Annotated in this window: 57 protein-coding genes (1 of these 57 running past the window's edge); 23 read left to right on the top strand and 34 right to left on the bottom strand. The window is 67.0% G+C overall.

The window, feature by feature from the left end; all coding sequences use genetic code 11:
- Positions 1-79: 79 nt before the first annotated feature.
- Positions 80-253 carry a hypothetical protein gene (locus ACFU5V_RS02290; protein ID WP_005244525.1) on the top strand — a complete coding sequence of 58 codons (174 nt, stop codon included), beginning with the start codon at positions 80-82 and terminating at the stop codon, positions 251-253.
- 33 nt (positions 254-286) lie between these two features.
- Positions 287-1834, top strand: coding sequence for a trehalose-6-phosphate synthase (locus ACFU5V_RS02285; protein WP_378696505.1), 1548 nt, complete (start codon positions 287-289; stop codon positions 1832-1834).
- Here the strand turns inward: ACFU5V_RS02285 and ACFU5V_RS02280 are convergent.
- From ACFU5V_RS02280 to ACFU5V_RS02220, 13 genes are all read right to left on the bottom strand, one after another.
- A complete protein-coding gene (locus ACFU5V_RS02280) occupies positions 1804-2814 on the bottom strand; it encodes an NAD-dependent epimerase/dehydratase family protein (RefSeq protein WP_378696503.1) in 1011 nt (336 codons plus the stop codon). The two genes, ACFU5V_RS02285 and ACFU5V_RS02280, sit on opposite strands and share 31 nt — an antisense overlap.
- Positions 2815-2987: 173 nt before the next feature.
- Positions 2988-3506 carry a h domain protein gene (locus ACFU5V_RS02275; protein WP_378696501.1) on the bottom strand — a complete coding sequence of 173 codons (519 nt, stop codon included), beginning with the start codon at positions 3504-3506 and terminating at the stop codon, positions 2988-2990.
- The gene (locus tag ACFU5V_RS02270) at positions 3503-4249 is read right to left on the bottom strand and encodes a hypothetical protein (protein WP_378696499.1); all 747 of its coding nucleotides are present in this window, start codon (positions 4247-4249) and stop codon (positions 3503-3505) included. Before ACFU5V_RS02270 ends, ACFU5V_RS02275 begins: the two co-directional genes overlap by 4 nt.
- Positions 4246-5655, bottom strand: a complete 1410-nt coding sequence (locus ACFU5V_RS02265; RefSeq protein ID WP_378696497.1) for an MCE family protein — start codon at positions 5653-5655, stop codon at positions 4246-4248. Before ACFU5V_RS02265 ends, ACFU5V_RS02270 begins: the two co-directional genes overlap by 4 nt.
- On the bottom strand, positions 5652-6881 hold the full coding sequence (locus ACFU5V_RS02260; RefSeq protein WP_378430081.1) for an MCE family protein: 1230 nt from the start codon (positions 6879-6881) through the stop codon (positions 5652-5654). Before ACFU5V_RS02260 ends, ACFU5V_RS02265 begins: the two co-directional genes overlap by 4 nt.
- Positions 6878-8170 (bottom strand): MCE family protein, encoded by a 1293-nt coding sequence (locus ACFU5V_RS02255; protein WP_378696494.1) that lies wholly within the window; start codon positions 8168-8170, stop codon positions 6878-6880. The genes ACFU5V_RS02260 and ACFU5V_RS02255 overlap by 4 nt, the downstream gene beginning before the upstream one ends.
- Entirely contained in the window at positions 8167-9222 is a 1056-nt protein-coding gene (locus ACFU5V_RS02250) for an MCE family protein (RefSeq protein ID WP_378696492.1), read from the bottom strand. Before ACFU5V_RS02250 ends, ACFU5V_RS02255 begins: the two co-directional genes overlap by 4 nt.
- Positions 9223-9224: 2 nt before the next feature.
- Complete coding sequence (locus ACFU5V_RS02245; protein ID WP_378696490.1) at positions 9225-10247, bottom strand: MCE family protein; 1023 nt, start codon at positions 10245-10247, stop codon at positions 9225-9227.
- The gene (locus ACFU5V_RS02240) at positions 10244-11419 is read right to left on the bottom strand and encodes an MCE family protein (protein WP_378696488.1); all 1176 of its coding nucleotides are present in this window, start codon (positions 11417-11419) and stop codon (positions 10244-10246) included. The genes ACFU5V_RS02245 and ACFU5V_RS02240 overlap by 4 nt, the downstream gene beginning before the upstream one ends.
- Before the next feature lie 12 nt (positions 11420-11431).
- A complete protein-coding gene (locus ACFU5V_RS02235; RefSeq protein ID WP_087561127.1) occupies positions 11432-12283 on the bottom strand; it encodes an ABC transporter permease in 852 nt (283 codons plus the stop codon).
- Between the two features lie 20 nt (positions 12284-12303).
- Entirely contained in the window at positions 12304-13068 is a 765-nt protein-coding gene (locus ACFU5V_RS02230) for an ABC transporter permease (protein ID WP_015888557.1), read from the bottom strand.
- A gap of 575 nt (positions 13069-13643) precedes the next feature.
- Complete coding sequence (locus ACFU5V_RS02225; RefSeq protein WP_378696486.1) at positions 13644-14561, bottom strand: 3-oxoacyl-ACP reductase; 918 nt, start codon at positions 14559-14561, stop codon at positions 13644-13646.
- 104 nt (positions 14562-14665) lie between these two features.
- Positions 14666-14857 carry a ferredoxin gene (locus tag ACFU5V_RS02220; protein WP_072947890.1) on the bottom strand — a complete coding sequence of 64 codons (192 nt, stop codon included), beginning with the start codon at positions 14855-14857 and terminating at the stop codon, positions 14666-14668.
- Positions 14858-15104: 247 nt separating this feature from the next.
- Between ACFU5V_RS02220 and ACFU5V_RS02215 the strand changes: the two genes are divergently transcribed.
- Genes ACFU5V_RS02215 through ACFU5V_RS02205 form a run of 3 tightly spaced genes read left to right on the top strand, consistent with a single transcriptional unit; the run spans position 15105 to position 18986 of the window.
- Positions 15105-16286: an acyl-CoA dehydrogenase family protein gene (locus ACFU5V_RS02215; protein WP_378696484.1), complete on the top strand. Its 1182-nt coding sequence runs from the start codon at positions 15105-15107 to the stop codon at positions 16284-16286.
- Positions 16287-16296: 10 nt separating this feature from the next.
- Positions 16297-17418 (top strand): acyl-CoA dehydrogenase family protein, encoded by a 1122-nt coding sequence (locus tag ACFU5V_RS02210; protein ID WP_378696482.1) that lies wholly within the window; start codon positions 16297-16299, stop codon positions 17416-17418.
- Entirely contained in the window at positions 17415-18986 is a 1572-nt protein-coding gene (locus ACFU5V_RS02205; RefSeq protein WP_378696480.1) for a long-chain-fatty-acid--CoA ligase, read from the top strand. The genes ACFU5V_RS02210 and ACFU5V_RS02205 overlap by 4 nt, the downstream gene beginning before the upstream one ends.
- Positions 18987-19027: 41 nt before the next feature.
- Here the strand turns inward: ACFU5V_RS02205 and ACFU5V_RS02200 are convergent, their stop codons facing one another.
- Together ACFU5V_RS02200 and ACFU5V_RS02195 are read right to left on the bottom strand one after the other, a co-directional pair.
- The gene (locus ACFU5V_RS02200) at positions 19028-20143 is read right to left on the bottom strand and encodes an NAD(P)H-dependent flavin oxidoreductase (RefSeq protein ID WP_378432470.1); all 1116 of its coding nucleotides are present in this window, start codon (positions 20141-20143) and stop codon (positions 19028-19030) included.
- Positions 20144-21796 carry an acyl-CoA synthetase gene (locus ACFU5V_RS02195; RefSeq protein ID WP_378696747.1) on the bottom strand — a complete coding sequence of 551 codons (1653 nt, stop codon included), beginning with the start codon at positions 21794-21796 and terminating at the stop codon, positions 20144-20146.
- 79 nt (positions 21797-21875) lie between these two features.
- Between ACFU5V_RS02195 and ACFU5V_RS02190 the strand changes: the two genes are divergently transcribed.
- The gene (locus ACFU5V_RS02190) at positions 21876-22700 is read left to right on the top strand and encodes a crotonase/enoyl-CoA hydratase family protein (RefSeq protein WP_378432471.1); all 825 of its coding nucleotides are present in this window, start codon (positions 21876-21878) and stop codon (positions 22698-22700) included.
- 102 nt (positions 22701-22802) lie between these two features.
- Here the strand turns inward: ACFU5V_RS02190 and ACFU5V_RS02185 are convergent, their stop codons facing one another.
- Together ACFU5V_RS02185 and ACFU5V_RS02180 are read right to left on the bottom strand one after the other, a co-directional pair.
- A complete protein-coding gene (locus tag ACFU5V_RS02185) occupies positions 22803-23750 on the bottom strand; it encodes a hypothetical protein (protein ID WP_378696478.1) in 948 nt (315 codons plus the stop codon).
- A gap of 169 nt (positions 23751-23919) precedes the next feature.
- A complete protein-coding gene (locus ACFU5V_RS02180; protein ID WP_378696476.1) occupies positions 23920-24957 on the bottom strand; it encodes an LLM class F420-dependent oxidoreductase in 1038 nt (345 codons plus the stop codon).
- 79 nt (positions 24958-25036) lie between these two features.
- On the opposite strand from ACFU5V_RS02180, the gene ACFU5V_RS02175 reads away from it, so the two are divergent.
- From ACFU5V_RS02175 to ACFU5V_RS02155, 5 genes are read left to right on the top strand one after another with little or no spacing between them, the layout of a single operon-like run.
- Positions 25037-26017 carry a Zn-ribbon domain-containing OB-fold protein gene (locus ACFU5V_RS02175; RefSeq protein ID WP_378696745.1) on the top strand — a complete coding sequence of 327 codons (981 nt, stop codon included), beginning with the start codon at positions 25037-25039 and terminating at the stop codon, positions 26015-26017.
- Between the two features lie 12 nt (positions 26018-26029).
- Positions 26030-27094, top strand: coding sequence for a thiolase domain-containing protein (locus ACFU5V_RS02170; RefSeq protein WP_378432476.1), 1065 nt, complete (start codon positions 26030-26032; stop codon positions 27092-27094).
- A complete protein-coding gene (locus tag ACFU5V_RS02165) occupies positions 27094-28269 on the top strand; it encodes a thiolase domain-containing protein (protein ID WP_378432477.1) in 1176 nt (391 codons plus the stop codon). The genes ACFU5V_RS02170 and ACFU5V_RS02165 overlap by 1 nt, the downstream gene beginning before the upstream one ends.
- 17 nt (positions 28270-28286) lie before the next feature.
- Positions 28287-29150: a TIGR03619 family F420-dependent LLM class oxidoreductase gene (locus ACFU5V_RS02160; protein ID WP_378432479.1), complete on the top strand. Its 864-nt coding sequence runs from the start codon at positions 28287-28289 to the stop codon at positions 29148-29150.
- Positions 29151-29160: 10 nt separating this feature from the next.
- On the top strand, positions 29161-29574 hold the full coding sequence (locus ACFU5V_RS02155) for a nuclear transport factor 2 family protein (RefSeq protein ID WP_378432480.1): 414 nt from the start codon (positions 29161-29163) through the stop codon (positions 29572-29574).
- 9 nt (positions 29575-29583) lie between these two features.
- Here ACFU5V_RS02155 and ACFU5V_RS02150 read toward each other — a convergent pair whose 3' ends face one another.
- Positions 29584-30840 (bottom strand): erythromycin esterase family protein, encoded by a 1257-nt coding sequence (locus tag ACFU5V_RS02150; protein ID WP_378696474.1) that lies wholly within the window; start codon positions 30838-30840, stop codon positions 29584-29586.
- A gap of 86 nt (positions 30841-30926) precedes the next feature.
- Positions 30927-32183, bottom strand: a complete 1257-nt coding sequence (locus tag ACFU5V_RS02145) for a cytochrome P450 (RefSeq protein ID WP_378432483.1) — start codon at positions 32181-32183, stop codon at positions 30927-30929.
- 160 nt (positions 32184-32343) lie between these two features.
- Here ACFU5V_RS02145 and ACFU5V_RS02140 point away from each other — a divergent pair, with 160 nt between their 5' ends.
- The 3 genes from ACFU5V_RS02140 to ACFU5V_RS02130 all read left to right on the top strand — a co-directional run bounded on the left by ACFU5V_RS02140 (position 32344) and on the right by ACFU5V_RS02130 (position 34789).
- Positions 32344-33507 (top strand): steroid 3-ketoacyl-CoA thiolase, encoded by a 1164-nt coding sequence (locus tag ACFU5V_RS02140; RefSeq protein ID WP_378696471.1) that lies wholly within the window; start codon positions 32344-32346, stop codon positions 33505-33507.
- A gap of 8 nt (positions 33508-33515) precedes the next feature.
- Positions 33516-34025, top strand: a complete 510-nt coding sequence (locus tag ACFU5V_RS02135) for a nitroreductase family deazaflavin-dependent oxidoreductase (RefSeq protein ID WP_378696469.1) — start codon at positions 33516-33518, stop codon at positions 34023-34025.
- A 98-nt stretch (positions 34026-34123) separates the two neighbouring features.
- Positions 34124-34789 carry a GNAT family N-acetyltransferase gene (locus ACFU5V_RS02130; protein WP_378432486.1) on the top strand — a complete coding sequence of 222 codons (666 nt, stop codon included), beginning with the start codon at positions 34124-34126 and terminating at the stop codon, positions 34787-34789.
- 43 nt (positions 34790-34832) lie between these two features.
- Here ACFU5V_RS02130 and ACFU5V_RS02125 read toward each other — a convergent pair whose 3' ends face one another.
- From ACFU5V_RS02125 to ACFU5V_RS02085, 9 genes are all read right to left on the bottom strand, one after another.
- Complete coding sequence (locus ACFU5V_RS02125; protein WP_378696468.1) at positions 34833-36443, bottom strand: acyl-CoA synthetase; 1611 nt, start codon at positions 36441-36443, stop codon at positions 34833-34835.
- Between the two features lie 13 nt (positions 36444-36456).
- Entirely contained in the window at positions 36457-37713 is a 1257-nt protein-coding gene (locus ACFU5V_RS02120) for a hypothetical protein (RefSeq protein WP_378696467.1), read from the bottom strand.
- Positions 37707-38255 carry a nuclear transport factor 2 family protein gene (locus ACFU5V_RS02115; protein ID WP_378696466.1) on the bottom strand — a complete coding sequence of 183 codons (549 nt, stop codon included), beginning with the start codon at positions 38253-38255 and terminating at the stop codon, positions 37707-37709. The genes ACFU5V_RS02120 and ACFU5V_RS02115 overlap by 7 nt, the downstream gene beginning before the upstream one ends.
- Positions 38255-38470, bottom strand: a complete 216-nt coding sequence (locus ACFU5V_RS02110) for a ferredoxin (RefSeq protein WP_378696464.1) — start codon at positions 38468-38470, stop codon at positions 38255-38257. Before ACFU5V_RS02110 ends, ACFU5V_RS02115 begins: the two co-directional genes overlap by 1 nt.
- Entirely contained in the window at positions 38470-39822 is a 1353-nt protein-coding gene (locus ACFU5V_RS02105; protein ID WP_378696462.1) for a cytochrome P450, read from the bottom strand. Before ACFU5V_RS02105 ends, ACFU5V_RS02110 begins: the two co-directional genes overlap by 1 nt.
- Positions 39819-40604, bottom strand: coding sequence for an SDR family oxidoreductase (locus tag ACFU5V_RS02100; protein WP_378696460.1), 786 nt, complete (start codon positions 40602-40604; stop codon positions 39819-39821). The genes ACFU5V_RS02105 and ACFU5V_RS02100 overlap by 4 nt, the downstream gene beginning before the upstream one ends.
- Entirely contained in the window at positions 40597-41823 is a 1227-nt protein-coding gene (locus tag ACFU5V_RS02095; RefSeq protein ID WP_378696458.1) for a cytochrome P450, read from the bottom strand. Before ACFU5V_RS02095 ends, ACFU5V_RS02100 begins: the two co-directional genes overlap by 8 nt.
- Before the next feature lie 5 nt (positions 41824-41828).
- Positions 41829-42389, bottom strand: a complete 561-nt coding sequence (locus tag ACFU5V_RS02090; RefSeq protein ID WP_378696743.1) for a TetR/AcrR family transcriptional regulator — start codon at positions 42387-42389, stop codon at positions 41829-41831.
- A 63-nt stretch (positions 42390-42452) separates the two neighbouring features.
- Positions 42453-43670 (bottom strand): cytochrome P450, encoded by a 1218-nt coding sequence (locus ACFU5V_RS02085; protein ID WP_378696456.1) that lies wholly within the window; start codon positions 43668-43670, stop codon positions 42453-42455.
- Positions 43671-43755: 85 nt separating this feature from the next.
- On the opposite strand from ACFU5V_RS02085, the gene ACFU5V_RS02080 reads away from it, so the two are divergent.
- Positions 43756-44361, top strand: coding sequence for a TetR/AcrR family transcriptional regulator (locus tag ACFU5V_RS02080; protein ID WP_378696454.1), 606 nt, complete (start codon positions 43756-43758; stop codon positions 44359-44361).
- A gap of 36 nt (positions 44362-44397) precedes the next feature.
- On the opposite strand, the gene ACFU5V_RS02075 is transcribed toward ACFU5V_RS02080, so the two are convergent.
- Both ACFU5V_RS02075 and ACFU5V_RS02070 read right to left on the bottom strand, forming a co-directional pair.
- Positions 44398-44970 carry a PIN domain-containing protein gene (locus ACFU5V_RS02075; RefSeq protein WP_378696452.1) on the bottom strand — a complete coding sequence of 191 codons (573 nt, stop codon included), beginning with the start codon at positions 44968-44970 and terminating at the stop codon, positions 44398-44400.
- Positions 44971-44978: 8 nt separating this feature from the next.
- On the bottom strand, positions 44979-45533 hold the full coding sequence (locus ACFU5V_RS02070) for a helix-turn-helix domain-containing protein (protein WP_378696450.1): 555 nt from the start codon (positions 45531-45533) through the stop codon (positions 44979-44981).
- A gap of 163 nt (positions 45534-45696) precedes the next feature.
- On the opposite strand from ACFU5V_RS02070, the gene ACFU5V_RS02065 reads away from it, so the two are divergent.
- The gene (locus ACFU5V_RS02065) at positions 45697-46224 is read left to right on the top strand and encodes a hypothetical protein (RefSeq protein WP_378696448.1); all 528 of its coding nucleotides are present in this window, start codon (positions 45697-45699) and stop codon (positions 46222-46224) included.
- 90 nt (positions 46225-46314) lie between these two features.
- On the opposite strand, the gene ACFU5V_RS02060 is transcribed toward ACFU5V_RS02065, so the two are convergent.
- The 3 genes from ACFU5V_RS02060 to ACFU5V_RS02050 form a co-directional block, all read right to left on the bottom strand.
- Complete coding sequence (locus ACFU5V_RS02060) at positions 46315-46509, bottom strand: hypothetical protein (RefSeq protein ID WP_378696446.1); 195 nt, start codon at positions 46507-46509, stop codon at positions 46315-46317.
- Between the two features lie 76 nt (positions 46510-46585).
- Positions 46586-48826, bottom strand: coding sequence for an NADP-dependent isocitrate dehydrogenase (locus ACFU5V_RS02055; protein WP_378696444.1), 2241 nt, complete (start codon positions 48824-48826; stop codon positions 46586-46588).
- Between the two features lie 270 nt (positions 48827-49096).
- Complete coding sequence (locus tag ACFU5V_RS02050) at positions 49097-50272, bottom strand: NADP-dependent malic enzyme (RefSeq protein ID WP_378696442.1); 1176 nt, start codon at positions 50270-50272, stop codon at positions 49097-49099.
- Between the two features lie 95 nt (positions 50273-50367).
- On the opposite strand from ACFU5V_RS02050, the gene ACFU5V_RS02045 reads away from it, so the two are divergent.
- Both ACFU5V_RS02045 and ACFU5V_RS02040 read left to right on the top strand, forming a co-directional pair.
- Positions 50368-50556 (top strand): hypothetical protein, encoded by a 189-nt coding sequence (locus ACFU5V_RS02045; protein ID WP_378696440.1) that lies wholly within the window; start codon positions 50368-50370, stop codon positions 50554-50556.
- Entirely contained in the window at positions 50553-50882 is a 330-nt protein-coding gene (locus tag ACFU5V_RS02040; protein ID WP_378696438.1) for an OsmC family protein, read from the top strand. The genes ACFU5V_RS02045 and ACFU5V_RS02040 overlap by 4 nt, the downstream gene beginning before the upstream one ends.
- A gap of 79 nt (positions 50883-50961) precedes the next feature.
- Here ACFU5V_RS02040 and ACFU5V_RS02035 read toward each other — a convergent pair whose 3' ends face one another.
- A complete protein-coding gene (locus ACFU5V_RS02035; protein WP_378696436.1) occupies positions 50962-51858 on the bottom strand; it encodes an SDR family NAD(P)-dependent oxidoreductase in 897 nt (298 codons plus the stop codon).
- Positions 51859-51972: 114 nt separating this feature from the next.
- Here ACFU5V_RS02035 and ACFU5V_RS02030 point away from each other — a divergent pair, with 114 nt between their 5' ends.
- The 5 genes in view from ACFU5V_RS02030 to ACFU5V_RS02010 are tightly spaced (at most 42 nt apart) and all read left to right on the top strand, a layout consistent with a single transcriptional unit that may run on beyond the window.
- On the top strand, positions 51973-53442 hold the full coding sequence (locus ACFU5V_RS02030) for an aldehyde dehydrogenase (protein ID WP_378696434.1): 1470 nt from the start codon (positions 51973-51975) through the stop codon (positions 53440-53442).
- 42 nt (positions 53443-53484) lie between these two features.
- On the top strand, positions 53485-54234 hold the full coding sequence (locus ACFU5V_RS02025) for an SDR family oxidoreductase (RefSeq protein WP_378696432.1): 750 nt from the start codon (positions 53485-53487) through the stop codon (positions 54232-54234).
- On the top strand, positions 54231-55112 hold the full coding sequence (locus tag ACFU5V_RS02020; RefSeq protein WP_378696430.1) for an NAD(P)-dependent oxidoreductase: 882 nt from the start codon (positions 54231-54233) through the stop codon (positions 55110-55112). The genes ACFU5V_RS02025 and ACFU5V_RS02020 overlap by 4 nt, the downstream gene beginning before the upstream one ends.
- Entirely contained in the window at positions 55109-55501 is a 393-nt protein-coding gene (locus tag ACFU5V_RS02015) for a carboxymuconolactone decarboxylase family protein (RefSeq protein ID WP_087558137.1), read from the top strand. Before ACFU5V_RS02020 ends, ACFU5V_RS02015 begins: the two co-directional genes overlap by 4 nt.
- Positions 55498-55734, top strand: the beginning of a protein-coding gene (locus tag ACFU5V_RS02010; RefSeq protein ID WP_378696428.1) for a class I SAM-dependent methyltransferase. It continues 426 nt past the right edge of the window; the window shows 237 of its 663 coding nt (coding positions 1-237); it begins with the start codon at positions 55498-55500; the stop codon falls past the right edge of the window. Before ACFU5V_RS02015 ends, ACFU5V_RS02010 begins: the two co-directional genes overlap by 4 nt.

Here is a 55734-nt window from a genome sequence, read left to right as displayed (position 1 = left end):
CGTTGACATGCCCGGTTCTCATAGAGTCGCCGATACGAACTACTGCGCGTGACGCAGCAGCAAGCCCGAGAGGACAAAGATGGCCGCGAAGACGACCGCCGAAAACGACATCGCGGACGAGGATCTCGAACCCCTAGCCGACGAGACCGCCCGCCAGGCGCAGCGCGTAGTCGCTGCATACGCCGAAGATGCCGACGAGTGCAGGATGCTGCTCTCCATGCTCGGAATCGGACCCACCACCAAGCTCGACTGAGAATTTCATCCACTTCGACTGCGAAGGAAGCCCGTGGCTGCCAGTTCGGAATCGTCAGCATCGTCATCACGCTCGACTTCTGATCCGGTTTCCGGGCAAGCCGACTTCGTCGTCGTCGCGAACCGGCTCCCCGTCGATCTCGAACGCCTCCCGGACGGCACCACCCGCTGGAAGCGCAGCCCCGGTGGCCTCGTCACCGCGCTCGAGCCGATCCTGCGCCGCAACAAGGGCGCATGGGTCGGCTGGGCGGGGGTCCCGGACGCCGAACTCGATCCCGTCGTCGAGGACGATCTGGAGCTGTACCCCGTTCCCCTGAGCGCCGCGGAGATCGCCGACTACTACGAGGGCTTCTCCAACGCCACCCTCTGGCCGCTCTACCACGACGTCATCGTCAAGCCCGAGTACAACCGCGACTGGTGGAACGCGTACGTCGAGGTCAACCGGCGTTTCGCGGAGGCCACGTCGAAGGCTGCCGCGCAGGGCGCCACCGTGTGGATCCAGGACTACCAGCTGCAACTCGTTCCGAAGATGCTGCGGATGCTCCGCCCCGACCTCACCATCGGGTTCTTCCTGCACATCCCGTTCCCGCCGGTGGAACTGTTCATGCAGATGCCGTGGCGCACCGAGATCATCGAGGGCCTGCTCGGCGCCGATCTGATCGGGTTCCACCTCCCCGGCGGCGCCCAGAACTTCCTCTACCTGGCCCGCAAACTCGCCGGCCAGCAGACGTCCCGCGGCAACGTGGGCGTCCGCTCCAAGCTGGGCGTGGTGCAGGTGGGTTTCCGCACGGTGCGCGTCGGCGCGTTCCCGATTTCCATCGACTCGGGGCAGCTGGACGAGCAGTCCCGGTCCAAGTCCATCCGCGATCGGGCCAAGAAGATCCGCAAGGAACTGGGCAACCCCAAACACATCATGCTCGGCGTCGACCGCCTCGATTACACGAAGGGCATCGACGTCCGCCTGGCCGCGTTGCACGAACTGCTCGACGAGAACCGCGTCGACCCCGCCGACACCGTGCTCGTGCAACTCGCGACACCCAGCCGTGAACGCGTCGAGAGCTACGTCCACATGCGCGGCGAGATCGAGCAGTCGGTGTCGCGGATCAACGGCGAATACGGCGAGGTCGGCAGGCCCGTCGTGCACTACATCCACCGGCCCATTCCCCGCGACGAACTGATCGCGTTCTTCGTCGCCGCCGACGTGATGCTGGTGACCCCGCTGCGGGACGGCATGAACCTGGTCGCCAAGGAGTACGTGGCGTGCCGGAGTGATCTCGGTGGCGCGCTGCTGCTGAGCGAGTTCACCGGCGCGGCCGCCGAACTGCGCCAGGCGTTCCTGTGCAATCCGCACGATCTCGACAGCGTCAAGGACGCGATGGAACAGGCCCTGAATCAGGAGAAGGAAGACGGCCGACGCCACATGCGGGCCCTGCGCAGGCAGGTCCTCGCACACGACGTCGACCGGTGGGCCCGGTCCTTCCTCGACGCCCTCGCGCACGGCGGCGCCGCGGGCCCCGCGCTGATCGCCCCCGCCGAGGTCTCCGAGTCCGACTACACCGAGGACGCCACCGGGGACAACTGACCTCCCCGGCTCAGCTGACCGGACGTCACGAGGAAGGCGACGAAGTCGCGGATCGTCTCGTCGGCGGGACGCGGAGCGTAGCCGAGTTCGGACCGCGCCTTGCCGCCGTCGACGACCGGTGCCGCGAGCAGCGCCGACATCGCCGACCGCGACAGCACGTCCGACCCGAACCGGGTCCCGATCGGTTCGGCGATCGGCAGCACGCGTTCGATGACGCTGAGCGGGAACGAGTACAGCGGCCCCCGACGGCCCGCCGCACGCGCTGCCCTCCTCACGACATCATGCATGCCGAGCATGTGCCCCGAGATCAGGTAGTTCTCACCGGTCCGGCCCTTCTCGCCTGCGGCGATCAGTCCGGCGGCGACGTCGCGGACGTCGACGAAGTCGAATCCGCCCTGCACGGCCGCGGGTACCCGACCGCGGGCGGCGTTGCGCAGCAAACTGTTCACCCGCGACAGCCCGTAGTCGGCGGGCCCGTACACCCCGGTGGGGTTGCAGATCACCGCGTCGAGGCCGGCGTCGACCACCTCGCGGAGTTCGATCTCGCCGGCCCATTTCGACCTGTCGTACACGGGGATCGACGCGCCCACGGACCGCGGGGAGTGCTCGTCGAGCGTTGCGCCGCAACTGCTCTGGTCGAAGGAGTGCACCGAACTGCAGTGCACCATCCGCCGAACCCCCACCGCGAGAGCGGCTTCGGCGACGGTGCGAACACCCTTGGTGTTGACGGTCCACGCCAGGTCGTCCTTCTGGGCGAGGGTGATCATCGCGACCAGGTGGTAGACCACCTCGGCGCCGTCCAGCGCCTGCTTCATGGATTCGACGTCGAGCACGTCCGCGTTGACCCACGTGACCCCGTATTCGGGTGCGTACCGGGAACGCACGCGGTCGATGGCGGTCACGTCGTGCCCCGCCTCGACCAACAGATTCAGCAGATTGTTGCCCACGAATCCCGCGGCGCCGGTTACTGCAACCTTCATCGACGACTCCCCGTTCGGTTGTGGCCGTGCGACACAGCGTCGTGCGTCGACACTCGGCCAGGAGACCCCGACACTACTAGAACTTGTTTCATTTTGTGAAGGGGTGGCTCCGCCCCGTGAGTACTTATCAACGTCGGGCGGTTAATAAGTACTCACGGGCGGCGCAGCCGCAACTACACCGGGGTCAGTTGATCGACCAGCCAGCGGTCGTCGACCTTCTGCAGCGACACCCGCACCCGGCTGCCCGACGTTCGGGCGTCGGGGGCGTCGGCGCTCGTCGTCGTCTGGTTCAGGTACAGCAGAACCACTGCCTCGTCGGGTGTCGTCGACACCGGCGCGGCGGCCTGCACCGACACCTGCACGGTGAGTTGCTTCTGCTTGGCGCCCGGTGCGATGGTCTCCTGCACGAGCGTGGTGTAGTCGTCACGGAACGAACCGGTGAGTCCGTCTGCGGCACCAGCCAACTGGTTGTCGACGTCGGCGAAGTCGTACGCCAGCATCGCGACGGCCTGCTTGCCCGCGGCGTCGACGGCGTCGATGCGCGCCTGCTCGGACAGTTGATCCTGCCGGTGTCCGTACCAGAGGAAGCCCACCCCGACGGCGAGCGCGACCACTACGACCGCGGCCGCGATCTTCAGCGCTACACCCTTGGTGAGTGCGAACTTTCGCTTGCCTTCGTTGTTGTCGCTCATGGCACGAACTCCACTTTCGATGCGGTCAACTTGCCGTCGACGTCGCTGATCGTCACCCGCATCCGGAAGTCGCGCGGGGAGGGTTCCGGCTGTTCCTTGCTGCTCACCATCGTCCGCGCGGCCACCAGGACGTTCGCCGAGATCGACGTCTCGGTCCCGTTCTCGACGCCGGCCTCGATGACCTCGCCCTCGGTGGTGACGTTCGCGTCCTGCACGACACCGACGAACGGATCCTCCCGGCCTTGGAACTCTTCGAGGAACTGGCCGGACGCGCCGGCGATGATCCGGTCGACGTCTTGCTTCGCGGTCTCGGGGTGGATGGTCGTCAGGTTGAGCACCGTCTGCCGGGCCGTGTCGACGAAGGCCTGACGGCGGTCGTCCCGTTCGCGCGCGGACCGTTGGTCGAGCAGCAGGACCACCGCCGCGACGGCCAGTGCGACGATCACCACCGCGGTAACGCCCCACGCGAGCAACGACTTCAGGGACCGGCCCTGCTTCGCTGTCTCGATCGGCGGCGCCTCGGACGCCGGTGGTGCAGTCGTCGTCGTGGAGACCTTCTCCGCCTCGGGCGCGGCCTGCGCGGCCGCCGGCTTGGCAAGGATCACCGGCTTCGGGGCCTCGGTCTCCCCCACCGGCGGGCCGGCATGTCGGACGGCCCGGCGTCTGGTCCGGTCCGTTGCCGCGGGTGCCTGCTGCGCTTGCTGCGCGGAGTCGCTCACACGCTCGTCTGTTCCGGAACTCAAATCTGCTGACCTGTCATCATCGTCTGCCACGTCGAGTCCTTTCCCTGCACCGCCAGATCCGGTTGGGTGTACGTCTTTCCATCCGAACCAATGAAGCTACCGGTGGCCGGGTCGTAGGGCACGGCCGCGACCGGTGCACCCGCGGAGCCTTCGTAGGAACTCGGAACGGCTGTGTACGAGGGTACATCCGGCGGCATGATCGGCCCGTACGGCGGGTTGTTACCCGACGCCTCCCAGCCCTCGCGGCACGCCTCGACCGTCGGTGCGCGGCGTCCGGGGAACTCCATGCACGGCAGGTTGCGTGCGCCGCGCACGACGGACGGGTCGTCCGGAGCGGCCTTGCAGTACAGATCGTTCGGTGTCGCGATCGGGTCGGTCTGATCTCCCGACCGGCGTTGCTCGGGGGGCAGGAATCCCGTCGTGCAGGCCGGGGGGTCGTGCAGTTGCAGGGCGAAGTCGACGATCGCGCCGTCCTCCACGGGCCCGCCGGTCGCCGCCGTCACGAGCGCCGCGGTCAGCGGCGGGTAGATGACCAGCACCTGCTCGATGCTCTTGTTGTAGATCACCCCGACCTGCCCGACGCTCACCAGATTCCGCAGCAGGATCGGCAGCGTCGGCTGCAGGTCCTGGAACAGCTGGGTGGCCTCCTGCGCCGCGCCGGGGCCCTTCTCCAGCACCGACCGCAGGCTCGGGTCGCTCGCCCGCAACTGGTCGGTGAACGTCACGAGGTCGCGGGTCCAGGAGCGGATGGCGTCGCTGCTGACGGTCTGGGTGTCGAGCAGCGGGCCGACCTGATCGATCAGGGCCTTCGTCGCGTCGCTGTTCGCGTCGGCCTCCTCGACGAACAGGCGGGCCGAGTCGATGAGCCGCTGCAGGTCCGGACCGGATCCGTTGAACGCCGTGAACGCCTCGTCGATCACCGTCTGCAGCCTGGTGTCCGAGATGCTGGCGAGCAGTTCGTCGGCCTGGTCGAGCATCTCGCCGACGTCCTGCGGAATGGTCGCCCGATCCTCCGGGATCACGTCGCCGTTCGCGAGGTACGGGCCGTCGGCTGTGCCTTCCCGCGGAATCAGGTCGACGTACTGCTCGCCGACCGCAGACACGCTCTTGACCGCCGCATCGACGTCGGCCGGGATCTTGTAGTCGCTGTCGAGCGACATCTTCGCCTCCACACCCTCACCGGTGAGCGTCACGTTCTCGACGACACCGATGTTGGTGCCGCGGTACGCGACATTGGCGTGGGAGTAGAGCCCGCCGGTGGACGGCAGTCGGACGCTCACCTCGTAGCGTCCGACGCCGAACAGCACCGGCACCTTGATGTACTGGATCGACATCACGACCAGCCCGATGACGGTGAGGATGGAGAAGATGATCAGCTGAATGCGAACGAATCTCGTCATTCTCATGGTGTCGGCGCTCCTCCCAGTTGCGGCGGAAGGCCCGGTATCTGCGGCAGTCCGGGTATCTGTGGGAGCCCGGGAATCACCGGCGGCGCGGGTGCCGGTTTCGGCGCCGGCTGCAGCGGCGCCTGCAGCGGATCGCCGGACTGTCCGGCCACCCCGGCGAGCGATCCCACGGCCCCCTCGACGCCGCCGAGTGATCCGCCGAGACCGGTTCCGGTGAGGAAGTTGCTGTCGACGCGTTCGTTGGTCATGTCGATCGTCATCATGAGGTTCGCGTAGTCGCCCTGAATCGCCTTGTCCATCGTCTTCATCGGGAAGGGGTACGTGAGCATCAGGGTCAGCACCTCGGTCAGCGCGCTCCCCGAGTTGGCGAGTTCACGCAGCACCGGGGTGAGGTTGCGCAGGTTCGCCTTCAGGTCCTCGCCGCTGCTCTCGACGAGACGGGAGGCGGTGTCGCTGAGCTTGCCCACCTCGACCAGGGCGGTGGTGAGATTCTGCCGTTGGGTGACGAGCACGTCCAGCGCGGGAGGGATGCCGTCCAGCGCCGCGTCCAGGGTGGCCTTCTGCTCGTTGACGGTGCCCGACAACCGGTCGAGCCCCTCCATCGCACCGATGATGTCGCCGCGCTGCTGATCGAGGCTCGTGACGAGCCGGTCGAGCTGCGGAAGGAGGTCCCGGATCGACTCCTCCCGTCCGCCCAGTGCAGCATTGAGTTCCTGGGTGATGTCGCGGATCTGGGCGATGCCGCCGCCGTTGAGCACCACCGACAGCGAAGACAGCGTCTGCTCGGTGGTGGGGTAGGCGCCCGCCCGCTCGATGGGGATCACGTCGCCGTTCTCGAGTTTCCCCTCGGGCTCGGCGTCGGTCGGTGGAGCCAGCTCGAGGTGCTGCGAGCCGAGAAGGCTGGTCTGGCCGATCTTGGCGGTCGCGTTGGCGGGCAGCTGGACGTCGCCGTTGATCGACACGGTGACCAGGGCGTGCCAGTCCTGCACCTCGATGCCCGTCACCGAACCCACCGTCACGTCGTTCACCCGGACGGGCGAATTCTGCGACAGCGTGGTCACATTGGGCATCTGGATCTCGACGGTGTAGGCGTCGTCGCCCTGCCCCTCGGTCCCCGGCAGGGGAAGTGAATTCAGCCCCTCCCACTCGCATCCGGTCAATGTCAGCGTCAGGGTGATCGCCACCGCGGCGATGCCGCTGCGACGCACCCGTGCGTGCTTCGTCATCGCCCACCTCCCGGCTGCAGCAGATCGTTCAGGTCCCGGGGCACGTCCACCGTCGGCATCCCGGCGAGGGTGCCGGTCACCGGGGGCGCGGACCGGGGCGGCACGGAGGCCTCGAGACTCGGCGGGCTGTACTCGATCTGGTCCGGGAACGCATTCACACCCGTGGTCGGGTTGACGAGGGCCGGCAGATAGTTCATCGTCAGCGAGTTCAGCACCGGCGACAGGTACTGGGTGCACAGGTCGGCGCTGCGGTTCGCCTCGTTGGCCTGCAGGCTCTGGATGGCGCCGCACATGAAGTTCACGGGGTTCCCGAGGTTCGCGAACGCGACCGCACCGACCAGTGATCCCTGCGCCGGCTTGTAGATGTTGCTGAAGTTCGCCAGCGCCGTGGGCGCCACGTGGAGCACCTGCTCGATCTGCGGCCTCTTGTCGGCGAGCACCTGGGTGGCGTCCGCCAGACGGCCGACCTGCTCACCGAGGGCGGCGCGGTTCTCCGCCACGAACCGGTTGACGTCGCCGAGCGCCAGGTCGAGGTCGTTCAGGGCGGTTCCGAGTTCGTCGGAGTTGGTGGCGAGCATGTTCGACACCGACGCGAGCCTGCCCTCGAACTGGACGATCTGCTCGTTGCTCGACGACAGCGCCGCCACGAACGTCTGCAGGTTGCGGATGGTCGCGAACAGGTCGGTGCGGCCGTCGGACAGGGTCCGCATGGTCTCCGACAGTTCCCGCAGCGTGTTGCGCAGCGACTCGCCGTTGCCGTCCAGGTTGTCGGCGGCGGTGTCGATGAACGTGCCGAGCGAGCCCTGCGGGTCGGCGCCCTGCGGTCCGAGCGCCTCCGACAGTTTGTTCAGCTCGGTCTTGATCTCGTCCCACTCCACCGGGACGGCGGTGCGCTCCACCGGGATGCTCGCGCCGTCGCCCATCGTCGGCCCACCCGCGTACACGGGTGTCAGCTGGACGAACCGTCCCGACACCAGGCTGGGTGCGACGATGACGGCCTTCGCGTCGGCCGGAATCTCGACGCTCTTGTTCACGTTCATCGTCACGCGCGCGAAGTCGGCGCCGGGCTCGATCGACTCGATCGTCCCCACCTTCACACCGAGGACGCGGACGTCGTCGCCCGTGTACAGCCCGGTGGTCGCCGGAAAGTACGCGGTGATCGTGTTCTGGAACAGTTTGGGCACGAACATCACTGCGGCGCCGACGATCAGCACGATCACGACCGCGGCGACGCCGACGCGGATCAGCCACTTCTTCCGCGTGTTGGTGATTTCCGGGTTCGTCGTCATCGCGGCGGTTCCCTCAGCTCGATGGACGGACCCGTCTGCAGGTAGGCCTGGAGGTCGTTGGGCAGGTGCTCCGGCCACGTCACGGCGTCGCTGAGCCCCTGGAACAGGTTGCCGATGCCGATGTTGTAGACGTACGCCATGAAGAAGGGGCCGCTCCCCACCGACTCGCCGAGCTGAGTGGCGTACGGCGCGAGGCCGTCGAGTGCCTGTGAGATGTTGTCCTTGTTGCGCTGCAGGACGTCGACCACCGAGTTCAGCTTGTCCAGCGTCGGTTTCATCTGCTCCTCGTTGTCCTGGACCAGCCCGGTGAGCTGCCGGGACACCTCGGAGATGTTCACGATCAGCTGGCTGATCGCCGCGCGGCGACGGTCGAGCTCACCGAACAGCTGATTTCCGTCGACGATCAGCGAGTTGATCTGCCCGCTGCGCTCGGCGAGGATCCCGGTCACGTTCTCGGCCCGCGAGAGCAGCTGCCGCAGGCTCTCGTCCCGCGAGTTGATGCTCTCCGACAACCGGGTCAGGCCGTCCAGTGCGGTGCGCAACTCGGGCGGTGTGTTCTCGAGGGCGCCGGACATCGCGTTCAACGCGTTGTTGACCGCGTCGGTGTCGAGTTCGGAGACGGTGGTCGACAGGTCGCCGAGTGCGTCGTTGAGCGAGTACGGAGAGTTGGTGCGCTCCAACGGAATCGTCGATCCCACCCGCATCGTGTCGTGCCCGAGCGGGGTGACGGCGAGCGACTTGCGCCCGAGAACGGTGTTGGTCTTGATGTTCGCCTCGGTCGCGTCGCCGAGGGCGATGCCGTCCTGGATGGTGAACGTGACGAGCACGTTCTGGTCGTCGAGTTCCACCTCGGCGACCTTCCCGACGTCGACACCGGCGAGGGTCACCGTGTCGCCGGTCATCAGCCCGCCCGCGTCCTCGAAGTAGGCGGAGTACTGCGTGCCACCCGAAAGGAATTGCAGCTGATCGTATTGCAGGGTCGCGATCACGATCATGCTCGCGACGGCGACACCGATGAGTCCCACCTGCACGGGATTGCGTTCACTCTTCATGGCTACGGTGCACACCTCCCTGCCGTCTGACCGCCCGGCATGTTGAGGAGCAGATCCGATCCGTCCGGGCCGGAGAACTTGAACTTGACCGTGCAGACGTACATCTGGAAGAAGCTGCCGTATGTGCCGATGCGGATGAGCCTGCGGTACGCGTCGGGCAGATTCTGCAGCACCCAGTCGAGGTCGTCCTCGCCCGCCTGGAGTTGCGTCGCGGTGCGGTTGGCCTCGGCGATCGTGCTCTGCAGCGGCGGCCGCGCACCTTCGAGCAGATCTGCGAGATCGCCCGTCGCCCCGGCGATGCGGGGAATGGCGTCACCGATCTGATCGCGGTCCTGGGAGAGCCCGCTCACCAACTGCTGCAACTGGTCGAGCGTCGACCGGAACTGGTCGCCGCGGTCGTTGATGGTCCCGAGCACCTGGTTGAGGTTCGTGATCACCTCGCCGATCAACTGGTCCCGGTCGGCGAGGGTGTTCGTGAACGAACTCGTGCTGCCCAGCAGCGAGACGAGCGTGCCGCCCTGCCCCTGGAACACCTGGACCAGCGCCTGCGACAGGTCGTTGACCTGCTGCGGGTCCAGCGCCCGGAGCAGTGGCTTGAACCCGCCCAGCAGCAGGTCGAGATCGAGTGCGGGAGAGGTGTTCTCGACGGGAATCGAGCCACCGTCCGGGAGCGGTTCCACCGATCCGGCGCCCTCGAGGAGTTCCATGTACCGGTCGCCGACGAGGTTCTCGTACCGCACCGTGGCCTTCGTCCCGTCGAACAGCGAGTACTTGGTGTCGACGGTGAAGTCGACGTCGGCGAGGTTGTCGTCGTCGATGCCTACCTTCTCGACGGCGCCGACGGGAACGCCGGCGATGCGGACCTTGTCGCCGGGCTTGAGCCCGGACACGTCGGTGAACGTGGCGTGGTAGCCGTCGGAGCTGCTGAAACGGTACTGACTGAACACCAGGGCGAGCCCGGCGAAGATCACCGACATCACCGTCGCGAAGATCAGCAGCTTGATCGTGGTCGCTCGCACCGTCACTGCCCACCCTGCTCGGGGTACACACCCGCGAACAACAGCTGGAACACCTTCGGCAGATGCACCTGGACTTCCGTCGACGGGACGAACGGCACCGTTCCGGTGTCGGCCACGACGAAGTTCGCGTGCTTGCTGAGATCGGGGTTGGGAAGGCCGTGGCAGTTCGGCCCACCTGTCGCGTTCACCTTCGGCAGGTCCTTCGGGTAGGTGTACGGCTCCTGCCCGTACATGAAACTGGCGCTCAGCGCGATACCCGGCTGATTGCCGCCGATGAGCTGTTCGGCGAGCGGGATCACGTTGTTCAGGCCGACGATGAAGCAGGAGATCTCGGGCGAGTACTCGGCCAGCAGATCCGTCGTCGGGAGCAGCAGGCCGAGAGCGGAGTCCAGGTTCTGCTCGTTCTCGGTCAGGACGGTGTTCGCCGTGTCGGCGAGCCCGGTGACGTTGAGCAGCACGGCATCCAGGTTGTCCTGTTCGTCGACGACGGTGCCGCTGGTGGCCGTCACGTTGTCGAGCACCCGCAGCAGGTCGGGCGCGGTGTCGGCATACACGTCGGTGACCTGTGCTGCCTTCGCCAGATCTTCCTGCAGCTGGGGCAGACTCGGATTCATCTTCGCCAGGTAGCTGTCGCTCTGCTCGAGCAGGGCGCCGAGTTCCTCCCCCCGCCCGTGCAGCGCCGAGGAGATGGCGCCGAGGGTGGCATTGAGCTTCTCCGGCTGCACCTGGGCCAGCACGTCGGACAGGTGCTGAAAGACCGTGTTGAACTCGACGGTGACGTTGTCGGACGCGATGACGTCGCCCGCCTGGAGGGGGGTGGACGACGGGTTGTCCGGCATCACGAAATTGACGTATTTGGCGCCGAACACGGTGGTGGACTTGATCTCCACGGTGGCGTTGGACGGGATCAGCGACATCATGTCGGGGTACATCGCCAGTTTCAGCTCGGCCCCGTCGGTCACGTGGTCGATGGAGGCGACGCGGCCGACCTGGACACCGAGGAGCTTGACCTTGGCGTCGGGTTCCATCACCAGTCCGGAGCGATCCGACGTCACGGTGACGGGCGTGGTCTCGTCGAACGTGCCGTTGAACATGGCCAGTGACACACCGATGATCGCGAGAAGACTCACCACGAGAACGAGCGCCGCGAGCTTCTTCTTCCCACTCGAATCAGTCATCTACCGGCACTCCTATCCCGAAAGGTTGAAGTTGCCGGACCCGCCGTAGATGGCGAGCGAGATGAGCAGGGTAACGGTGACGACGGCGATCAGCGAGGACCGCACCGCGTTGCCGACGGCCACACCGACGCCGACCGGACCACCCGAGGCGTTGAAACCGTAGTAGGTGTGGATGAGCATGATCGCGATCGCCATGACGATGGCCTGGGCGAACGACCACAGGATGTCCGTGGGTATCAGGAACGTCGAGAAGTAGTGGTCGTACACGCCGGACGACTGGTCGTACAGCACGACGGTCGCGAACCGGCTCGCCATGAAGGACGCGATCACCGCCAGGGCGTACAGCGGGATGATCGCGATCATGCCCGCCATCACGCGGGTGCTGACCAGGTACGGGATCGACGGGATCGCCATCGTCTCGAGCGCGTCGATCTCCTCCGAGACGCGCATCGCACCGAGTTGGGCGGTGGAGCCGGCGCCGATGGTGGCCGCCAGTCCGATGCCGGCGATGACCGGCGCCGCGATGCGCACGTTGATGAACGCCGCGAAGAAGCCGGTGAGGGCCTCGACGCCGATGTTGCCGAGCGAGCTGTACCCCTGCACCGCGATGGTGCCGCCGGTGAACAGCGTCAGGAAGCCGACGATGACGACCGTTCCACCGATCACTGCGAGCGCACCGGTGCCCATGCTGATCTCGGCGATCAGCCGCAGCGTCTCCTTCGGGTAGTGCATCAGGGCGCGGGGCGCCGAACCGATGGCACGCGCGAAGAACAGTGCCTGCTCACCAAGCCGGTCGATCGAACGGGATGCCGACGCGAACCGTCTGCGAGTTCGGGGAAAGCGCCCGGCCGCCGCTAGTGCCATCTACTCCACCACCAAGTCGATCACCCTGCCGTCAGTTTGATGCCGACGGCGGTGACGAGAACGTTGACCACGAACAGGGCCATGAACGAGAACACGACGGTCTGGTTGACGGCGTCGCCGACGCTCTTCGCGCCACCCTTGACGTTCAGGCCCAGGTAGGCGGCGACGAGGCCGGCGATCATGCCGAACAGACCGGCTTTGACTTCCGAGATCACGAGCTCCCCGAACCCGGTGAGCAGCGTGATGCCGTTGACGAACGCACCCGGATTGACGTCCTGGATGTAGACCGAGAAGACGAAGCCGCCGAGGATGCCGATGGTGCAGACCAGCCCGTTGAGCAGGAGCGCCACGACCGTCGAGGCCAGCACTCGCGGCACGACCAGGCGATGGATCGGATTGATGCCCAGCACCCGCATCGCGTCGATCTCTTCGCGGATGGTGCGGGCGGAGAGGTCTGCGCAGATGGCGGTGGCACCCGCACCCGCCACGATGAGCACGGTGACGATGGGGCCGACCTGGGTGACGGTGCCGAGAGCGGCGCCCGCGCCGCTGAGGTCTGCCGCGCCGATCTCGCGTAGGAGGATGTTGATCGTGAAGCTCACCAGCACCGTGAACGGAATGGCCACCAGCACGGTGGGCACCATCGAGACCCGGGCGACGAACCACGCCTGGTCGACGAACTCACGACGCTGGAAGGGCCTCGAAAAGACTGCCCTCAACGTTTCGCCCGACATCGTGAAGAACCCGCCGACCGCACGCAACGGCACCTCGAGGAGGTCCACCATCCGTCCTCCTCGTCCATGATCTCGCCCAGCACCGACTGTCAGTTCGAGCCCAGCCCCCCATCGGTCTGTGACTCAGGTCATATTAACTAGAACGTGTTCACCTGTCAAAGGTGGTCGCTCATCAGCAAGAATCGTCCCACATTCAGCACGCCCCAAGGGTCGGATTCGACCGAAAATCCGGGCGTGTCGCAGCCCGGTCGCGCCGGGCGGTTCGCGCGGCGAAGAACACGGATCTCGAGCGTTAAAATGTTATAGCACAGGAACTTTAGATGAATGTCATCACGCAAGATCGAGCGCGGAAGTCGCGTCTGCGTCCGATTCCGGCAGCCCCCCACGACCGCTGGGCGCCGCCGCTGCGGGAGTGTCGCAGGCAAGGGTGATCGAACCGGTCGACGGCGGAAAACTAGAACACGATCTAGTCAAATCCGGCACGCGTTCCACAACCCCTCCACCGTCACCCGGCCCCGCTCCGCAGCTGTTCAGTTGCCTTCAGTATCGCCCATCGCGGACGCATTACCTGCGGAAACGATACGCAAACACGCATCGTGTCGATTCTTCGCCCCGCAGGACGCAGATCAGCCCAGTTCGCGCAGCGCCGCGGAGGCCGAGAACATCGCGGCGGGATCCCGGTCCCCGAAGTACGTCCCGAGTTCCTCCGCGAGCGCATCGGGTGTCCACCTGCCGTCCACGGCGTCGAAGCGCCGCTCCACGACCGGCGCCGCCATCAACGCCACCATCGGGCCGTAGACGACGAAGACCTGGCCGTTCACGGAGTCGGCGGCGGGAGATGCGAGGTAGGCGACCAGCGCGGCCACATGCTCGGGCGACAACGGATCGACTCCCTCGGCGGGCGCCTCCCCGAAGACGTTCTCGGTCATCGACGTGCGAGCCCGAGGGCAGATCGCGTTGGCCCGGACGCCGTACCGAGAGAGCCCACGGGCCGCCGACAGCGTGAGCGCTGTGATGCCCGCCTTGGCGGCTCCGTAGTTCGCCTGCCCCTCGGGTCCGAGCAGACCCGCCTCGGACGACGTGTTGACGATGCGCCCGTACACCGGCGCACCGGCCTCCTTCGACTTCGCGCGCCAGTACGACGCGGCCGAACGGCACAGCAGGAAGTGCCCGCGCAGATGCACTTTCAGCACCAGGTCCCAGTCCTCGTCGGACATGTTGAACAGCATGCGATCCCGGGTGATGCCCGCATTGTTCACCAGGATGTCGAGGCTGCCGAGCCGGCTCTGCGCCGCCTCCATGATCGCGTCGGCGGTCGACCGCTCCCCGATGTCCCCTGCCACGAACTCGACCTTCGCGCCCAGGCCCCGGATTTCCTCCAGAGTTTCCTCGACGGCCTCGTTCGCGGCCAGGTCGTTGACGACGACGGACGCACCCGCGCGGGCCAGTGCGATCGCCTCGAACTTTCCGAGCCCGGATCCGGCACCGGTCACGACGGCGACCTTGCCGTCCACGTTCACTTCGCGGTCAGCCACAGCATTCATGAACACGCTCTCCTGGTTCTGTGCGCTCGCCGCAGATCGTGAACCACGGCGCGGCGGTAGATCGACGTCACTGTAGAACGTGTTCTCATTCCGGGCAACAATCCTCAGGGATGCTCGGTGAGCGCAGCCCTCGGGCACTGGGCGATCGCCGTGCGCACGTCTTCCTCCCGGTCAGCGGGAGGAACGGCACTCGTGATGTGCAGCTGATCGTCGTCGTCGAGCTCGAAGATGTCGGGTGCGATCCCCACGCACACACCATTGGCCTCGCAACGGTCGAAATCGACTCTGACCTCCATGGCAACCCTCACTTCTCCTCGTCTCGTCACTCGCGGATCCGGGTGCGGCCGGGCTGTGGCGCACGCCGTTCCTGCGATAACACTAGAACCTGTTCCAGTCGTGTGCAATGATTCGTTCCACGACTGCGGGCACGCCCACCGGGCACGCTCCGGGGCCGGCCCGAGCCGACTCCGCCGATGCACCGCAGAGACTGGAACCTGTGCCAGATTTCAGCTGATTTCGCTCTCGGACCGGAGAGGTATTTCGATGCACATCACGTACACACCGCAGCAGCAACAGCTGCGGGAAGAGCTGCGCGCGTACTTCGCGAAGCTGATGACGCCGGAGCGTCGAGAGGCACTGGCCGCCACCACCGGCGAATACGGCGAAGGCAACGTCTACCGTGACGTCGTCGCCCAGATGGGCAGGGACGGCTGGCTGACACTCGGGTGGCCGAAGGAGTACGGCGGCCAGGAACGATCCGCCATGGAGCAGCTGATCTTCACCGACGAGGCGGCCATCGCGGGCGCGCCCGTCCCCTTCCTCACCATCAACTCGGTGGCGCCGACGATCATGCATTTCGGCACCCCCGAGCAGAAATCGTTCTTCCTTCCCAGGATCTCGGCCGGCGAACTGCACTTCTCCATCGGTTACTCCGAGCCCGAAGCGGGCACCGACCTCGCCAGCCTCCGCACCACCGCGGTCAAGGACGGCGACGACTACGTCATCAACGGCCAGAAGATGTGGACGAGCCTGATCGCGTACGCCGACTACGTGTGGCTGGCGTGCCGCACCGACCCCGACGCGAAGAAGCACAAGGGCATCAGCATGCTGATCGTCCCGACCACCGCCGAAGGCTTCTCGTACACCCCCGTCCACACGATGGCGGGACCGGACACCAGCGCCACCTACTACCAGGACGTCCGGGTTCCGTCGTCCGCGCTCGTCGGCCCCGAACACGGCGGCTGGGCGCTGATCACCAACCAGCTCAACCACGAACGCGTCGCGCTCACGTCCGCCGGGCCGGTCCTCACCGCCCAGCGGGAGGTGCGCGAATGGGCGCAGAACACCAAGCTGCCGGACGGTCGCCGCGTCATCGACCAGGAGTGGGTGCAGATCAATCTCGCACGCGTCCACGCGAAGGCCGAGTACCTGAAACTCATGAACTGGGAGATCGCTTCCTCCACCGATCAGGCTCCCGGCCCCGAGGCGGCGTCGGCGAACAAGGTGTACGGCACGGAGTTCGCCACCGAGGCGTACCGGCTGCTGATGGAGATCCTCGGACCGTCGGCCACGCTGCGGCAGAACTCCCCCGGCGTCCTGCTGCGCGGGCGGCTCGAGCGGATGCACCGGTCGTCGCTGATCCTCACGTTCGGCGGCGGAACCAACGAGGTGCAACGCGACATCATCGCCATGACCGCCCTCGGCCTGCCCCCCGCCAAGCGTTAGGACTATCACCATGGACTTCACTCCCACCGAGGCCCAGCAGGATCTTGCCGGGCTCACCCGAGGAATCGTCTCGGATCTCGTCACCAACGACCGGCTGCGCGAACTCGACGCGGCGGAAGACCGTCTCGATCGCCGGCTCTGGTCCGCGCTCGCGTCGTCCGGTGTGCTCAGCGCCGCGCTGCCGGAGTCGGTGGGCGGCGACGGTTTCGGCGTCCTCGAGCAGTGCAGCATCCTCGTCGAACTGGGCCGTGCCGTCGCGGCGGTCCCGTACCTGTCGTCGATCGTGATGGCGGCCGGGGCGCTCGCGCAGTACGGCAGCGACCAGCAGCGTGCCGACTGGGGCACTCCGGCCGCGCGGGGCGAGAAGATCCTCACCGTGGCGCTCGACGAGGAACTGGGCGACGACCCGGCCGCGCCGACGACCCGTGCCGAACCCGGCGCGGACGGCTGGACGCTCGACGGCACCAAGATCGTGGTCGACGCGGCCCCGTCCGCCGACCTCTTCCTGGTCCCGGCAACCACCCCGGACGGGGTCGCGGTCTTCCTCGTCCGCCCGGACGATGCCGGGGTCACCGTCACCCGCCAGCAGACCGTCGACTTGAACAGCGTCGGTGAGGTGACCCTCCGCGGAGTGTCACTGGCCGGGGACCGCATTCTCGGCAGCGTCGAGCGGGGCCGCGAGATCGTCGACTGGATCGTCGAACGCGGCACGCTCGGCGCGTGCGCGTACCAGTACGGCGTCCTCGACGAATCCCTGAAACTCACCGCGGCCTACGCCCGGGAGCGGGTGCAGTTCGGCCGGCCCATCGGCAGCTTCCAGGCCGTGGCCCAGCGACTCGCCGACGGCTACATCGACGTGAAGGGAGTCCGGCTCACACTGTGGCAGGCGGCGTGGCGGCTCAGTGAGGGACTGCCCAGCGAAGGCGACGTCCGGACCGCGAACTTCTGGGCGTCCGACGCGGGACACCGGGTGTCGCACACGCTCGTCCACGTCCACGGTGGCGTCGGACTCGACGAGGACCACCCCGTGCACCGGTACTTCCTCGCCGCCAAGGCGCTCGAGTTCCGGCTCGGTTCGGCCACACAGCAGTTGCGGGTCCTCGGCGCCGAACTGGCCACCGTCCCGGCATGACCGCCACGCTCGCCCGCACGGTGTCGGACCTGCTGCTCGGTGTCGCGCACTCCGGCGCGCAGGGGCTGTACTTCGAGGACCGGTTCCTGTCGTGGTCCGAACACGTGCGGGCGAGCCTGCGGCGCGCCGCGATTCTCGACGACCTCCTCGACGCGCAGCGGCCCCGGCACTTCGGGGTGCTGATGGACAACGTCCCCGAGTTCTCGCTCCTGGCCGGGGCGGCGGCGCTGTCCGGCGCCGTGCTCGTGGGACTCAACACCACTCGGCGCGGGGAGGCGCTGGCCCGCGACATCGCGCTGGCCGACTGCCAGGTGGTCTTTACCGAAACCGGCCGGTCCGCCCTGCTGGGCGGTGTCGACCCCGGTGTTCCCGTCGTCGACGTGGATGCACCGGAATGGTCCGCGCTGCTCGCCGGGGAGCGCCCCGACTTCGCCCCGAGGGCCGCCGCGCCCGAAGACCTGTTCATGCTCATCTTCACGTCGGGCACCAGCGGTGATCCGAAGGCGGTGCGGTGCACGCACGCGAAGATCACCGGACCCGGTGTCATGCTCGCCGAGCGCTTCGCGCTGTCCCCGGACGACGTCGTGTACATGTCGATGCCGATGTTCCATTCCAACGCCATGATGGCGGCGTGGTCCGTGGCGCTCGCGGGGCACAGTTCGATCGCGCTGCGGCGCAGGTTCTCCGCGTCGAACTTCCTGCCCGACGTGCGGAGGTTCGGCGTCACGTACGCCAACTACGTCGGGAAGCCGCTGTCGTATGTGCTGGCGACCCCCGAAATGCCCGACGACGCCGACAACACCCTGCGGGTGATGTACGGCAACGAGGGGTCCGCGCCCGCGGTCGCGGCGTTCGCGCGGCGCTTCGGCACCGCGGTGATCGACGGGTTCGGCTCGACCGAGGGCGGCATCGCCATCTCCTCGACATCGGAGGCGCCGCCGGGCTCGCTGGGCAGGCTCCCCGAGGGTGTCGCGATCCTCGATCCCGATACCGGAAATCTTTGTCCGCCCGCCGAATTCGATGCGGCCGGCCGGGTGGTCAACGCGGAGGCCGCGACGGGCGAACTCGTCAATGTCGCGGGGTCGGGGGCGTTCGCGGGCTACTACAACAATCCCGAGGCCGACGCCGAGCGGATCCGCGACGGAAAGTACTGGAGCGGCGACCTCGCCTACCGGGACGCCGACGGATTCGTCTACTTCGCGGGCCGCAGTTCCGGGTGGTTGCGCGTCGACGGCGAGAATCTCGGATCGGCACCCATCGAACGCATCCTCCAGCGGTACGACGGGTTCGCGCAGGTGACGGTGTACGCGGTGCCCGACGCCGAGGTCGGGGACCGGGTGATGGCCGCCGTCGTCCCGACGCGGGATTTCGATCCCGTGGCTTTTGCGGACTTCCTCGACGCGCAATCCGATCTGGGTCCGAAGCAGCACCCGAGTCTGATCCGGGTGTGCGCCGAATTCCCGCGGACGGCCACGTTCAAGGTGCTCACCCGCGTGCTGAGCGCCGAGTCCACGAACTGCGCCGATCCGGTGTGGGTCCGCGACGGCCCCCGCTACTCCCCCAGGTGAGTGGCAAAGTGTGCTGGCGCACGCTTTGCCACTCACCTGGGCTACCGGAAACTGTCGAGGCGGGAGACCGCCGAGTCGAAGCCCTTGATCAATTCGTCCATCACGTCGGCCACCGGCCGGATCTCGTTCATCCGCCCGACGATCTGCCCCACCGGCATCGCCACGACATCCGGGTTCTCCGACGCGGCGATCCGCTGATGCGCCTCGCTGACCAGCAGATTCTGCAGCGGCATCGGCAGCGGCGCCGGCGCGTCCGGCTTCGACCACGCGTCGGTCCACTTGGTCTTGAGCAGGCGCGCCGGCTTGCCCGAGTAGATCCGGGACCGCACCGTGTCGGCGGATGTCGCGCCGAGCAGGGCGCGCTGGATGGCGGACGGGCCCTCGGCCGACGCGCTGCCGAGCTTGTATTCGGAGGTGGTGAGCCAGTACGACCCCATCCACACCCCGCCCGCTCCCAGCGACAGCGCGGCCGCGACCTGACGTCCGCTGCCGATGCCACCGGCAGCCAGAACCGCGGCGGAATCACCGATGGCATCGACGATCTCGGGTACCAGCACCATCGACGCGATCTCCCCGGTGTGTCCTCCGGCCTCGTACCCCTGCGCGATGACGATGTCGACACCGTTCGCGACGTGCCTGCGCGCGTGCTCCACGGCGCCGGCCAGCGCGGCCACCGGAACACCCTTCTCGTGCGCCTGGTCGATGACGTCCTTCGGCGGCGAGCCGAGGGCGTTGGCGATCAACGCAATTCGATGATTCAGGGCGACGTCGACGTGCGACCGCGCCACCGAGTGCAGCCAGCCGAGCACACCGGTCGCGTGTTCGGCACCCGAATCCAGCGGCGGCACCCCCAGCTCGGACAGGGTCCGGTCGACGAACGCGCGGTGTTCCGCGGGGATCAGCGACTCGAGGTCCACCGACGTGCCCTCGGTGGGAACCTTGGCGGGCATCACGATGTCGACGCCGTACGGCTTGCCGTCGGTGTTCTCGTCCATCCAGGACAGGACGGCTTCGAGTTCCTCGGGGTCGTTGAACCGGACGCAGCCGAGCACGCCCAGGCCGCCGGCGCGGGAGATCGCCGCCGCCACGTGTTCGGACGGCGTGAACCCGAAGACCGGGTACTCGATGCCGAACTTCTCGCTCAGACTCGTGTGCATTTACGCGCCTTTACTTTCGGGCGAACCGTTGCCGTTGTGGTCGTCGGCCGGACGGGTCTCGGTTTGTTCCTTGGCCCAGCGGTAGTCGGGTTTGCCCGCCGGTGAGCGCTTGATTTCGTCGACGAACCACAGACTGCGCGGAACCTTGTATCCCGCGATCTCCTTGCGGGCCGCGTCCGCGATCTCGTGCAGGCTCGGACGCACCCCACGACGTGTCTGAATGACGGCGGCCACCCGCTGGCCGAAGCGTTCGTCGGGAATACCGACCACGAGGGCGTCGAAGACGTCGGGATGCGACTTCAGTGCGCCCTCGACCTCCTCGGGGAAGATCTTCTCGCCGCCACTGTTGATCGACACCGAGCCGCGGCCCAGCATCGTCACCGTGCCGTCCGCCTCCACCTGCGCGAAATCGCCGGGGATGGAGTAGCGGATGCCGTTGATCTCCTTGAATGTGGCCTTGGTCTTCTCTTCGTCCTTGTAGTAGCCGATCGGGATGTGCCCCTTGCGCGCCAGGATGCCGACGACGCCGGAGCCGGGTTCGACCGGGTTGCCGTCCTCGCCGAGGACGGAGGTGGACGCGTCGATCTTCACCGTCGGGCCGCCGCCGTGCGAATCGCCCTTCGCGACCACGCTGAGACCGCCGAAACCCGTCTCGGACGAACCGATCGAGTCGGTGATCATCCGGTTGGGCAGCAGTTCGAGGTACTTCTCCTTGATGCTGGGCGAGAACAGCGCCGCCGAACTCGCCATCAGGAACAGCGACGACAGGTCGTAGGGTTCGCCGCTCGCCTCGTTGCCCTCCACCAGCGCGTCGAGCATCGGGCGCGCCATCGCGTCACCGGTGATGAAGATCAGGTTGACCTTGTGCTGGTCGACGATCCGCCACACGTCGTGGCCGTCGAATTCGGGGTGCATGACGCACTTTCCGCCGCCGAACAGACTCTGGAACACCGCCCACTGGCTGCCGCCGTGGATCATCGGCGGGATCGGGAAGCGGGTCATGCCGGGGCTCTCGGCGCCCAGCTTCGCGAGATCCCACTCGTCCTCGACGTATTCACCGGTCATGAAGTTGATGCCGCCGCCGAGCACCCGCCAGACGTCCTCGTGGCGCCACATCACGCCCTTCGGCTTTCCGGTGGTGCCACCGGTGTAGAGCATGTACAGGTCGTCATTGCTGCGCTCGCCGAAATCGCGGTCGGGGGAACCCTGCGCCAGCGCCGCCTCGTACTCGACGCCGACGTAGTCGAGATCGGTGCCGTCCTCGACCACGACGGTGGTCTTCAGGAGCGGCGTCTCGGGGAGCACGTTCGCCACTTTGTCGGAGTACCGGCGTTCGTGAACGAGCGCGACCATGTCCGAATTGTCGAAGATGTATTGCAACTCGTTCTCGATGTACCGGTAGTTGACGTTCACCATCACCGCACGGATCTTGAAGACCGCCACCATGGCCTCGATGGCCTCGATGGTGTTGCGGCAGTAGATGCCCACCTTGTCACCGGGCCGGACACCTTGTTCACGCAGGTAGTGGCCGAGGCGATTGGCCCTCTCCTCCATCTGCGCGTACGTCACTTCCCGGTCGTCGGACACCAACGCGACGCGGTCCGGAACGAGGTCGATTGCGTGCTCTACGAGGTCTGCGATATTAAGGGCCACGTCAACAAAGTAGAACGTGTTACCGTTTCTGGCAAGACCCAATTTGAGAGCCAGCTCACACACCCTTCGGGAGACTTCAGTGTCCTCTACAACGACCGAGAAATCCGACATTTCGGCACAGTCGCCGCACTGCCTCGTCGAGAAACGCGGGCACGTCCTGATCGTCACGATGAACCGCCCCGAGGCGAAGAACGCGCTGTCCGGCGAAATGATGGCGATCATGCGGGACGCGTGGGATCAGGTCGACTCCGACCCGGACATCCGGGTCGCCATCCTCACCGGCGCAGGCGGCGCATTCTGCGCGGGCGCCGACCTCAAGGCCATGACGTCTCAGCACCCCGGCGACTCGTTCTCCGGCGGCGACTGGGACCTGTCCAAGATCGAGGCGCTACTGAAGGGACGACGCCTCACCAAACCCCTCATCGCCGCGGTCGAGGGTCCCGCCATCGCCGGCGGCACCGAGATCCTGCAGGGCACCGACATCCGCGTCGCCGGCGAGAGCGCCAAATTCGGTGTGTCCGAAGCAAAATGGGGTCTGTTCCCCCTCGGCGGCTCCGCGGTGCGCCTCGTCCGGCAGATCCCGTACACCGTCGCAGCCGACATCCTGCTCACCGGACGTCACATCAAGGCCCCCGAGGCCAAGGAGATCGGCCTCATCGGGCACGTCGTCCCCGACGGCCAGGCCCTCGACAAGGCCCTCGAACTCGCCGACCTCATCTCCGCCAACGGCCCCCTCGCCGTCCAGGCGATCCTCAAGACCATCCGCGACACCGAAGGCATGCACGAGGAAGAGGCCTTCCGGATCGACGCCGCCCTCGGCACCGAGGTCTTCACGAGCGCCGACGCGAAGGAAGGCCCCCGCGCCTTCTCCGAGAAACGGGCGCCGAAGTTCGAGGGCCGCTGACCCCTCCCCCTCGCCGAGCCCGCCCCGCCCCCCTTCCGGACGAACGGGACGCTCGTTGCGTTAGATCGAACGAGCGTCCCGTTCGTCCCGCAGGCGGGGCGGCTAGGACAACATCCGAACGCTCGGCCGGGGACGCGACGCAGCGAGTTCGAAGTGAGCCCTCAGGTCGGCGACGACCTGCTCAGGCTGGTCGCGGACAGCGCTCGGCAAGGTCGGTAGCACGATGATGCCGGCGTTCTGCATGCGTGTCCGCCGCTCGACGGTGTGCTTGTACTGCCGAGGTGCGAGGTGCCAATCGAGCGAGTCGATGTCCCACGCGAGCGCGACCTCGTCGATCCAACCGTCCGGCATCGCGATGAACCGTCCGTCGATGTCGACGATCTTCCTGTTGAACACCATCTCGGGAAGGCCACTGCGCAGCCACAGCCGGCGCGCGTGGGCCTCGGCGACCGAGTGCACATCGGCCTTCATTTCCTGCAGAACAATTCGCGGGATGGCTGATCCACGACCACTTCCGGCGTCGAGTTCGACGGCGAGTTCATCCGCCGTGACCGCTCCGCGCTGGACGACTTCCGCGATCGTCGCGCGCGCCGCGTCGACGGTCGTGCACCTGCGTGCGGCGTCGAGCAGGGCTCTCGGCAACGGCGCGCAGGCGACATCTCCGCGCAACTCGGCCTCGGGCATACGCGACGTGCGTTCGACCTTGACGAAACCCGTGGACTGCACCCGACGATCGACCGCGACGAGTACATCCACGTCACCGGAGTAGCTCCCGAATCCGTGACACCGCAGAGCGGAACGTCCCGTGACGAGTGAGTTCCGGCCGCAGAACAGTAGCGCCGCCAACACCCTGTGCTGGAACGACGGCTGCCCGTTCTGGAGGAGCACGATCCCCGGCAGCAGCCGTTGCCACGGTCCGCCGGACCGACAGCGCGCCGAGATCGTCGATCGCGCCAATCCGAGGCGTTCGAGTTCCGACGCCCGGACGACGCCGGCCACCCCCACCTGATCGAGCAACTCCGGCCGCTGTCCCCAAATCCCCCGTCGCATCACCTCATGCTGCCAGCGGAGGGTGCGACACGACAGGCCGAATCTGCGTGCCTGTGGATAACTTCACCTACCCGGCTCGAACGAACGGGACGCTCGTTCGATCTGACGCAACGAGCGTCCCGTTCGTCCGAAGACCAAGACCCGGAGGGGGCAGCCGGGGCGGGCAGGGTCAGCCCAGGACCGCGGCGGAGAGTTCGCGGACGTGGTCGGCGTCGCGGCAGGAGACGAGGAGCATGGTGACGCCGGCGTCGGCCCAGCGTTTGACGTCGGCGCGGACTTCGTCGACGTTGCCGATGATCATGGTTTCGGTGACCATCTCGTCGGGGACGACGGCGGCGGCTTCGTCCTTGCGGCCGGCGCGGAAGAGGCGCCCGATTTCGTCGACCTGTTCGCCGTAGCCCGTGCGGGTGTAGACCTGCGCGTGGAAGTTGAGTTCGGGGGCGCCCATGCCGCCGACGTAGAGGGCGGTGATCGGTTTGAGGCCGGCGATGGCGGCGGCGCGGTCGTCGGTGACGATCACATGGCAGGTGGCCGCGACTTCGAAGTCTTCGCGGGTGCGTCGGGCGCCGGGGCGGGCGAAGCCTTCGTCGAGCCATTCGTTGTACATGGGGGCGAGGCGGGGTGAGTAGTAGATGGCGAGCCAGCCGTCGGCGATCTCGGCGGTGAGCGCGACGTTCTTGGGGCCTTCGGCGCCGAGCCAGATGGGGATGTCGGCGCGGAGGGGGTGGGTGATGGGTTTGAGCGGTTTCCCGAGTCCGGTGCTGCCGGGTCCGGTGTAGGGCAGGGGGAAGTGTGGGCCGTCGCTGGTGACGGGTTCCTGCCGCGACAGCACCTTGCGGACGATGGAGACGTATTCGCGGGTGCGGGCGAGCGGTTTGGTGAACGGCTGCCCGTACCAGCCTTCGACGACCTGCGGCCCGGAGACGCCGAGGCCGAGGATGGCGCGGCCGCCGCTGAGGTGGTCGAGGGTGAGGGCGTGCATGGCGGTGCTGGTGGGTGTGCGCGCGGAGATCTGCACGACGGACGTGCCGAGCCGGACGCGATCGGTGCTCGATCCCCACCAGGCGAGAGGGGTGAAGGCGTCGGATCCCCAGGATTCGGCGGCGAAGACGGCGTCGAATCCTTCGGCTTCGGCGGCGGCGATCAACTCCGGGGCGTTGGTGGGCGGCTGTGCGCCCCAGTATCCGAGTTGCAACCCGAGCTTCATCGTGTGCCTCCGCATCGACCGTCGTCAGAAGTGACCCTTGCCACAAACATTAGAACCTGTTCTACTCGAAGTTGTGAGCATGGGAAAGAGCGCGGTGGCCGAAAAATTCTCGAACGAACCGTTGAGCGCCCCGCTGAAACTTCAATTCGACTACACCCGATCGGTGGGCCCGACCGTCGGCGCCTTCGTGACCGCGCTGCGCGACGGCAAGGTCATCGGCGCCCGCGGCTCGGACGGACGCGTCTACGTCCCACCGCCCGAATTCGACCCCGACACCGCCGAACCCCTCACCGACTTCGTCGGGGTGTCCGACGCCGGGACGGTGGTGAGCTGGACGTGGATGCCGGAACCCATTGCCGGGCAACCTCTCACCACTCCCTTCGCGTGGGCCCTGATCACGCTGGACGGCGCCGACACGTCGCTGGTGCATGCCGTGGACGTCACCTCCCCCGCCGGAATGAGCACCGGCATGCGGGTGCGGGCGCGGTGGGCGCAGGACCGCGTCGGCCGGATCCAGGACATCGTGTGCTTCGAACCCGGGGAGTCGGCCGGCGAACCCGAACCGTCTCAGGAGTCGGACGCGGTCACGATGGTCACCACCCCCATCGATCTCGACTACATGCATTCCGCCTCCGCCGAGGAGAGCTTCTACCTCCGAGGGTTGAAGGAGGGCAAGCTGATCGGTGGCCGCACCGGGCCGGGCGGCAAGGTGTACATCCCGCCCCGCAGCGCCAACCCGACCGACGGCATCCCGACGAAGGAGCAGGTGGAACTGCCGGACCGGGGCATCGTCACGACGTTCTGCATCGTGAACGTCCCGTTCCTCGGGCAGCGGATCACGCCGCCGTACGTCGCCGCGTACGTGCTGCTCGACGGCGCGGACATCGCGTTCCTGCATCTGATCCTCGACTGCGACGCCGCCGACGTGCGGATGGGCATGCGCGTGGAGGCCAAGTGGAAGCCCCGCGAGGAGTGGGGCTACACGCTCGAGAACATCGAGTACTTCAGGCCGACGGGTGAGCCCGACGCCGAGTACGACACCTACAAACACCACCTGTGAGGGCGCGGCACAATGACAGATATCGCAGTCGTCGGGTTCGCGCACGCACCCCACGTGCGTGAGACCACCGGCACCACCAACGGCGTCGAGATGCTGGTTCCCTGCTTCCAGCAACTGTACGAGGATCTCGGGATCACCAAGTCCGACATCGGTTTCTGGTGTTCGGGATCTTCGGACTACCTGGCCGGCCGTGCGTTCTCGTTCATCTCCGCGGTCGACTCGATCGGCGCGGTACCGCCGATCAACGAGTCGCACGTGGAGATGGACGCCGCCTGGGCGTTCTACGAGGCCTGGATCAAGATCATGACCGGCGAGGTCGACACGGCCCTGGTGTACGGGTTCGGGAAGTCCTCGGCCGGCAACCTCCGCAAGGTCCTGTCCATGCAACTCGACCCCTACCTGGTCGCGCCTCTCGCCCTCGACTCCGTCTCGCTCGCCGGACTGCAGGCCCGCCTCGGACTCGACGCCGGGAAGTGGACGGCCGAGGAGATGGCCGCCGTCGCGGCCCGCAGCCGGGCGGCGGCGGAGAGCAACCCGAACACTCAGTTGTCGGGGCACGTCGACATCAACGCGCTGCTCGCCCGCCCGTTCGTCGCGGACCCGTTGCGCGCCCACGACTGCGCGCCGATCACGGACGGCGCCGCCGCCGTCGTTCTCGCGGCCGGAGACCGTGCCCGCGAGCTGTGCGAGCGACCGGCGTGGATCACCGGGATCGAGCATCGGATCGACTCCCCGAACTTCGGTGCCCGTGACCTGACGGTCTCGCCGTCGACGGCGGCGTCGGCGCGGGCGGCCACCGGCGGGGACGTCGGCGGCATCGACGTGGCCGAGTTGCACGGCCCGTTCACCCATCAGGAACTGATTCTCCGCGAGGCGATCGGGCTGTCCGAGGCGACGACGATCAATCCGTCGGGTGGCCCGCTGAGCGGGAACCCGATGTTCTCGGCGGGTCTCGAACGCATAGGTTACGCAGCCAAGGCCATCATGGACGGCAACGCCGGGCGCACGCTGGCGCACGCCACGAGTGGTGCTGTGCTGCAACAGAATCTGGTCGCAGTCTTGGAGGGACGCAACTGATGGCGAATCAATTGGCCGCCGTACTGGGCACCGGTCAGACCCATTACGTGGCGAAGCGGCACGACGTGTCCATGGCCGGGCTGGTGCGCGAGGCTATCGACCGCGCGCTGGAAGACGCGCGGGTGGGCTGGGACGACATCGACGCCGTCGTGATCGGCAAGGCCCCCGACCTGTTCGAGGGGTCGATGATGCCGGAACTCGCGATGTCGGACGCACTGGGCGCCAACGGCAAACCGCTCCTGCGTGTGCACACGGCGGGTTCGGTCGGCGGTTCGACCGCCTGCGTGGCGGCGAGCCTCGTGAAGTCGGGAGTGCACAAGCGGGTCCTGACGGTGGCCTGGGAGAAGCAGTCCGAGTCGAACGCCATGTGGGCGCTGTCCACCCCCATTCCGTTCCACATGCCGGTCGGAGCGGGCGCGGGCGGGTACTTCGCCCCGCACGTCCGCTCGTACATCCGGCGGTCCGGCGCACCCGATCACGTCGGCGCGATGGTGGCGGTGAAGGACCGGCTGAACGGCAGCCTCAACCCGTACGCCCATCTCAAGCAGCCCGACATCACCCTCGAATCGGTGCAGGCCTCGCAGATGCTGTGGGACCCCATCCGCTACGACGAGACCTGCCCGTCCTCGGACGGCGCCTGCGCGCTGGTGATCGGCAACGAGGAGGCCGCCGAGCAGGTCGTCGCGGACGGACGTGAGGTGGCCTGGATTCACGCGACCGCGATGCGCACCGAGCCCACCACGTTCGCCGGACGCGACCAAGTGAATCCGCAGGCGGGCCGGGACGCGTCGGCCGCGCTGTGGAAGGCCGCGGGCATCAAGGATCCGCTCGACGAGATCGACGTCGCCGAAATCTACGTCCCCTTCTCCTGGTTCGAACCGATGTGGCTCGAGAATCTGGGCTTCGTCGCCGAGGGCGAGGGCTGGAAGCTCACCGAGGCCGGCGAGACGGCCATCGGTGGGCGGCTTCCGCTCAACGCGTCGGGTGGCGTCCTGTCGTCCAACCCGATCGGCGCCTCCGGGATGATCCGGTTCGCCGAGGCGGCGATGCAGGTGATGCACCGCGCCGGCGACCACCAGGTGAAGGACGCGCGCAAGGCACTCGGCCACGCCTACGGCGGCGGTTCGCAGTACTTCTCGATGTGGGTGGTCGGTTCCGACCGGCCGAACAACTAGTAGTAGGGACGTCACCAGTGAAATTCACCGTCGGCATCGCCATGAATCCCCTCGATCAGTTGCCGGCTCTCGCGAAAACAGCCGAGGAGTGCGGTTTCTCGTCCATCGCACTCCCCGACTCGCTGTTCTTCATGGAGAAGCAGAGCGCCGACTACCCGTACACACCGGACGGCTCCCGGATGTGGACCGAGGAGACGCCGTGGGTGGATCCGCTGATCGCGGCGGCCGCCATGGGCGCGGTGACGTCGACGATCGAGTTCTACACGCAGGTCCTCAAGCTGGGGTCCCGCAATCCGGTGCTCCTGGCCCGCCAGGTGGGATCGGTGGCCAACCTGATCGGCAACCGATTCGGTTTCGGCGTCGGGATCGGCTGGGCACCAGAGGAATTCGAGTGGTGCGGAGTGCCGTACGCGAAACGCGGCGCGCGCGTCGACGAGATGATCGACGTCATCAAGCTGATCCTCGGCGGCGGGATGGTCGAATATCACGGTGAGTTCTACGACTTCGACCGCCTCCAGATGAGCCCGGCCCCGACGAAACCGGTGCCGTTCTACGTCGGCGGACACACCGACGTGGCCCTACGCCGCGCGGCCCGGGTCGGCGACGGCTGGACGTCGGCGATGATCAAGTTCGACGATCTCGTGCAGGTCATCGCGCGACTGCGGGAACTGCGGCAGGAGTACGGCCGGGCCGAACTGCCGTACGAGATCCAGACCGTCTGTATCGACCGTTTCGGCAAGGACGGCTACGCCGAACTCGCGGACGCCGGAGTGACCGACACGATCGTCGTCCCGTGGGTGTTCGACGGCATCGGCTTCGACGGACCCCTGGACGCCAAGCAGGAGTCGCTGCGCAAATTCGCCGATCAGTACATCGGATAGGAGTGTGGACATGACGACGACCGACCATCCCGCCCGCCTCGCTGGGCAGGCGTCCCGCGCGGCCGCCAGCGGCAGGCGCAAAGAGGAATGGCTGGCCCTGTTCGCCGAGGACGCGTGCGTCGAAGATCCCGTCGGCCCTTCGGGTTTCGACCCCGAAGGCAAGGGCCACCACGGCCTCGACGCGATCTCCCGGTTCTACGACATGACGATCGCGACCACCGAATCGCTCGAATTCCTCATCACCGATTCACTGGTGTGCGGCAACGAGAACGTGAACATCGGGACCATCCGGTCCACGGTGGCGGGATCGCAGATCGACGCCGAGGGCGTGTTCGTCTACCGCGTGAACGACGAAGGCAAGATCACGTCGCTGCGGGCCTTCTGGGAAGTCGAACGGGCGATGAAGACACTGCGCAAGGCCTGAGGATTCGGATCACCCGACGGCCTCGTCGAGGTGCCGGACGAAGAGGACGGCGTCGAGTTCGCCGAGGCACGCGGGGTCGAGCGGGAAGTACGTGGAGTTGCCCGACGGGTCGGCGCGCTTCTCCGCCCCGCGGACGGCGTCCGCCACCGTCCCGGCAGGCACGAGACAACTCTCGCCGACCGCGAAGAGCAGATCCTCGAGGGTGCCCGGTGGCGGCTGTCCGATGCCGTGACCGGGCGCCTCGCCGACCGCGGACCCGATGACGGTGTACGCGCCGCCGAATCGCAGGTCCAGGTGGGCGCCGGCGCACCACCAGCGCAGGTGCATTCCGGCGAGATCCCAGTGGGTCTCCCCCTTCAGCAGGTGGCCGTTGTGGGCGAACACGAACGTCGGGCCCCGATCGGCCTCCCGTCGCACCAGCGCGGACAGGTTGTCCGCCATGAGGGTGTCGCGGATTCCGAGGAGCCTCGTGATGCGGCGTGGGGAGTTCTCTGCCATCCCCGCGTGATAGCTGAGCAGGCGGGCGGCGACACGGCCGTGCAGTTCGGCCTCCCACCAGTCGTCTCGCGTGCCCGCAGCGACGAGGCGGGGCGCCTCCGACGCCAGCAGCGTCATCAGGTCGTCGGCGATCAGACGCAACTGTCCGGCCTCGGCGGTGGCACCGACGGATCGGGTCGGGTCCATGGCGACGGCCGGGTCGCTCCAGCGGTCGTCGTCGCCGATCAGCGCGGAGATCCGCTCCGGAGTGCAGGGCAGATCCCTCGCGTCGAGGTGGGACCGCAGGTAGGTATCGAGGAAGATCAGGGCCTGCCGGGGACTGTCGGCGGACGTCATCTCGATGGGGCCGTCGAAACCGAAGAACCGCACGTGCTCCTCGGGTTCGCGTCGGCTGTTGTAGTCGGCCATCCATCGGATCAGGTCGTGGTTGGCCCGGGACTCACCGAAGCCGTGGCTGAAACCGTGTTCCATGACGTCGTCGAACGGCGGGCCGCTGGCGCCCCTCACGAAGGAGTCGACGAGTATCCCGTTCAGGCAACTGCTTTCGATCGCGATGGAACGGTAGCCCTCGTGTTCGACGAGGTACCGGAACATCTGATTGCGGAGCAGCAGAAAACTCTCCGCCCCGTGCATGGGCTCGCCGAACCCGAGCAGTCGGGGCGCGTCGTCCAGGCGGCGAAGGAACGCGCCGAGGGCGGCGGTGACACGCGGGTCTCCCGGCGCCGAGAAACCAGCATCCGAGTCGTGGACGACGGACCGCACAGTCATGACCTCCTCGCACCCTCCTCGGACAGAAAGGGAACAGCGGCGTCGGAGAGGATGAGGGTGCCCTCCGACGCCGCTGAATCAGGGGGTCAGTGTCTGACCGGGCAACCGCCTGACGCAGTCTTGTAATCGACCTGAAACTCCTTGATACCGTTGAGCCAGCCCGAGCGCAACCGCCGCGGATCTCCCAGCTTACTGATATCGGGCAGGTGATCCGCAATCGCATTGAAGATCAAATCGATTTCGAGGCGGGCGAGGTTGGCTCCGAGGCAGAAGTGCGCGCCCGTGCCGCCGAAGCCGACGTGCGGGTTGTTCTCCCGCAGGATGTCGAACTTCTCCGGATTCTCGAAGGCGTCCTCGTCGAAATTCGCGGAACCGTACAGCATTACGACCCGCTGACCCTTCTTGATCTGCACGCCGCCGAGCTCGGTGTCCTCGAGAGCGGTGCGCTGGAACGAGTTGACCGGCGTCGCCCACCGGACGATCTCGTCGGCCGCCGTCTTGGGGCGCTCCTTCTTGTAGAGCTCCCACTGATCGGGATGGTCGAGGAAGGCCATCATGCCGTGTGTGATGGCATTGCGGGTGGTCTCGTTGCCCGCGACCGCCAGCAGGATCACGAAGAAGCCGAATTCCTCCGGAGAGAGCTCATTTCCATCGATGTCCGCTTCGATCAGCGTCGTCACGATGTCGTCGGCGGGGCACTTCTTGCGCTCGTCCGCCATCTGATACGCGTAGCCGAGGATTTCCATCGACGCGGCCTGCGGGTCGATGTCCAGTTCGGGGTCGTCGTAGCCCGTCATCTGGTTCGACCAGTCGAACACCTTCAGCCGATCTTCCTGCGGCACGCCGAGCAACTCGGCGATCGCCTGCAGCGGAAGCTCACACGCCACCTGGGTGACGAAGTCGCCGGCTCCCGATTCGGCGGCCTCTTTCACGATCTTCTCGGCGCGCTCGGTGAGTTCTTCGCGCAGACTGTTGATCGCGCGGGGCGTGAAACCGCGGGAGACGAGTTTGCGCAGCTTGGTGTGCTCGGGCGCGTCCTTGTTGATGAGGATGAAGCGCTGCATCTCGATGTTCTCGCGCGGAATGTCGTCGGCGAAGCGCACGATCGCGGTGTTCTCGTGGGTGGAGAAGACGTCGCTGCGCCGCGACACCTCCTTGACGTCTTCGAGCTTGCTGACGACCCAGTAGCCGTCGTCGTGGAAGCCACCGATCTCCGGCGGCTGCGGGTTCCACCAGATCGGCGCAGTCTTCCGCAGTTCGGCGAACTCCTGGTAGGGGATGCGTTCTGCGTAGATGTCCGGGTCGGTGAAGTCGAAACCCTCTGGAAGATTGGGCTGCGCCACTGCTGTCTCCTGCCCTAAGCCATACACCACTCAGTGATGTGGAACACGTTCTACTAGCATTGAAGCACAAGCCGGGCGACTAGCAAAGGAAAGCTCATTCAGACCTTGCCCGGATAGCAGAACCTGTTCTATTTTCTGAGAACAAGGAAAGGAGCCCGCCGTGGGCACACCCGTCATCGTCGAGGCAGTTCGCACCCCCATCGGAAAGCGCGGTGGCTGGCTGTCCGGATTGCACGCCGCCGAAATCCTCGGCGCCGCTCAGCGGGGCATCCTCGACCGCTCCGGCATCGACCCCGAACTGGTGGAGCAGGTGATCGGTGGTTGCGTCACCCAGGCCGGTGCGCAATCGAACAACATCACCCGGACCGCGTGGCTGCACGCCGGACTGCCCTGGCAGGTCGGCGCCACCACGATCGACTGCCAGTGCGGCTCCGCGCAGCAGGCCAACCATCTGATCGCAGGCCTGATCGCCACGGACGCGATCGACGTCGGAATCGCCTGCGGCATCGAGGCCATGAGCCAGGTGCCGCTCGGGGCGAACGTCGGGGAGAACGCCGGACCACGCAGACCCGCCGACTGGGACATCGACATGCCCAATCAGTTCGAGGCCGCCGAGCGCATCGCCCGCCGCCGCGGCATCACCCGCACCGACGTCGAAGCCCTCGGAGTGCGTTCGCAGGCCCGCGCCAAGCAGGCGTGGGACGAGGGACGTTTCGACCGGGAGGTGCTGCAGGTGACGGCGCCCGTCGTCGACAAGGACGGCAACCCCACCGGTGAGACGCGGGTCGTGACGCGCGATCAGGGTCTGCGCGACACCACCGCGGAGTCACTCGCCAAGCTGAAGCCCGTCCTCGAGGGCGGCATCCACACGGCAGGCACCTCCTCCCAGATCTCCGACGGCGCCGCCGCCGTCATGCTGATGGACGAGGCCCGGGCGCGCGCCCTCGGCCTGAAACCGCGGGCCCGCATCATCTCCCAGGCGCTCGTCGGCTCCGAACCCGAATTCCACCTCGACGGACCCGTCCAGGCCACGGCACGCGTCCTCGAACGGAGCGGCATGAAGATCGGCGACCTCGACCTGTTCGAGGTGAACGAGGCCTTCGCCTCGGTGCTGCTGTCGTGGGCGTCGGTGCACGAGCCCGACATGGACAGGGTGAACGTCAACGGCGGCGCACTGGCGCTCGGACATCCCGTGGGCAGCACCGGGTCCCGGCTCATCACCACGGCGCTGCACGAACTCGAACGCACCGACGGGTCGACGGCCCTGATCACGATGTGCGCCGGCGGCGCGCTCGCCACCGGCACCATCATCGAGCGAATCTAGGCCGCCCGATGAATGCGCCCGCTCGACCCGAGCCAGATTCCCCTCGCTCCGCTCGACCGGCCGGCCTCGACTCGCAGTGGACGGCGTCCTTCATCAAGTGGATATCGAAGATCAACGTCGTGCTGTACCGGCGGACGGGCGGGCGACTGGGCGGCAAGTGGCGCGTGGGCAGCGCCTTCCCCCGCGGGTTGCCCGTCTGCCTGCTCACCACCACCGGCCGCAAGAGCGGCGAGCCCCGGATCAGCCCGCTGCTGTTCCTCGAGGACGGTGACCGCATCGTCCTCGTCGCGTCGCAGGGCGGCCTCCCGAAGCACCCGATGTGGTACCTGAACCTGCGCGCGAACCCGCAGGTGACGGTCCAGGTGAAGTCGCGGGTCCGGCCGATGACCGCCCATACCGCAGACCCCGGGGAACGCGCACGGCTGTGGCCGCGGCTCGTCGACATGTACACGGACTTCGACAACTACCAGGCCTGGACGGACCGCACGATCCCCGTCGTCGTCTGCACGCCCCGATAGCACTGTATGTACCGTCGGGTAACGCGTGCCATGTCGGAGGACATCTTGCAGTATTGACGCGTACGGACTTGTACGACGGCCGAGGGCGAGGAATGCAGATGAGTACACAGGTTCAAGATCGGATACACGACCGTCGAGAGCTCACCGCGGTCCTGCTGCGCGCACTGGAGCAGCGGCACGAGGTTCTCGACGCCATCGTCGACAGTGAGGACCATGCCGAGGCCCTCACCACCGTCGCCGGACTCCTCGAGACGACCGAGGCGTACGCGGAAGCCGTCCTCAACCTGACGTTCCGTCGCCTCACCAAGGTCGAGCGGCGCCGCATCCAGTCGGAACTGAAGGACCTCGACGCCACCCTGGAGTGGACGTCGACGGACCGTCCGGCGAGCACGGGCCGCAACTTCCGCCTCCGCCCGTTCACCCAGACCGACGAGGACGCCGCCCTGTTCCGGCGCCGCTGCGTCGAACAGGTCGACGACGCGGGCACGCAGTGGTCCGAGGAGCGGGTCGAGAAGGAGCGTACGGAGGGCCTGAGCCGCGTCGACGACGAGTCCGCCGCGTGGTTCGTGTGTGAGGACACCGAGGAGAACACGGCCGTCGGCATGGTGTTCGGCGAGTTGTCGGGACGCGAGGTCGACGTCGCGATCTGGATCTCCCCCGACGCCCGGAAGAAGGGTTACGGCACCGCAGCCGTGAAGCACAGCCGTCAGGAACTCGCCGCCGAATTCCCGGGAACGGTCCTGGTCGTCCGCGCTCCCGCCTGACTCGTACGTGAGTGGCGAAGCGTGCGCGAGCACACTTCGCCGCTCACGTGCGGTGGTCGGGGTCGCGCTGCTTGGTGACGCCCTGGGCCCAGCGGTAGTCGGGTTTGCCGCTCGGTGTGCGCTGGACGGCGTCCTCCACCCACACCAGCCGCGGAATCTTGTAGCCGGCCAGGCTCTGCCGCACGTGCTGCTCGAGGCCGGCGAAGTCGACGCCCCGGCCGTCGCGCGCCTGCACGACCGCGGACACCCGGTGCCCCCACCGTTCGTCGGGGACGCCGACGACGATGGCGTCGTAGACGTCGCGGTACGCCTTCACCGCGCTCTCCACCTCTTCGGCGAACACCTTCTCGCCGCCGGTGTTGATCACCATGTTGCCGCGACCGAGCAGGGTGATCGACCCGTCGGCCTCGATCCGCGCACGGTCACCCGTGACGACCACCGATCGTCCGTCGACCTCACGGAAGATTTCCCGGGTCTTCTCCGGGTCGTTGTAGTACCCCTGCGGAACGTATCCGCCCTTGGCGAACCAGCCGTCGACCCCGGAGCCCGGTTCGACGGGACGACCGGCGTCGTCGATCACCAGCGCGTACCGCCCCGCCGGGACCCGGGGACCACCCACCTGCGTCTCCCCCTTGGTGGCGAAACCGATTCCCCCGAAACCGGTCTCGGACGCGCCGATCGAATCGGACACCAGCAGCCCCGGGAACACCTCGAGGAACGCGTCCTTGATCACCGGGGAGAACAGCGCGGCTCCCGACGCGACCACGCCGAGACTCGACGTGTCGGTCCGGGCCGGGTCGAGGGACTCGATCAGCGGCCGCCCCATCGCGTCGCCGGTGATGATGAGGATCTGCACCCGGTGTCGCTCGACGAGTTCCCACGTCCGGTCGGCGTCGAATTTCGATTCCAGCAGCACCGTGTTTCCGCTGAACAGCGCGGTGAACGTCGGCATCATCGCGGCGGCGTGGATCAGCGGCGGCAACGCGAACCACAGGGTCGGCTCCCCCTGCGACCCGACCCGCGACTGCTGGTACTCGTCGTCGATCGCCTCGCCGGTGTAGAAGTCGAGGCCGCCGGCGAGGACGCGCCAGATGGCCTCGTGCGTCCACACCACACCCTTGGGGCGTCCGGTTGTGCCGCCGGTGTACATGATGAACAGGTCTTCGGAACTGCGTTCACCGAAGTCGCGGTCGCCGCTGCCGGACAGCGCCTCCTCGTACGGAAGCGAGCCGCTGGGCACACCGGCGCCGCCGAGATCGTCCTCGACGACGACGGTGTGCCGGATCCTCGGCAGCGACGGCAGCACCTCCGCGATACGCGGCGAGTAGATGCGGTGGTGGACGACGGCGTCGAGTTCAGCGTTGCCGTACACGTAGGCGAGTTCGTCGCTGGTGTAGCGGTAGTTGATGTTCACCGGAACCGCGCGAATCTTGTACGTCGCCAGCAGCGTCTCCATGGTCTCGATGGAGTTGTGCAGGTGCACGCCGATGTGCGAACCGGCGGTCAGTCCCGCGTCCAGGAAATGGTGGGCCAGCCGGTTGGCGCGGTCCTCCAGTTCCCGGTAGGTGACGCGGCGAGCGCCACAGATCAGCGCCACCCGCTCCGGCATCACGTCGACGGAGTGCTCGAACAGATCTGCCAGGTTGTAGGCCACGGGGAGTGTCCTCTCAGACGACGGTGAGCGGAAGGGGAATCCCTCGATCGGTGAAGGCGAAATCGGCCCCGGTGCTGAACCGCGTGAGCGCGACCTCGGGCGCCTCCTTCGCGGGCGGTTCACCGGTCACGACCTCCACCGTCAGCGCCGTGTCCGTCTCCTCGACCACCTGCACGGCGAACTTCGGCGACACCCCGCGCACCAGGGCGGTCAACGGCGCGAGATGCTCGCCGTCGATCATGGACGGCCACGCCCCGTCGACCGACGCTCCGCACTCGCGGCCGAGGGTCAGCAGCAGTCGGTGGTCGAGGGAGATCGTGACGTCCACGTACTGACGGGGATTGAGCGCCGGGTGCACGGAGAGGACGACGGCCAGGCCCTCCAGATCCGCGGGCAGCCCCAGCGCGTTCCGGATCCGCTCCGACGTGAGGCCGGCGATGCCGGTGAGTTGCTTGCGAGCGATGTCGAGCGCGCCGTCGCCATCGGCACGTGCCCGTACCGCGAGCAGGAAACCGAGGGTCAGCAGGTGCTGCTGCACACACACCTCCTCCGCGATCCGGGTCAGCGCCGAATGGGAGAAATCCGGGAACCGCAGATCGGCGAGGAGCGCGCCCGCGTAGTCATGCAGTCCCGGACCGCCGGTGTCGATCGGCGACAACTCGACCGTCGCCGCCCGCGACTTCCCCACCGTCACCAGCCCGTCCGGAATCGGGGGCGGCACATGTGCGTCGTCGATGGTGACCGTCCAGAGGCAGTGCGGTGTCCGGTCCGCGGGCCGTCGCGGCGGACGGTGCACGGGACGCACCTGCGCGTGCGGGTTGGTGGCCAGGGCGGTGGCGTCGAACGTCGGGTCCTCGATGTCGTGACACATCGCCGTGACGTACTCGACGCCCATCGGTTCGACGTCCATCAGCGCCCCGCAGTGATCCAGCCAGAACTCGCCGTGGTCGTGATCGGTGACGCGGTACCGGAAATCCATGAACTGGGGCGGCGCACCGATGTCGAGTTGCAGGCCCTTGAAGATCGTGACGACGCCGTCGCCCTCGAACCCCAGCGCGCGCTGCATCCGCCGCGCGTAGATCGGGCTCGACGCCATCCACTCCTCGATCGCCACCTGCGTCATGCCCTCACGACCGAACGCCCCGATGAGGTGCGGCATCCCGGAGCGGTCGATGAGGTGACCGCACAGCAGCAGTTCCGGCACGAGGATCGCCAGATCCTCGCGTGACAGATCCGCGAACGACGCCGGAACCTTCACCGTGCTCACCACAGCGGGACCGGGGCCTTCCCAACCGGATACCACCCCGGCAGCCGACCCGACGTCGCGCGCTGGATCCGCGCGTTCATGCCGTCGGACATCGCGTTGTTCGTGATCATCTCGAGGAACAGGCTCGAGACGTTGCCGAAGTCGAAGAAGTCACGCTGCCAGGACCATTGGAAGTTCCCGCCGTACCGGAACCAGCTGCCACCGATCCCGGTGACCTGATAGTGCGTGCCGTCGTCGCGGGTGCGTTCGGACACCTGCTTCCAGAATCCGATGACGTCGCCGCTGCGGTCGTCGATGACGAACTGCTGATACGGGTACTGCCAGCCCTCGAGCCCGTCCATCTCCTGCCCGAGCGCGAGATCACGGATCTCGTCCCGGCCGACGGCCATGAAGTCGTCCTTCGGCCCGTAGTTCCATCCGTACGTGGCGTCCTCGGTGTACATCTCGGCCAGCGGCTTCCAGTCGCCGAGCGACTCGCAGCGCTTGTTCTCGTCCACCCAGCGCTGCACCATCTCGTCGAGTTCGGCGCGGTCGAAAGGGGCCATCAGGATTCTCCTTCTGAGTCGGTGTCCGCGAGGATCCGCAGGGCCTGGGTCGGGCAGAAACGCACGGCGCTCTCGACCTCCGCGCGCAGGTTCTCGGGTGGGTCGCTGTCGAGGATCTCGACCTTGCCGTGCTTGGGGACGGCGAAGACGTCGGGTGCCTCCATCTCGCACACGGCGTGGCCCTGACACAGGTCGAGGTCGGCTTCGACTTTCATCACGTGCTTCGCTTCCGGTACCTGACGGTGCACGGCTGCTGCAGTTGCACCACCATCTTGCTGTGATCGTTGCGGTAGGTCTCGGACGGTTGCGCCATCTCGAACTCCCAGTCCTGCAGGAGGATCGAGAAGATCGCCTTCAGTTGCATCAGGGCGAACGCCGCCCCGACGCAGCGGTGCCTGCCTGCGCCGAACGGGATCCACGTCCAGCGGTTGACGATGTCTTCCTGGTTGGGGTCGATATACCGCTCCGGGTCGAATGTGTCCGGGTTCGGAAAGTCCTCCGCGATCCGGTTGGAGATGGCCGGGGTCGCCGCCACCAGATCGTTCTCGGCGATCCGGTAGCCGCCGACCTCGAACTCGCCCCGCGCGACACGCAGCAGGATGATGAGCGGCGGGTGCAGCCGCAGCGTCTCCTTCAGTACCGCTTCGAGTTTCGGGATCTGCCGGAGCGCTCCGAAACTGATGTCGGAGCCGTCCGAATACAGGTCGTCGAGTTCCGCGACCACCTGCTTGGCGTAGTCCGGGTGCCGCAGCAGTTCGATCAGCGTCCAGGCCGCGGTGCCGGACGTGGTGTGGTGCCCGGCGAACATCATCGAGATGAACATGCCGGTGATCTCGTCGGCGGTGAAGCGCTCGTTTCCGTCCTCGTCCTTGATCGAGACGAGCACGTCGAGCATGTCCCGGTCCTCCTTGCCCTGCGGAGGATTCTGGATGCGCCCGGTCATGATGTCCTGGACGAGGGCCACCAACTGCACCCGCGCCTCGTCCCGCCTGCGGAAGCTCTCGATGTCGGCGTACGCGTCGACGTAGGCGATGGGGTCGGTGCCCTGCTCGAGTTCGTGGTACAGGTGCGCGAACCTGCCGTCGAGCTGTTCCCGGAACTTCGTGCCGATCAGACAGGCCGAGGACGTGTAGATGGTCAGCTCCGCGAAGAATTCGAGGAGGTCGATCTCGCCCTCGTCGCCCCACTGCGCCACCATCCGGTCGACCTCGTGGGCGATCGTCGCGGCGTGCCCCTTCATCTGCTCACCGCGCAGCGCCTGGTTGTGCAGCATCTCCTTGCGGCGCTCGGGGCTTGCGTCGAACACGACCCCCTCACCGAAGATCGGCTTCATGAACGGATAGGCGGCCTGCTGGTCGAGATCCTCGTCGGTGGAGCGGAAGAAGAATTCGTTGGCCTCGGCGCCCGACAGCAGCACCACCTTCTTGTCGGCGAGCTGGAAGACGCCGACGTTTCCGCATTCTTCCCGGACGCGGCGCATCAGCGCGATGGGGTCGGTGCGCAATTCCTCGAGATGTCCGTGCTCGTGCTCTCCACCGGACACACGTTGCGGGCTGGCCGGATTCATTCTCCGTCCTTTCGCAGGGGCGCCTCGGGCTGCACCTCGATCAGCACCAGGTGCGCGCCGCGGGGTGCGCCGACGGCGGCGACGACGGCGTCCGCGATCGCGGAGGCGCGCAGGAAGTACGAGTGCCGGGCAAATCCCCATTTCGCCCAGTCTTCGAGGACGGGTCCGATGACCTCCTCGGTGGTGTTCATCCCCATCGACGTCTGGGTGGGCCCCGGCCGTACGACGGACGCCCGGACACCGGTGCCTTCCAGTTCCATGCGCATCTGCCGGCCCATCATCTCGACACCGGCCTTCGCCGCGTTGTAGGCCCCCATCCGGGGCCGGGGCGAGTCGGCGCAATCGGATCCGATGAGGACGAAGTCTCCGCGGCGGCGTTCGATCATGCCGGGAAGTATGCGGTGCGCGAGACGTTGCGCCCCGACGAGATGGACGTTGACCTGGTTCAGGAACTGCTCCGGGTCCATCTCGTGTGCGACGGAGAACTCCAGGTCACCGGCCCCCGACAACGCGATCTCGATGGGGCCCAGCGCGTTCTCCGCGGCGGTGACGAAGTCGTCGACCGACGCGGTGTCGGTGACGTCGAGGAAGTGCGCGAACGCTTCTCCCCCGTTGCTGCGGATCTTCTCCGCGATCTCCTCGCACTCGGCCACCCGGCGGGCCCCGAGCGCGACGGGGTGGCCGGCCTCGGCGAGCGCGTAGGCCGTCGCCGTGCCGATTCCCGACGACGCCCCGGCGACGATCGACGGACGGCGCTGCGGATTGGGTTCGAACCTAGGCATCGCGGACCTGCACTTTCAGTGGGAGGGTGGCGAAACCGCGCACGTTTGTCGAGTGGACCCGCACGCTGTTCGCCTCGTCGACGTCGTAATCGTCTATGCGGGAAACGAGTTCGGTGAGCGCGATCCGCGCTTCGAGCCGGGCCATGTGGGCGCCGAGGCAGAAGTGGGTGCCACCGCCGAAGCTCGCGAGCTTGTTGGACGTGTCCCGGCCGATCCGGTATTCGTCGGCGTCCTCGAATACCGCCGAGTCGCGGTTCGCGGAGCCGATGAGGATGAGTACCTTGTCGCCGGCGGGGATCGTGCGGTCGTGGAAGTCCAGGTCGACGGCCGCCGTCCGCGCGACCATCTGGCTGGATGTGTCGAAGCGCAGCGTCTCCTCCACCCAGTCGGGCACGCGGCTCACGTCGTCGAACACGTGCCTGACCTCGTCCGGGTAGCGGAACCCCCAGAAGAGCGCGTTGCCGAGAAGTTTGGTGGTGGTCTCGTTGCCCGCCACCACCATCAGGAACATGAACGCGATGATCTCGTCGTCGGTGAGCCGGTCGCCGTCGATCTCCGCCTCGAGCAGGGCGGACGTGAGGTCCTCGGTCGGCTTCCTGCGCCGCTCCGCCAGCATGTCGGCGTAGTAGCCGACGAGATGGAGCGACGCCTCCATTGCGGCGTGCGGCACGTCGAGGACGCCCTCCTCGCGATGCACCACCAGATCGGCGAGCCGCCGGAGTTCGCCGCGGTCGGCCTCGGGCACCCCCATCAACTCCGAGATCACGTCCATCGGGAGTTTGCCGGCGAACTCGGCGATCCAGTCGAACTCGCCCGCGTCGAGCGCCGGGTCGAGGTACCGGCGGGTCAGGTCCAGAATTCGCCCCTCGAGTTCGTTCACCCTCCTCGGAGTGAACCCACGCGACACCAGCTGGCGCATCCGCATGTGCCGCGGATCATCCAGCGCGAGAAAGGACATCGTCTTGTGGGCGTGCGGACCGTAGGCGGCCGGGTCGAGCGACACCCCGTTCGCGCTCGACAGGCGCTGGTTGTCCCGGAACGCCGCGACGACGTCCGCGTGCCGTGACAACGCCCAGAAGTCGAGTTCCTCGTTGTAGTAGGCCGGTGCTTCTTCCCGCAGTCTTCGATACGTGACGTACGGATCTTCATGGAAGCCATAGTCGTACGGATTGAACATTACCGGATTGTGTGACACCCCGGGCATCGAGGCTGCGGTCATGGCATCTACTCCAGAATCAGCTTGGCGGAAGTTTCGAGTCGATCGGCGAACTGGGCGTAGGACCCGTATCCCATTCCCGCGCGGACCAGGCCGCCGGCGTACAGCAGCTCCAGCGCCTCGAGGACGTCGGGGTCGTGGCCGTCACCCAGTGCGGTGGCGAGGCGGTCGCGGATCTCCAGCCCGATGCGGGCGCGGAGGTGCTCCACGTCGGGGTCGCGGCCGAGTAGCGCGTTGGTGACGGCTCCGGCGAGTTCGGGTTCGTCCGCCACCAGCAGGGCGATGTGGCGGAGCACGGCGACGACGCGTCCGGTGCGGTCGAGTCCGTCGTCCGCCGGCTGCGGTGAGGCGGCGAGCCGCCGCCAGAAGACCTCGGCGACGAGGTGCTCCTTCGACGAGAAGTACGTGTACGCCGTCGCGGGCGCGACGCCGGCGATCCCGGCCACCGAACGGACGGTGAGCCCGGCGAAGCCCTCTTCACGCAGTACTTCGACGGCCGCCCTGGTGAGGCGGTCGACGGTGTCGGCCTGCTTCTCGGTGAGACGGCGGCGGGTGGACTCGAAATTCATACTACTGGACACGTGTCTGGACGCTACTACAGTTTCCGGTGGCTGGCAACGAAAATCGGGGTCTCACACCGGACTGCGCGGATGAATCCGCACGGGCATCGTCTTGATCCCGCTGATAAAGTTCGACCGCAGCCGGGACACCGGCCCGGTGGGTTCCACACGGTCGATCCGCGCGGCGAGGGTCTCGAACAGAGTCCTCAGTTCGAGCCGCGCCAGGTGCGCGCCGAGACAGAAGTGCGCCCCGCTACCGCCGAACGCGATCTGCGGGTTGGGACTCCGGCCGATGTCGAACCGGTACGGTTCGTCGAATACCGCCTCGTCCCGGTTCGCGCTCGGGTAGTAGATCACGACCTTGTCGCCGGCCCGGACCAACTGGTCGCCGATGTACGCGTCCCGGGTGGCGGTGCGCCGGAAATCCATCACCGGGGTCACCCACCGCAGGATCTCTTCCACCGCGCTCGCGGCCAGTTCGGGCTCCGACTGCAGTCGCCGCCACTGATCGGGATGGTCGATGAACGCCTGCATCCCACCGGCGGTCGCGTTGCGCGTCGTCTCGTTCCCCGCCACCACGAGCAGGACGAAGAACATGTTGAATTCCATCTCGGTGAGCGTGTCGCCGTTCTCGTCCGGCTGCACGAGTGTGGTGACGATGTCGTCCCGCGGCTCGATGCGGCGTTGTGCAGCAAGCTCGTTCGCGTACAGGAAGATCTCGGCCGCGGCCATCTCCCCGTCGGCCTGGGTGGTGCCGTACTCGGGATCGTCGAAGCCGATCATCCGGTTGGACCAGTCGTACAGCCTGTCGACGTCCCCGGGCGGTGCGCCCAGCAGTGCCGCGATGACCTCGAGCGGAAGTGGCGCCGCCGCCTCGGGGACGAAGTCGACGTCACGCGCCTCGAGCAGTCGGTCGACGATCCGGGTGCAGATGTCGCGGATGTGGCCCTCGAGCACCTTCACCGCGCGCGGGGTGAATCCGCGACTGACCAGGTGCCGCAACCGGGTGTGGTCGGGCGGGTCGAGGTTGACGAGCATGGCGGCCTGCTTCGCGCGGGTCTGCTCGTCGAAGTCGTCGATCTGGGTGGTGCCCACCGCAGACGAGAACGTCGTGCTGTCGCGGGACACGGCGACGACGTCGGCGTGCCTGGTCACCGCCCAGAATCCGGTGCCGTTCTCCTCGGGTTGCCAGTAGACGGGTTCGCTCGCCCGCAGGTGGTCGAAGAACGCGTAGGGCACTCCCTCGGTGTAGACGTCGGGGGATTTCAGATCAATCCGAGATGCGGTCATTCACTGCTCCTCGATCCGATAAACGAATGGGATGCGTCTTAAACTACACACTTTCATTTAGAATGGAAGACCGTATGCTGAGGTCATGGCGAAAGGACAGAACGCACCGATCCGACGTCGCACCCTCACCCGCGACAAGGTCATCGATGCCGCGATCGAGATCATCGACGAACTCGGCTGGGAGCAACTGTCGATGACGAGCCTCTCGGCGCGGCTGAACGTCGTCACCGCCTCGCTGTACAACCACGTCCACAACCTCGACGACATCCGCGGCGCCGTTCAGGTGCGCACCATGACAGAACTCGGCGCGCACCTGCGCGAGATCGCCATGGGCCGAACCGGTCCCGACGGCCTCCGCGCCCTCGTCGACGCGCACCGCGCCTGGGCGACCGCGCATCCGCACCGGTACCAGACACTCACCACCAGCCCCGTCGACCGGGACGCCTTCATCTCCGCCGCACTCGACGCCAACACGGCACTCCGCACGATGCTGGCGTCGTGCGGACTGCCACCCGAAGACACCCTCGACGCCGCCGTCAGCGTCTTCGCCGCCATGCACGGCTTCGTGATGCTGGTGAACACCGACTTCCTCGGCGACGAATTGGATTTGGACTCGATCTACGAATCCGTACTGCGCGGAGCACTCGCCAGCGTCGGGCGGCCGGAGCGCACACCCACTTCGACCGCGTAGCGAAACCGGAATGACGATTGGGCACTGCCCGATCGATCACCCTCGATCGCGGAGCAGCGCTACAGCGTCGTTCAAGCCGTATCGAACCACCAACTGCTCGAGGACCTCGTCGAAGGACATCGGCGGCCGCGCGAGACGCGTCGCGAGCATGTCCACCGACCGGGCCGCCGCTGCCGGCGATACCGACACCGCATCGGCAGCAAACTCGGCCGGCGACACCACCTGAATGTGCCCCGGAACCCGTTCGGGTGGAAAGTCTTTCCGATTGAGGGTGACGATGACCCCGGCACCGCCGACCACGGCGGCCGCCAGGACGTGCTCATCATCGGGGTCCGGCAGCAAGAATGTGCCGTCAAGCGGCTCCCAACCGGTCACCAGGGCATCGCCGAAATGCTCACGCATGGTGCCGACGAGCCGGGAACTGGCCGCGCACGCCGCCGCCGGGGAGTGCCCACGCCGTTCCAGCTTGGCCGCCTCATGAAACTCGAGTTCGTCGAGAATCACCTCGGACCACAACGGCCGATACAGGCCCTCGACTGCCATCGACAGCAGAAAGTCCCGCTGCAGACTCGGCCAGAGGACACACGTATCCAAGACCGCCGCGAACACCCGGCAGGCTACCGATCACCCGCCACTGCGGAACGACCCGCGCGGCGGCGCTCCGCGACTGCTTTCCGCGCGATCTTCAACTGCTCCGCAACCTCCGCAGGATCGTCCTCGTCGTCGATCTGGACCGCGGTCTGCGCCAGCGCCTCGTACTGCCGGGCGCGGCGCTGCTGCTGGTACTCGAGCACATCACGCAGCAGCAGTCGGTGCCGCGTGCCGACCTTCTCCGCAGGCAACTCGCCCACGTCGATCAACCGACGCACTGTCGGCCTACTCACCCCAAGCAGATCCGCGGCCTGCTGCGTCGTCAGCATCGTCGCCCTCGGCGCCACCGTCACCGCGCGACCGGCCTGCAACGCGGCCACGACCTGCTTTAGTGCCGCGTGCACCTCCGCCGGTAACTCGACCTGATCATCCTCGTTCGCACCGACCAGCAGATACCGTGGCTCGACGCGATCGCCGCGGCGCCGCTCGTGCGCGTCGAGAAAGCTGACCACCGCCGCCAACCTCGCACCCTGCGCTGTCTTCGGAAGATATGTGTGCTGATCCAGCGCCTGCGCACCCATGACCGAACCCCTTCCGTATCGAAACAATCGTAACAGCTTTCGAATCCTTCGAAAGAACCGTGGTGTCGCGACCCGACGGCAATTCACCGAAACCATTCCGATCGGTCGCTTTTTGCTGCACCATTCACAGAGGACGACACGCCCCGACGAACAGGACACCAGGATGCGCACGATCGCCCGATCCACCCTCCTCGCCGCAGCGACCATCCCCCTGGCCATCGCCGCTGCGCCGGCATCTGCCGCCGAGGCCACCGACGTCACCTACGCCTTCGGCGTCGACGGATCGACCGTCACCAACACGATCACCAACAACACCGGTACCACCATCGGCTGCACGACCTCGCTCGCCCTCGCCCCCGACGGCGTGCTCCCACCGATTGCCGAAGTCGTCGGCCCCGGACAATCCCTCTACCAGCAAGACGACATACCACCCGGGACGACCACACAGTCGGTACTCGACGTCCCCGACGGCTCCTATGTCGCACTGGCCTCTTGTTCTCGCAGCGACACGGACCCTGCGCTGTGGGTGTCCGACTACCCCGGCGTCGAGCAATTCCTGGTCCAGTTCCCGATGCCCGCCTACACCGTGGAGCAAGCGTCCTCGGTCGTCATCGTGCCGAGCGTTGCCGCCGCGCCACCCGCCGTCGCCATCCCCGACGCGAGTGATCTGGGCAAAATCTTCGGCAGCTGACCGTATTCGTCACCGCACACGTCGACGCCCTCGAACAATCCGAGTAAGCACCATCGAACACTGCTGTTCCCCAAAAGCGCTGCAACACAGTCAGTCCGGGGTGAAGAACAACTCCATCCCGATGAAGAACCACACCACCAACGCAGCCATCGGCACGAACGCGCACACCAACGGCAGAGCGAACTGCCGGACCGTGCGCCACGGCACCGTCATCAGGCCGCATGCCACCACCATCACGGCAGGCCCCGCCCAGCTGACCCAGTACTCGACCGCGGCGGTCGACACTGAAATGCGTTGTACGGGAGAAACTCCGGAAACCACGACACCCCCGGGTCCGACCCGGGGGTGTCGTGGTTCAGGCTCAGCTTTGCGCGGCCTCCAGCGCGCTGTTCAACGTCGCGCTCGGACGCATCACAGCGGCGGTCTTGTCGTCGTCCAGCTTGTAGTAGCCGCCGATGTCGACCGCGCTGCCCTGCACCTCGATGAGTTCCCGCACGATGGTGTCTTCGTTCTCGTCCAGTGCCTGGGTGAGCGTTGTGAAGCGTTCCGCCAGTTCCTTGTCGTCGCTTTGCGCGGCAAGTTCGTGCGCCCAGTACTTCGCGAGGTAGAACTGGCTGCCCCGGTTGTCGAGCTCGCCGGTCTTACGGGACGGGCTCTTGTTCTCGTCCAGCAGCTTGCCGGTGGCCGCATCGAGCGTCTTGGCGAGGATCTTCGCGCGCTCGTTGTCGGTCTTGGTGCCGAGTTCCTCCAGGCTGACGGCCAAGGCCAGGAACTCACCGAGCGAATCCCAGCGCAGGTGGTTCTCCTCCACCAGCTGCTTGACGTGCTTGGGCGCCGAGCCGCCGGCACCCGTCTCGTACATGCCGCCACCGGCCATCAGCGGCACGATGGACAGCATCTTCGCGCTGGTGCCGAGTTCCAGGATCGGGAACAGGTCGGTGAGGTAGTCGCGCAGGATGTTGCCGGTCGCGGCGATGGTGTCCAACCCTCGGATCAGGCGTTCCAGCGTGTACCGCATCGAGCGCACCTGGGACATGATCTGGATGTCGAGGCCCTCGGTGTCGTGATCCTTCAGGTACAGGTTGACCTTCTTGATCAGTTCGTTCTCGTGCGGGCGGTACGGGTCGAGCCAGAACAGGACCGGCATGCCGGAGTTGCGTGCCCGGGTGACCGCGAGCTTGACCCAGTCGCGGATCGGTGCGTCCTTGACGGTGCACATGCGCCAGATGTCGCCGGCCTCGACGTGCTGGGTGAGCAGCACCTCACCGGTCTCGACGTCCACGAAGTTGGCGTCGCCCTCCTCCGGAATCTCGAAGGTCTTGTCGTGCGAGCCGTACTCCTCGGCCTTCTGCGCCATGAGTCCGACGTTGGGGACCGTACCCATGGTCGTCGGGTCGAATGCGCCGTTGGTCTTACAGAAGTTGATGATCTCCTGGTAGATGCGCGCGAACGTGGACTCCGGCATCACGGCCTTGGCGTCCTTGGGCCGTCCGTCCGCGCCGTACATCTTGCCGCCCGAGCGGATCATCGCGGGCATCGAGGCGTCCACGATCACATCGCTGGGCGAATGGAAGTTCGAGATGCCGCGGGCGGAGTCGACCATGGCCAACTCGGGACGGTGCTCGTGGCAGTCGTGCAGGTCCTGGATGATCTCCTCGCGCTGCGTACTGGGCAGCGACTCGATCTTGTCGTACAGGTCACCGAGGCCGTTGTTGACGTTGACGCCCAGTTCGTCGAACAGCGCCTGATGCTTGGCGAAAGCATCCTTGTAGAACGTCTTCACCGCGTGGCCGAAGACGATGGGGTGCGAAACCTTCATCATCGTTGCCTTGACGTGGAGCGAGAACATGACGCCCGTCTTGCGCGCGTCCTCCATCTGCTCCTCGTAGAAGTCGAGCAACGCCTTCTTGCTCATGAACATGCTGTCCATGATGTCGCCCTCGCCCAAGTCCACCTCGGGCTTGAGGACGATCGTCTCGCCGGCCTTCGTGACCAGCTCCATCCGGACCTTGCGCGGCCGGTCCAGCGTCACCGACTTCTCGGAGTGGTAGAAGTCGCCGTGGCGCATGTGTGCGACGTGGCTCCGCGAGGCCATCGACCACTCGTCCATGCTGTGCGGGTGCTTGCGGGCGTACTGCTTGACCGCCCGGGGTGCGCGACGGTCGGAGTTGCCCTCACGCAGGACCGGGTTGACCGCACTGCCGAGGATCTTGCCGTAGCGCTGCCGGATGTCGCGCTCCTCGTCGGACTTGGGGTCGTCCGGGAAGTCGGGAATCTTGTAGCCCTTGCCCTGCAGTTCCTTGATGGCGGCCAGGAGTTGCGGCACGGACGCGCTGATGTTGGGCAGTTTGATGATGTTCGTCTCGGGCAGCTGCGTCAGGCGGCCCAGCTCGGCGAGGTTGTCGGGGACGCGCTGCTCTTCGGTGAGGTTCTCCGGGAACTCGGCCAGGATCCTCGACGCCACCGAGATGTCGCTGGAGTCGACCTCGATGCCCGCGGCACCGGCGAAGGTCCGCACGATCGGCAGGAAGGCGTGGGTCGCGAGCAGCGGCGCCTCGTCGGTCAACGTGTAGATGATGGTCGGCGGCTTATGGGCGCTCATTTGTTTGTTGTTCTCCCGCGTCAGTTCGGTTAAATTCACAGGTTTTGCGTGCAGTTATCGGATCGCGACGAGTATCAGGTTACGTTGCGACATCGCCGACGACTTGTTCGAGCACCGCTACCCGCGAGTAACAAACCTGCTGCCTTCCTGGGCCCAATTCGAACCGGGGATAGAAGTCCCGGAAGGCGACCGCGGGAAGATCGCGGCTCCGCCGCCCGTGCGTGGTTGACGAGTGCAGAGACTCCTTAACCACGCACGGGCGCGAAGCGCCTATCGCGCAGCGGCGGCGACTGCCTCCGCGACAGCCGGTGCGACGCGAGGATCGAGCGGGCTGGGAACGATCCTGTCCACAGCCACCTCGTCACCGACAACCGAGAGGATCGCCTCGGCGGCGGCGAGCTTCATGCCCTCGGTGATCCGCCGGGCACCGGCATCGAGCGCACCCCGGAACACACCGGGGAAGGCCAGCACATTGTTGATCTGATTCGGGAAATCCGACCGCCCGGTCGCGACGATCGCCGCATGCCTGCGGGCAATGTCGGGATGGATCTCCGGGTCCGGGTTCGACAACGCGAACACGATCGAACCCTCCGCCATCGTCGCGATCAACTCCTCCGGCACGGTCCCAGCGGACACCCCGAGGAACACATCCGCCCCGTCCAGGGCCCGGGCGATACCGCCGCGGCGGCCGGCCGGGTTCGTGCGCGCGGCCAGATCCGTCTTGACCTCGTTCAGGTCACCGCGGTCGGCCGAGACGATGCCCTTCGAATCCAGCACCGTCACGTCCGCGATGCCCGCGGCGAGCAGAATGTTCGCGCACGCCACACCCGCGGCGCCCGCACCGGAGATGACGACCCGCAGGCCGGACAACTCCCGGCCCTGGACCTTCACCGCACCCTTCAATGCGGCGAGGACCACGATCGCGGTGCCGTGCTGGTCGTCGTGCATCACCGGGCAGTCCAGCGCCTCGATGACGCGCCGTTCGATCTCGAAGCAGCGCGGCGCGGAGATGTCCTCGAGGTTGACGGCACCGAAGCTCGGGCGCAGCCTGATCAGGGTCTCGACGATCTCGTCCGGGTCCTTCGTGTCCAGGACCAGCGGGATCGAGTTCAACCCGGCGAAATTCTTGAACAGGGCCGACTTGCCCTCCATCACCGGCAGCGAGGCACGGGGCCCGATGTCCCCGAGGCCGAGCACCGCGGAACCATCACTGACGACGACCACCAGCCGGCTGGCCCAGGTGTAGCGGTCGGCGAGGGTCTCGTCGGCAGCGATGGCGCGGGAAACCTGCGCCACCCCCGGGGTGTAGGCGATCGACAGATCCCGCTGAGTGTTCAGCGAGGTCGTCAACTCCACGGACAGCTTTCCCCCGACGTGGCCGGCGAAGATCTCCTCGTCGGTCAGTTCGATCTTCTGCGATGCTGTGGGTTCGGACACGATGGCCATTCTCCACTCATTCCCTTTCGTATCGACGATCCACCTCAGCGTGTCGTCACGATCGATCAGGGTGGGCGCGCCCTGCGCAAGGAGCTCTCGACGCCGTGGCGTCATTGCTCCACGACGACGTCGGGACAGATGCGCAGCGTTTGCTGGCCGACTACCTGTCCCCTCAATACGGTCCCGATCCACGGGACGTCCGCGCTGCTGGCGCAAGTGCGATCGAATGGCTTGCAGGGGTGTTGAATACAGGCGGGAACACCGCCGCAGACTTCTACGAGGCGGTTCGATGAGCACTTCTCGACGTGAGCAACTGATCGTGCACGCGCTGCCCGGGACCCATGGCACGACGGTCACCGCGCGCAGGCACGAGTTGACGATCGACGAAACCCAGCAGTACGGCGGGCACGATTCCGGCGCAAACCCGGTAGAACACATGCTCGCCGGTATCGCATCCGTCTCACTCGTGGTGCTTCGGCTCCTCGGCGAGGTCGCCATAGCCGAGTCCGCCGCGCTTCCCTACCTCGCGGCTCGTCGACCCGGCCAGGCACTGATCGACGCCGCAGCCTCGGTAGCGGAAGAGGTCTCCGTGCGCGCATCGGCCACCGCGGGAGTGTGATCGGGCCACCGCCGGCGGCGTAGACCACCGCCACGCACGGCACGACATCCGTAAGGCGCCGCGCCTCAACTTACTACCCTCACAGGTCAGGTGATGCCGCACCCACCAGCCCCGCCAGTTCGTCGAGCGACCACGGCGGCTCGGTCGCGTGGTCGCGGTAGGCCAGCAGTGCCGGAGTCGGGCGATCGAATCTGCCGACATAGCAACCTGATCCGGCGAATATTCCGCCGGTGATGCCTGCGGCGAGGTCGCTGGCGAGGAAGACGTACAGCTGGGCGACGTAATCGGCGGGCGCCGGATGCAGCGAGCCGTACCGCGTTGCGTCGTCGAGCAGTCCCCTCCTGTGCAGTTGATCGATGTGCTGTTCGTACTCCACCCCCTCGGACAGTCGGGTCTTCGCGCCGGGGCAGACGACGTTGGCGCGCACGCCGGATTCGGCCAGTTCGGCGGCGACAGCGAGGGTCAGGCTGTTGACGGCGCCCTTGCCGGCGGGATATCCGGTTCCGCCGTAGTCGCCCAGGAAGGCGAACGAGCTCGTGTTCACGATCGCCCCGCTGCCGCGTTCGGCCATCAGCGGCGCGACGGCCCGGCACGTGCGGAACGTCGCTGTCAGGTGCGCATCGATCAGGTCCCGCCACTGCTCGTCGGTGACGGTGAGAATGGACGACCCCGCGGGCTCCGCGACGCCCGCGCAGTTGATCAGGACGTCCACGGCACCGAACGCGCATTCCGCGGCGTCGACCAGCGCCTCCGCGATCCCGTCGGCGGCGGCGGAACCCGCGACCGCGATCGCGCGGCCGCCGCGGAGCACGATCTCGTCGGCCACCTTCTCCGCCGCGTCCCGATCGCGGCCGTTGACGACGACACCGGCGCCCTCCGCGGCGAGCGCGTGCGCCACGGCCCGCCCTATTCCCCTGCTCGAGCCGGTGACAATCGCCCCTCGCCCGTCCAGTCGCCTTGTCTCACCTGCCGTCATTGCACCTCCACCGAACTCGTCATTGCGGCATCCAGTTGTTCAAACTATAGTCCAGACACATGTCCAGTTTTCAGAGATCGCTGTGACACTCACCCGACTCGGAAGCGAAAATCCATGACTCTGCGCCCCACCGACAGCTCTGCTCTCCTGATCGACGGCAAACTGATTCCGGGTTCCGGCGGCACGTTCGAGGTGATCAACCCGGCCACCGAGGAAGTGCTGGGACGGGCCGCCGACGCAACCGAGTCCGACATGGACGCCGCGATCGCCGCGGCCCGGCGAGCCTTCGACCACACGACGTGGTCCCGCGACCACGGCTTCCGCGCCCGCTGCCTGCGACAGCTGCGCGACGTACTGCAATCCCACATCGAGGAACTGCGCGACCTCACCATCGCGGAGGTCGGCGCCCCAGCCTTCCTCACCAGCGGACCGCAACTCGAGGGCCCGGTTGCCGACCTCGGCTACTTCGCAGACCTCGCCGAAAGCTACTCCTGGGAACAGGATCTGGGCGTCGCCGAACCGATGGGCGTCAGGACCCGCCGACGCGTCCTCAAGGAGGCCGTCGGGGTGGTCGGGGCCATCACACCGTGGAACTTCCCGCACCAGATCAACTTCGCCAAGATCGGCCCCGCGCTGGCGGCCGGCAACACGGTGGTGCTCAAACCCGCACCCGACACTCCCTGGTGCGCCGCCCTCGTCGGGCACCTCATCGCGGAGGAGACCGATCTTCCGGCCGGTGTCGTCAACATCGTCACGTCGAGCGACCATGCTCTCGGCGCACAGCTGTCCACCGACCCCCGCGTCGACCTAGTGTCGTTCACCGGTTCGACCACCACGGGGAAGGCCGTCATGGCGGCGGCGTCCGAATCGTTGAAGAAGGTGTTCCTCGAACTCGGCGGCAAATCCGCTTTCATCGTGCTCGACGACGCCGACCTCGCCGGGGCGTGCGGGGTCGCCGCGTTCACCGTCTCCACCCACGCGGGACAGGGCTGCGCCATCACCACCCGGCTGCTGGTGCCCCGCGACAAGTACGACGAGGCAGTCGAGGCGACGGCCCGCACACTCGGCGGACTGAGCGCGGGCGATCCTGCGAATCCCGGCACCATATGCGGGCCGCTCATTTCCGCCCGGCAGCGTGCCCGGGTCGAGGAGTACCTGCGACTCGCCCGGGAGGAGGGCGGCACGATCGTGGTCGGCGGCGGGCGCCCCGCCGATCGGGACCGCGGTTTCTTCGTCGAACCCACCCTGATCAGCGGCCTCGACAACACCGCGAGGGTGGCCCGGGAAGAGATCTTCGGACCGGTGCTGGTGATCATTCCGCACGACGGCGACGAGGACGCGATCAGCATCGCCAACGACTCGCCGTACGGGCTGTCCGGATCGGTGTGGGGCACGGATCCCGCACGGGTGCAGCGGGTGGTCGAGGGCGTGCGCACCGGCACGCTCAGCGTCAACGGCGGTGTCTGGTATTCCGCCGACGCCCCGTTCGGCGGTTACAAGCAGTCCGGAATCGGCCGCGAGATGGGTGTGGCCGGGTTCGAGGAATACCTGGAAACCAAGCTGGTCGCGGAGCCGGCCCGATAATCCGCCGGCGAGCCGGCCCGATAACGCAGGGAGTCAATCGATATGGGACGTTTCGACGGTAAGACGGCCATCGTCACCGGCGCCGCACAGGGCATCGGCGAGGGGTACGCGCGTGCTCTTGCCCGCGAGGGCGCCAACGTGGTGGTGGCCGACCTCAACGCGGAACTCGGCGAGACGGTGGCCAAGCAGATCGCCGCCGACGGCGGGAACGCGGTGTTCAAGGACGTCGACGTCGCCGACGAGGCTTCGGCACAGGAACTCGCGGCGTTCACCGTCGAGAAGTTCGGCGGCATCGATCATCTGGTGAACAACGCCGCGATCTACGGCGGCATGAAGCTCGACCTGCTGATTACCGTGCCGTGGGACTACTACAAGAAGTTCATGGCCGTGAACTTCGACGGCGCCCTCAACGTGACGCGCGCCGTGTGGCCGGCGATGAACGAGCGCGGGGGCGGCTCCATCGTCAATCAGTCGTCGACGGCGGCGTGGCTGTACTCCGGCTTCTACGGCCTCGCGAAGGTCGGGATCAACGGACTCACCCAGCAGTTGGCCCACGAGGTGGGCGGCATGAACATCCGGGTCAACGCCATCGCGCCCGGGCCGATCGACACCGAGGCCACCCGCACCGTAACGCCGGGAAATATGGTGGCAGACATGGTGAAAACGTTGCCGCTCAAAAGGATGGGCACCCCCGACGACCTCGTCGGCGCCTGCCTGTTCCTCCTCTCCGACGAGGCGAGCTGGATCACCGGGCAGATCTTCAACGTCGACGGCGGGCAGATCTTCCGATGACCACGACGCAGCAGGTGTCGGTCGGCTACATCGGCCTCGGCAACATGGGTGCGCCGATGGCGAAGCGGCTGCTCGACCGGCCGGGCACACTCATCGTGTGCGACACCCGGCCGGAGGCGCTGGAACCGTTCCGGAAGGCCGGCGCGAAGGTCACGACGAGTCCGCGGGAGGTGGCGGCGAACGCGGACGTCATCTCGGTGACCGTGCTGAACGACGAGCAGGTCCGCGCGGTGGTCGCCGAACTGCTCGACACAGCGCGACCGGGCACGGTCGTGGCCGTGCACTCCACCATCAGCGACGTCACCGCGGTCGAACTCGCCGACCGTTGCCGGGCGCACGGCGTCGACCTGATCGACGCACCCGTCAGCGGCGGCGCCCCCGGGGCACACCAGGGGAAGCTGGCGGTGATGGTCGGGGCGAGCGAAGACGCGTTCGAGAAGGTCCGGGAGCCGTTCGGGCACTGGGCCGAACTCGTCGTGCACGCGGGCGACGTGGGCGCGGGCACCCGGATGAAACTGGCCCGGAACCTGCTGCATTTCGTCTCGTTCACCGCCGCCGCCGAGGCGCAGCGGCTCGCCGAGGCCGCCGGTCTCGACATCACCGAACTCGGAAAGGTGGTCCGCCACACCGACGCGATCACCGGTGGTGCCGGCGCGATCATGCTCCGCGACACCACCGACCCGCTCGACGTGAACGACAACTGGTACCCGATCATGTCCCATGTCCGGGACCTCGGGGAGAAGGACCTGTCGCTGGCGATCGGACTCGGCACCCGGCTCGACGTCGCGTTGCCATTCGCGCGCCTCGCGCTGTCGGGGCTCGGCCCGGGGCTCGGCGTCGACAGCACCGTGGACGAGCACGAGGAGGAGCAGCCATGACCGACGACACCCGCACCCGCGGCCTGGCCATGATGGAGAAGGTCTACGGATTCGAGATGCAGGACGGCCCCGGCGCGCATTTCGCCGTCACCGCCGACCACCTGTTCGCCGACATCTGGTCACGACCGGGGCTGAGCATCCGCGACCGCCGGCTTCTGCTGCTCGGTGCGCTCACCGCGCAGGGACTCGTCGATGTCGCCGAGATCCAGGTGGGCGCGGCCCTGCACAACGAGGAACTGGACGAGGACCAACTCCGGGAGATCGCCCTGTTCCTGTGCCACTACGTGGGCTGGCCGTTGGGGACGAAACTCGACGCAATGATCGGCGGAGTGCTACACAAGCGGAAGAAGGCGGCCAGAGCGGCCGCCCCGGACGCAGAGGCCACATGAGCACCGAACATCTGACACCAGAGCTACTTCGACTCGCCGACTCCGTCCCCGGCTTCATGCCGGAGGACGAGGGGACAGCCCTGCACGAGGCCGCGATGCTGTACCTGACTCCCGGTGGGGTGGGCGTCGAGATCGGCACGTACTGCGGCCGCTCCACGATCTACCTGGGGGCAGCGGCCAGGGCGCGCGGCGCCCGCGTCGTCACCGTCGATCACCATCACGGTTCCGAGGAG

Origin of the sequence: Rhodococcus sp. NPDC057529 (genome assembly GCF_042802055.1) — a bacterium.
Lineage (GTDB): Bacteria > Actinomycetota > Actinomycetes > Mycobacteriales > Mycobacteriaceae > Rhodococcus_F.
This window is presented reverse-complemented; position numbering and strand designations above follow the sequence as displayed.

Coding starts and splice junctions, on each gene's coding strand:
- ACFU5V_RS02290 (WP_005244525.1), top strand. CDS start 80: ATGGCCGCGAAGACGACCGCCGAAAACGACATCGCGGACGAGGATCTC.
- ACFU5V_RS02280 (WP_378696503.1), bottom strand. CDS start 2,814: ATGAAGGTTGCAGTAACCGGCGCCGCGGGATTCGTGGGCAACAATCTG.
- ACFU5V_RS02275 (WP_378696501.1), bottom strand. CDS start 3,506: ATGAGCGACAACAACGAAGGCAAGCGAAAGTTCGCACTCACCAAGGGT.
- ACFU5V_RS02265 (WP_378696497.1), bottom strand. CDS start 5,655: ATGAGAATGACGAGATTCGTTCGCATTCAGCTGATCATCTTCTCCATC.
- ACFU5V_RS02260 (WP_378430081.1), bottom strand. CDS start 6,881: ATGACGAAGCACGCACGGGTGCGTCGCAGCGGCATCGCCGCGGTGGCG.
- ACFU5V_RS02255 (WP_378696494.1), bottom strand. CDS start 8,170: ATGACGACGAACCCGGAAATCACCAACACGCGGAAGAAGTGGCTGATC.
- ACFU5V_RS02250 (WP_378696492.1), bottom strand. CDS start 9,222: ATGAAGAGTGAACGCAATCCCGTGCAGGTGGGACTCATCGGTGTCGCC.
- ACFU5V_RS02240 (WP_378696488.1), bottom strand. CDS start 11,419: ATGACTGATTCGAGTGGGAAGAAGAAGCTCGCGGCGCTCGTTCTCGTG.
- ACFU5V_RS02235 (WP_087561127.1), bottom strand. CDS start 12,283: ATGGCACTAGCGGCGGCCGGGCGCTTTCCCCGAACTCGCAGACGGTTC.
- ACFU5V_RS02230 (WP_015888557.1), bottom strand. CDS start 13,068: ATGGTGGACCTCCTCGAGGTGCCGTTGCGTGCGGTCGGCGGGTTCTTC.
- ACFU5V_RS02225 (WP_378696486.1), bottom strand. CDS start 14,561: ATGAATGCTGTGGCTGACCGCGAAGTGAACGTGGACGGCAAGGTCGCC.
- ACFU5V_RS02220 (WP_072947890.1), bottom strand. CDS start 14,857: ATGGAGGTCAGAGTCGATTTCGACCGTTGCGAGGCCAATGGTGTGTGC.
- ACFU5V_RS02215 (WP_378696484.1), top strand. CDS start 15,105: ATGCACATCACGTACACACCGCAGCAGCAACAGCTGCGGGAAGAGCTG.
- ACFU5V_RS02210 (WP_378696482.1), top strand. CDS start 16,297: ATGGACTTCACTCCCACCGAGGCCCAGCAGGATCTTGCCGGGCTCACC.
- ACFU5V_RS02205 (WP_378696480.1), top strand. CDS start 17,415: ATGACCGCCACGCTCGCCCGCACGGTGTCGGACCTGCTGCTCGGTGTC.
- ACFU5V_RS02200 (WP_378432470.1), bottom strand. CDS start 20,143: ATGCACACGAGTCTGAGCGAGAAGTTCGGCATCGAGTACCCGGTCTTC.
- ACFU5V_RS02185 (WP_378696478.1), bottom strand. CDS start 23,750: ATGCGACGGGGGATTTGGGGACAGCGGCCGGAGTTGCTCGATCAGGTG.
- ACFU5V_RS02180 (WP_378696476.1), bottom strand. CDS start 24,957: ATGAAGCTCGGGTTGCAACTCGGATACTGGGGCGCACAGCCGCCCACC.
- ACFU5V_RS02175 (WP_378696745.1), top strand. CDS start 25,037: ATGGGAAAGAGCGCGGTGGCCGAAAAATTCTCGAACGAACCGTTGAGC.
- ACFU5V_RS02170 (WP_378432476.1), top strand. CDS start 26,030: ATGACAGATATCGCAGTCGTCGGGTTCGCGCACGCACCCCACGTGCGT.
- ACFU5V_RS02165 (WP_378432477.1), top strand. CDS start 27,094: ATGGCGAATCAATTGGCCGCCGTACTGGGCACCGGTCAGACCCATTAC.
- ACFU5V_RS02155 (WP_378432480.1), top strand. CDS start 29,161: ATGACGACGACCGACCATCCCGCCCGCCTCGCTGGGCAGGCGTCCCGC.
- ACFU5V_RS02150 (WP_378696474.1), bottom strand. CDS start 30,840: ATGACTGTGCGGTCCGTCGTCCACGACTCGGATGCTGGTTTCTCGGCG.
- ACFU5V_RS02135 (WP_378696469.1), top strand. CDS start 33,516: ATGAATGCGCCCGCTCGACCCGAGCCAGATTCCCCTCGCTCCGCTCGA.
- ACFU5V_RS02130 (WP_378432486.1), top strand. CDS start 34,124: ATGAGTACACAGGTTCAAGATCGGATACACGACCGTCGAGAGCTCACC.
- ACFU5V_RS02115 (WP_378696466.1), bottom strand. CDS start 38,255: ATGGCCCCTTTCGACCGCGCCGAACTCGACGAGATGGTGCAGCGCTGG.
- ACFU5V_RS02110 (WP_378696464.1), bottom strand. CDS start 38,470: ATGAAAGTCGAAGCCGACCTCGACCTGTGTCAGGGCCACGCCGTGTGC.
- ACFU5V_RS02105 (WP_378696462.1), bottom strand. CDS start 39,822: ATGAATCCGGCCAGCCCGCAACGTGTGTCCGGTGGAGAGCACGAGCAC.
- ACFU5V_RS02100 (WP_378696460.1), bottom strand. CDS start 40,604: ATGCCTAGGTTCGAACCCAATCCGCAGCGCCGTCCGTCGATCGTCGCC.
- ACFU5V_RS02095 (WP_378696458.1), bottom strand. CDS start 41,823: ATGACCGCAGCCTCGATGCCCGGGGTGTCACACAATCCGGTAATGTTC.
- ACFU5V_RS02090 (WP_378696743.1), bottom strand. CDS start 42,389: ATGAATTTCGAGTCCACCCGCCGCCGTCTCACCGAGAAGCAGGCCGAC.
- ACFU5V_RS02085 (WP_378696456.1), bottom strand. CDS start 43,670: ATGACCGCATCTCGGATTGATCTGAAATCCCCCGACGTCTACACCGAG.
- ACFU5V_RS02080 (WP_378696454.1), top strand. CDS start 43,756: ATGGCGAAAGGACAGAACGCACCGATCCGACGTCGCACCCTCACCCGC.
- ACFU5V_RS02070 (WP_378696450.1), bottom strand. CDS start 45,533: ATGGGTGCGCAGGCGCTGGATCAGCACACATATCTTCCGAAGACAGCG.
- ACFU5V_RS02065 (WP_378696448.1), top strand. CDS start 45,697: ATGCGCACGATCGCCCGATCCACCCTCCTCGCCGCAGCGACCATCCCC.
- ACFU5V_RS02055 (WP_378696444.1), bottom strand. CDS start 48,826: ATGAGCGCCCATAAGCCGCCGACCATCATCTACACGTTGACCGACGAG.
- ACFU5V_RS02050 (WP_378696442.1), bottom strand. CDS start 50,272: ATGGCCATCGTGTCCGAACCCACAGCATCGCAGAAGATCGAACTGACC.
- ACFU5V_RS02040 (WP_378696438.1), top strand. CDS start 50,553: ATGAGCACTTCTCGACGTGAGCAACTGATCGTGCACGCGCTGCCCGGG.
- ACFU5V_RS02035 (WP_378696436.1), bottom strand. CDS start 51,858: ATGACGGCAGGTGAGACAAGGCGACTGGACGGGCGAGGGGCGATTGTC.
- ACFU5V_RS02030 (WP_378696434.1), top strand. CDS start 51,973: ATGACTCTGCGCCCCACCGACAGCTCTGCTCTCCTGATCGACGGCAAA.
- ACFU5V_RS02025 (WP_378696432.1), top strand. CDS start 53,485: ATGGGACGTTTCGACGGTAAGACGGCCATCGTCACCGGCGCCGCACAG.
- ACFU5V_RS02020 (WP_378696430.1), top strand. CDS start 54,231: ATGACCACGACGCAGCAGGTGTCGGTCGGCTACATCGGCCTCGGCAAC.
- ACFU5V_RS02015 (WP_087558137.1), top strand. CDS start 55,109: ATGACCGACGACACCCGCACCCGCGGCCTGGCCATGATGGAGAAGGTC.